Consider the following 56,036-nt stretch of genomic DNA (forward strand, 5'->3'; position numbering starts at 1 on the left):
TCTCGACGGCTGGGAGTACCGGGTCGACGAGCTGATCGCCACCCGCCCGAAGCAGGCCTGGAAACCGCTCTCGGCGGGAGCCGGCGCCCACGGCCAGCGGATCTATCACTGGGCCCGCGCCGCCCTCAGGCCCCACGCAAAGAACGGGTTCGGGCACTGGGTGCTGGCCCGCCGCAACATCAGCAACCCCGCCGACATCGCCTACTACGTCTGCTTCGGACCGGTCTCCTCGCGTCTGAAAGACCTGGTCAAGGTGGCCGGGGCCAGGTGGGCGGTGGAGGAGTGCTTCCAGAGTGCCAAGGGCGAGTGCGGCCTGGATCATTACCAGGTGCGGCACTACCGGGCCTGGTACCGGCACATCACCCTCGCCATGGCAGCCCTGGCGTACCTGACCGCCGTCCGCGCAACACAAGCCGCAAAAGGGGCAGCGGATGCGACGAACACGACCTCGTACCCCTCAGCGTCCCCGAAATCCGCCGCCTGATCGGGCACCTCGCCCGCACACCCCACTGCCACACCAACGAACACCGCCTGCACTGGTCACACTTCCGCAGACACAGCCAAGCCCGAGCCCGCCACAGCCACTACCAACGCCGAGGCCACAAACACCACATGCGGTTGCAGTACTAGGGAATCCGTTCGCCTCTCCCCTACGGGGCCTTTTCACACCCTGTGGCGCTACGTCCGCCCCCACCAACCGCTTCCCATCCCCCAACCGGGAGGGGACGGGCCGGAGGGGCCTTGTTCGTGGTCGTAAAGCGAAGCAGTCCACGAACAAGGCCCCGGAGGCCCGTCACCGCACCCAAAAACAACCCAGCCCGCCGCAGGCGCAACGGCGGGAACAACAGCGGCGGGAGAGACAGGTACGTGGGAGACGCCGCAAAGCGCGCAACCGCGAGCGAGCCCCGCGGCGCCGCAGACGGGTACGTACGGGGCACCGCAAAACACGCAACCGCGAGAACCCCCACGGCGGGACGGCCAAGTACGTGGGAAGCCCCTACTCCCGCGGACCGATCCCCAACGCCTCCGTAGCCGTCGGATTGACCAGCAGCACGAGGACGACCAGCGCGACCAGCGCCAGCACGACGCCGCCCGCGACCAGCGCACCGCCGCCGTGCACCAGCGTCCAGGCCACCGGCAGGGCGACGATCTGGGTGATCAGCGAGGGGCCCCGGCTCCAGCGGCGGCGCAGCCACAGTCCGCGCGCGGCGACCAGCGGCAGCACGGCCAGCGCGAGCACGGTCACCCCGCCCATCTCCGCCTGCTGCGGGCTGTCCGGCGAGCCCGTGAGCCCCATGATCAGCATGTACGCGCCGAGGGCGGCCAGGGCCAGGCCCTCGATCCCGGTGAGGGCCGCGGCGGCGCTCAGCCGGGCGGGCCGCGGACCGGCCGGTGCGGGCGCGGCGGGGGCGCCGGCGGCGCGCTTCACGGACTGCTTCTGCTGACTGCTCACCCCAGCAGGGTAGCGCCGACGGCCCCCGCGTCCCGGAACGCCCTGGACGCGGACGGGGCGTGAGCCCGGTACCGGCAGGTAGGTACGCTGCTGCACATGCGCGCTCTCCTCGTGGTCAATCCCGCTGCTACCACCACCAGTGCGCGCACCCGCGAGGTCCTCACCCACGCCCTCGCCAGCGACCTGAAGCTGGAGGTCGCCGAGACCCGGTACCGCGGGCACGCCCGGGATCTGGCCCGGCAGGCCACCGAGGGCGGGGAGACCGAGCTGGTCGTGGCGCTGGGCGGGGACGGCACGGTCAACGAGGTCGTCAACGGTCTGCTGGCGAACGGCCCCGATCCCGAGTCGCACCCCCGGCTGGCCGTGGTCCCCGGCGGCTCCACCAATGTCTTCGCCCGCGCCCTCGGGCTGCCCAACGACGTCGTGGAGGCCACCGGCGCCCTCCTGGACGCGCTGCGCGACGGCAGTGAGCGCACCATCGGCCTGGGTCTCGCCGCGGGCACCCCGGGCACGGAGGACGAGGGCGTACCGGAGCGCTGGTTCACCTTCTGCGCGGGCTTCGGTTTCGACGCCGGGGTCGTCGGCCGGGTCGAGCAGCAGCGGGAACGCGGCAAGCGTTCGACGCATGCCCTGTACATGCGACAGGTCGTACGGCAGTTCCTGGGGGAGGCGAACCGCCGGCAGGGGGTCATCACCCTCGAACGCCCGGGCGGCGAGGACGGCGCGGAGGGGACGGCGGAGATCGTCGAGAACCTCGCGCTGGCCATAATCTGCAACACCGCTCCGTGGTCCTACCTGGGCAACCGCCCGATCTATCCGTCCCCGGACGCCTCGTTCGACACGGCCCTCGATCTGTTCGCACTGAGCAAGCTGTCGCCCTCGGCGGTGGCCCGTTATGCCACGCAGCTGCTCACGTCAACCCCCGAGCGGGGCCCCCATGGCAAGCACGCGCTCTCACTTCACGACCTCACGAACTTCACCTTGCATTCGCAGGTGCCGCTGCCCTTCCAGATGGACGGCGACCACCTGGGCCTGCGCACGAGTGTGACGTTCACAGGCGTTCGCCGTGCACTGCGTGTGATTGTGTGAGCAGTAGGGCCCAAAGTCCTTTCACTCGAACGTTTAGGCTGGTTCCCACCCCCTGGAATGACGGCTGTGACCGAGGCGACACCAAGGAATCAAAAAAAAGTTTCCGGAAGGGGTTGTATCCGCAGCCGAGGTTTGCGAGTCTCTTCATGGCGATCGGGACGGCCGCTTTACCGGCCCCCTTGAGAGCCCGAATCCTCCTCCTCATTCCCAGGACCGCACCAGTTCACAACTGGAGTTCGGCCCTTCCCTTGCGGGGGGATTCGTGAAAGCGTTCACATTCACAAGCAACGATCCCGTCACACGAGGAGATGGAGCAGCCATGGACTGGCGTCACCGCGCCGTTTGCCGCGAGGAAGACCCCGAGCTCTTCTTCCCTATCGGCAACACCGGTCCTGCGCTGCTGCAGATCGAGGAAGCCAAGGCCGTCTGCCGCCGCTGCCCCGTCATGGAGCAGTGCCTGCAGTGGGCGCTTGAGTCCGGCCAGGACTCCGGCGTCTGGGGTGGTCTGAGCGAGGACGAGCGCCGCGCGATGAAGCGCCGTGCAGCTCGCAACCGGGCGCGCAACGCCAGCGCCTGAGCCAGCCGCCCCGTGGCCCCCGAGCCGCAGCGCGCAGTACCCCCGATGCACACACGGCGCTGAGAAGCCCGGTCGTTATCGCATCGCAATAGCTTTGAGCCCCGGACCGATTGGTCCGGGGCTTGTTGCTGTTTCCGGCCTTGTTGCTGTTTGCGGGGCTTGTTTGCTGTTACCGGGGAGCGGTGGCCGACCCGGGCCGGCCACCTCGACCCGGCCGGCGGGACTCCCCCTCCCGGGCCCCCGGTCCCGGCTAGTGCTGCTTCTCCGGACGTACCGGGATGTCGAGGAGGACCCGGGTGCCGCGCTCGGGCGCCCGCACCATGTCGAAGGTGCCGCCCAACTCCCCCTCCACCAGGGTCCGTACGATCTGCAGCCCCAGGTTCCCTGCACGCTGCGGGTCGAAGTCCTCGGGCAGGCCGCGGCCGTTGTCCTGGACGGTGACGATCAGCCGGGGGTCGGTACGGCTGCCGCCGCGCACCGCGCCCACCTCGACGATGCCGTGCTCGGCCTGGTCGAAGGCGTGCTCCAGGGCGTTCTGCAGGATTTCGGTGAGGACCATCGACAGGGGGGTGGCCACCTCGGCGTCGAGGATGCCGAAGCGCCCGGTGCGGCGGGTGGTCACCTTGCCCGGGGAGATCTCCGCGACCATGGCCAGCACCCGGTCGGCGATCTCGTCGAACTGGACCCGTTCGTCCAGGTTCTGGGACAGCGTCTCGTGCACGATCGCGATCGAACCGACCCTGCGCACGGCCTCGTTGAGCGCCTCGCGGCCCTGCTCGGAATCCATCCGGCGGGACTGCAGGCGTAGCAGCGCGGCCACTGTCTGCAAATTGTTCTTCACCCGGTGGTGGATTTCCCGGATGGTGGCGTCCTTGGTGATCAGTTCCCGTTCGCGGCGGCGCAGTTCGGTGACGTCCCGCAGCAGCACCAGGGAACCGATATGCGCGCCCTTCGGTTTGAGCGGAATGGCGCGCAATTGAATCACCCCGTCATTGCCCTCGACCTCGAATTCCCGGGGCGCCCAGCCGCTGGCGAGCTTGACCAGTGCCTCGTCCACCGGGCCGCGGGCCGGGGCCAGTTCGGCGGTGGCCTGGCCGAGGTGGTGGCCCACGAGGTCCGCGGCGAGACCGAGCCGGTGGTAGGCGGAGAGCGCGTTGGGGCTGGCGTACTGGACGACGCCGTCCGCGTCGAGCCGGATCAGCCCGTCGCCGGCGCGCGGCGAGGCGTCCATGTCGACCTGCTGGCCGGGGAAGGGAAACGTTCCGGCAGCGATCATCTGGGCGAGGTCGGAGGCGCTCTGGAGGTAGGTGAGCTCCAGCCGGCTGGGGGTGCGTACGGTCAGCAGGTTGGTGTTCCGGGCGATCACGCCGAGCACCCGGCCCTCGCGGCGTACCGGGATGGACTCGACCCGGACCGGAACTTCCTCTCGCCACTCCGGGTCGCCCTCGCGTACGATGCGGCCCTCGTCCAAAGCGGAATCCAGCATCGGCCGGCGTCCCCGGGGCACCAGGTGGCCGACCATGTCGTCCTGGTAGGAGGTGGGGCCGGTGTTGGGACGCATCTGGGCGACCGAGACGTAACGGGTACCGTCGAGCGTCGGGACCCAGAGGACGAGATCGGCGAAGGACAGGTCGGAGAGCAGCTGCCACTCCGAGACCAGCATGTGGAGCCACTCGAGGTCGGAGTCGCTCAGAGCGGTGTGCTGTCGTACGAGATCGTTCATGGAGGGCACGTCTTGGAGCCTACCGGCGTACGGTATGAGTGTTGTCCCCGCAAGGGCATGGACAAGTGAGAATGGTCTAGTCCAGAATTCAGCAAAGACCTCCGCTCTCCCCGCACAGGAGGGCGGAACGAGGCCAGAAGCGCTCTCTGCCCTGACTGCGCGGAGGCCTCCGATCGACCGGTCCCAGGGCGGGACGGCGACCCCACCGCACACGGGGGAGCCCACCGTCCGCACGGCGGGGCCGGCCGATGTCAGCTCCGGGCTGCGGTGCCGATGACAGGTTGAGGGTCCTGTCCCGGCGCCGCGGCCCGCGGGTGTTTCCGGGGCCGGTGGCGGCCCGGCTCGAAGATCCACGTTTCCGTACGGCACGGCTCGGGTTGCGTGCTACCTTCGTTCTGGACCGAGCGATACAAAACATCGCCCGGCAGACGGAGCGGTGCGCCCGCGCGGGCGGGGGCGCCGGACACGGATGGGGAGGGGCACGTTCCATGGGTGCGCTCAGCGGCAGGACGGCACTGGTCACCGGCGGCGGCAGGGGGATCGGCCGGGCGATCTCGGAACGCCTGGGGCGGGACGGCGCCCGGGTGGCCGTCCACTACGGCCACGACGAGGCGGCGGCGAAGGAGACGGTCGCGGCGATCGAGGCGGCGGGCGGCACGGCCTTCACCGTCCGGGCCGAACTGGGCGTGCCGGGCGACGCCGAGGCGCTGTGGGCCGCGTTCGACGAGCAGGCCGCCGGGCTGGACGTCCTGGTCAACAACGCCGGGATCAACAAGGCGGTGGACGGGACGCTCAAGGGGATCGGCGCGCTCACCGAGGAGGACTTCGACCGGCTCTTCGCGGTCAACGCCAAGGCGCCGTTCTTCCTGGTGCAGCGGGGGCTGTCCCGGCTGCGCGACGGCGGGCGGATCGTCAATGTCTCCACCGGCCTGACCCGCGGCGCCGCGAAGCCGGAGCTGATCGCGTACGCCATGTCCAAGGGGGCGGTCGACGTCTTCACCTCGACCCTCGCCAAGGACCTGGGGCCACGGGGCATCACGGTCAACGCGGTGGCGCCCGGGGCGGTGGACACCGACATGAACGCCGGCTGGCTGCGGGGCGAGGGCAGCGCCGCGGCCCGGGAGCGGCTGCGCGGGCTGTCGCCGCTGGGCCGGGTCGCGGGCGGCGCGGAGATCGCCGACATCGTGGCCTTCCTGGCCTCGGACGACAGCCGGTGGGTGACCGGGCAGTGGATCGACGCGACGGGCGGCGGGCTGCTCTGACGCCGCCTCACCCGCTCGTCACCGCACCGACGGAAAGCCGCCGTCCGCCGTTTCGCGCCGCCACCCGGTCCGGGCGCCCACCCTCTGATAGATTGGTCTATACCACCTCTCCACAGACCTTCTCCAGAACGGCAGGCCAAGCGTGGAAGTTGTCATCGTTCCGGACGCCACGGCAGGCGGCGCGCTGATCGCGGAGGCCATCGCCACCCTGGTGCGGCGCAAGCCCGATGCGCTGCTGGGGGTGGCCACCGGCTCGACCCCGCTGCCCATCTACCAGGCGCTGGCGGCGAAGGTGCGGGCCGGCGAGGTGGACGCCTCGCGGACCCGGATCTGCCAGCTCGACGAGTACGTCGGACTGCCGGCCGGGCACCCCGAGTCCTACCGCTCGGTGGTACTGCGCGAGGTGGTCGAGCCGCTCGGTCTGGACGAGGGCGCGTTCCTGGGGCCGGACGGCACGGCCGAGGACGTGCCGGCCGCCTGTGCGGCGTACGACCGGGCGCTGGGCGAGGCCGGCGGGGTGGACCTCCAGCTGCTGGGCATCGGCACCGACGGGCACATCGGCTTCAACGAGCCCTGCTCCTCGCTGGCGTCGCGGACCCGCATCAAGACGCTGACCCGGCAGACCCGGGAGGACAACGCCCGGTTCTTCGACAGCCTCGACGAGGTCCCGCACCACGTCATCACCCAGGGCATCGGCACGATCCTGGAGGCCCGGCACCTGGTGCTGCTGGCCACCGGTGAGGGCAAGGCGGACGCGGTGGCGCATGCGGTGGAGGGCCCGGTGGCCGCGCTGGTCCCGGCCTCCGCGCTCCAGTTGCACCCGCACGCCACGGTCGTCGTCGACGAGGCCGCGGCCGGCAAGCTGAAGCTCGCCGACTACTTCCGCGCCACGTACGCGGCGAAGCCGGAGTGGCAGGGCCTCTGATCCGCCCGGCGGGCCCGCGCCCACCGATGACCCGGCCGGGGCGTTCCTGCGGGAGCGCCCCGGCCGGTTTCGTCCCTCGGCGGGTCCGGGTCTCAGCCGGTCCGTATCCCAGTCGGTCCGTATCCCAGTCGGTCCGGGTCTCAGCGGTGCCCGGTGAGGACCTCGGCCGCGGCCTGGCCGCAGACCCGGGCGGCGCCGTGGGTGGCGAGGTGGAGGGCGCCCCGGGGCGGCGCCTGGGGGACGCCCATTTCGACGACGGCGGAGTCGGGACGGGCCGCCAGCAGGGCGGCCAGCGCGTCGGCCATCCAGGGATGGCGGTGGACGTCGCGGACGACGGCCACGATCCGGCGGCCGGCGGCCGCGGTGAGCAGGCCCTCGACCAGGGCCGGGGTGCCGGCCGCGGCGGCGTCCGCGGTGTAGGTGCCGGTGCCGGTGCCCGGCAGCAGGCGGGCCAGTTCGGCGGCGACACCCCACGGCGTCTCGTCGCCGACCGCGATGTTGGCGAGCGGGGTGAAGGCCGCGACGTACGCGGCGGCGGTCAGCGGTGCGTAGGGCCGCCCACCGGCGGTGCGGCGCAGGGCGCGCCGGGCGGCGGTGAGGCCGATGCCCGGTGCGGGCGCGGCCCCCTCCCCCGCGCCCGCGTCCCGGGTCCAGCGCGCCAGGGCGCGCACCCGTGCCGCGGCGTCGGCCAGCCGCTCCGCCGGCAGTTCGCCGTCGCGCACGGCCGCCACCAGGGCGTCGCGCAGCCGCAGCACGGTGTCCTCGTCGGCCAGTCCGCCGCCCACGCAGATCGCGTCCGCGCCGGCCGCGAGGGCGAGCACGCTGCCGCGTTCGATGCCGTAGGTGGCGGAGATGGCCTGCATCTCCATGCCGTCGGTGACGATCAGGCCGTCGAAGCCGAGACCGCCCTCGGCGGCGGGGGCGCGCAGCAGGCCGTGCAGGGCGGCCGGGCTGAGCGTGGCGGGGCGTTCGCCGTCCAGGGCGGGCAGCAGGATGTGCGCGCTCATCACGGCGCGGGTGCCGGCCGCGATCGCGGCGTGGAACGGGACGAGTTCGCGTTCCCGGAGGGTGGGCAGGTCGGCGGCGATCCGCGGCAGGTCCAGGTGGGAGTCGACGGCGGTGTCGCCGTGGCCGGGGAAGTGCTTGGTGCAGGCGGCCACGCCGGCGGACTGCAGGCCCTCGACGTAGGCGGCGGTGTGCCGGGCGACCAGCTGCGGGTCGGCGCCGAAGGAGCGGACGCCGATGACCGGGTTGTCCGGGTTGGAGTTGACGTCGGCGGACGGTGCCCAGTTGAGGGTGATGCCGCACTCGGCCAGCCGGCGGCCGAGTTCCCGGGCGACCGCGCGGGTCAGTGCCGGGTCGTCGACGGCGCCGAGCGCATGGTTGCCGGGGAAGGAGGAGCCGCCGCGCACTTCGAGGCGGGTGACGTCGCCGCCCTCCTCGTCGACGGCGACCAGGACGTCCTCGCGTTCCCGGCGCAACCGGCCGGTCAGGGCGGCCAGTTGGTCGGGATCCTCGACGTTGCGGCCGAACAGGCCGACCGAGGCGAGGCCCTCGTCGAGCCGGCGCAGCAGCCAGTCGGGGGCGGTGGTGCCGGTGAAGCCGGGCTGGAGGACGGCGAGCGCGTCGCGGGTGAGGGTGTCGGTGGGGCGTACCGGGCGGACGAGTGGTGGCATGGCGTGCGTTATCCCTTCACTGCGCCGGAGGTGAGACCGCCGACCGCCTTGCGTTGCAGGAACAGGAAGAGGACGAGGATCGGGACGGCGAAGAGGGAGGCGGCGGCCATCGTGGCGCCCCAGTCGTCGCCGAACTGGCTCTGGAACTGCGAGAGCCACAGCGGCAGGGTGCCCGCGGCCGGCTCCTTGTTGAGGACCAGCACCAGCGGGAATTCGTTCCAGGCGGTGATGAAGCCGAAGAGGGAGGTGGCCATCAGGCCGGGCGCCAGCAGCGGGAAGACGACCTTGCGGAACGCCTGCCGCCGGGAGCAGCCGTCGACCATCGCGGACTCCTCCAGTTCCCTGGGCACCGCGGCGACGTAGCCGCGCAGCGTCAGCAGGGTGAAGGGCAGCACCATCAGCGTGTAGAAGCAGGTGAGCGGTACCAGGCTGTTGAGCAGGTCGGCGTCCCGGACGATCAGGTAGATGGAGATCACCATGACCTCCCAGGGCGCCATCTGGGCGACCATGAAGGTCAGCAGGATGCCCCGGCGGCCCTTGAAGCGCATCCGGGTGAGGGCGAACGCCCCGCAGAGCGCGATGACCAGGGACAGCCCGACGGCCAGGAGGGTCACGACGACCGAGTTGCCGGCCAGGGCCCAGAAATGGGGGGCGTGCACGGCCGCCGCGAAGTGCTCGACGGTGCCGTGGAAGGGGAACCACACCGGGTCCTCGGTGATGATGTCCCGGGTCGGTTTGAAGGCCGTGCCGAACATCCAGTAGACGGGGAAGACGAAGCCGAGGGCGAGCAGGGCCGCCGTGGCGTTGGGCCAGATGCGGCCGGCTGTCGAAAGGGCCGTGCGCTTCACAGCTCGTTCTCCTCTTGCCGTTCCTGCTTGAGCGTCAGGCGCAGGTAGTACGCGGTCAGTACGAGCAGCACGGCGATGGTCAGCAGGGAGATCGCGGCGCCCATGCCGAAGTGGAGGTTGCCGACGCCCTCGGTGAAGGCGTAGATCGGCAGGGTTTCGGTGAGCCGGTCCGGGCCGCCCTGGTTGATCGCGAAGATCTGCGGGAACGCCTTGAAGACCCAGATGATCTCCAGGAACGTGGTGGCCAGGAAGAACGGCTTGAGGAAGGGGAAGGTGACGGAGGTGAAGACCTTCCAGGTGCCGGCCCCGTCCATCCGGGCGGCTTCGTAGAGCTCCCGGGGGATGGTCGTGGTGGCGGCATAGAGGTTGAGGGCCACGAACGGCAGGGACTGCCAGACGATCAGCACGGTGATCACGAAGAAGGTCGACAGCTGGGTGCCGACCCAGTCGTAGTGGGCCATGGCGTGCCAGCCGAGCTTGTCGAGCATCCAGTTGACGACGCCGTAGCGGGAGTCGAAGAGCCACTGGAAGACGGTGGTGGCGGCGACCACCGGCATCGCCCAGGCCAGGACCAGCGCGAGCGACAGCGTCAGCCGCATCTTCTTGCCGAGCCGGGCCAGCAGCAGTCCGATCAGTACGCCCAGGACCATGATCAGGACGACGTTGACCGCGGTGAAGACGACGGTCCGGCCGGTGACCCGCCAGAACTGCTCGCTGCCCAGGACCTCCTGGTAGTTGCCGATCCCGCGCCAGTCGGTGAGGTGCTGGATCAGCTCCTTCATGTTGAGGTTCTGGAAGGAGAGCAGGAGGTTGCGGACCAGCGGCCAGCCGAGGAAGAGGGCGGTCGCGAGCAGGGCGGGCAGCAGGAGGAGATACGGGGTGCGGCGGGCGGGAGACGGGGGCGTGCGGCGGGCGGGAGACGGGGGCGTGCGGCGGGCGGGAGACCGAGGCGTGCGGCGGGTGGGAGGCCGAGGGGTGCGGCGGGCGGTCCGTCTGCCGCCGGTGCCGTGGTCGGGCGGGGCTGCCCCCTTGCCGGTGCGCGGCGCGTTCTTCTCCCCCGCGGCGTCGAGCTGCGCTGCCATGGGCCCCTGCTCCCCCTTGTTGTCGCCGTGTTGCCGTGAAGGCCGGTGTGCACCGGCTGACGCGCGTACGGGGCCGGGGACGGCCGGCCCCGTACGCAGCCGGTGTGGTTACTGCTTGGCGAGCCGCGTGTTGATCTCGGACTCGATGTCCTTGGCGGCGTCGGCCGGGGACTTACCGTTCAGGACGGCCGTCATGTAGTTCTTGATGGGATTCGGGACGTTCTCCACGGCGGCCCACTGCGGAATGAGCGGAGTGGTGCCGCCGGACTTCTGTGCCGCGGGGGCGGCGGCCGCGGCGGCCGGATTCTCCTTGGCGGCGCCGGCCAGGTCGGGCGACTTCGGGGTCCAGCCGACCTCCTTGACCATCTGCCCGTCGTTCTCCTTGGAGAGGGCGACCTTCAGGAATTCCTTGGCGAGTTCCTGGTTCTTGCCCATTCCGGCCACCGCGAAGTTGGAGCCGCCGAGGAACACTCCCTCGGGCTTGTCCGCGGTCTCACCGGGAATGGTGAAGAATCCGATGTCCTGCTTGATGTCCGGGTTGGTCTTGACCGCGGTGGCGGCCTCGTAGCCCATGGCGATGACGGCACCGGTCCTGCCCTTGGCGAAGACCTCGGCCTGCTGCGGGGTGGCCTCGTCCTTGTTCTTCGGGGCGGTGCTGAAGGACTGGTACTGCTTGTAGATGTCCATGGCCTTGGAGACCTTGGGGTCGCCGAGGTTGGAGACCCACTTGCCGCCCTGCTTCTTCACCAGGTCGGCGCCGGTGCCGATGGTCAGCCCGTCGAAGAAGTACCAGTTCTGGCCGGGCAGGTAGAGCGGTTCGGCGTCGGTCTTCTTCTTGATGGTGTCGAAGTCCTTGAAGAGCTCGGAGCGGGTCTTCGGAATGCCCTTGATACCGGCCTTCGCCCAGATCTTCTTGTTGTACATCACCACGCGGTTCCCGGCGTACCAGGGCAGTGCGTACTGCTTTCCGTCCACGATCGACGCCTTGTTGAACGCGTCGTTCCAGTCGGCGCCGATCTCCTTCTTGAGGTCACCGAGGTCGGCCAGGGCGCCCGCCTTGGCGTAGGCGGCGGTCTGGGTGTTGCCGATCTCGACGACGTCCGGCGGGGTGTCCTCGGAAAGGGCGGTGCTCAGCTTCTGCTGAATGCCGTTCCACTGCTGGACCTTGAACTCGACGGTGGCGCCGGTCTTCTTCTTGAATTCCTCGGAGACCTGTTTGGTCCACTGCTCCGGGTTCGACCCGCTCATCACCCATACGGTCAGCTTCTGGCCCTTGAAGCCGTCCGCCCCCGTCTTCCCGCCGTCGCTGGACCCACAGGCAGCGACACTCACCAGCATTCCCGCGACCGCCGTCGCTGCTATGAGCCCACGCTTCATTGCGCTCTCCCCTAAAGGCCGGGTGTGGTCTTTAATGGTTTAGACCAGTTCCCGCAGCTTGGCCTAGACCTTTTGGGGTGTCAAGGGTGTATAAGAGTCGCTGTCAGGTCCGTTACCGGACCGACATCTGGCGGGCCGGGACCTGCGAGAGGGCGCGGGGAACCCTTCCGTGCCACGATGTGAGCCGCTACGTACGGAGGAGCCGGTGACGGCAGCAGGACAGGGGTCGGAGAGGCGGGTCATGGAGACCGAGGGCGGCAGCGCCGAGAGCGGCGGCGGCACGCGGACCGCGCGGGTGCCCAAGTACTACCGCCTCAAGCGGCACTTGCTGGAGATCACCGAAACCCTGCCGCCCGGCACCCCGGTCCCGCCCGAGCGCACCCTCGCCGCGGAGTTCGACACCTCGCGGACCACCGTCCGCCAGGCGCTCCAGGAACTGGTCGTCGAGGGCCGGCTGGAACGCATCCAGGGCAAGGGCACGTTCGTCGCCAAGCCCAAGGTTTCCCAGGCCCTGCAACTGACCTCCTACACGGAGGACATGCGCGCCCAGGGGCTGGAACCGACCTCCCAGCTGCTGGACATCGGCTATGTCACGGCCGACGACCGGCTGGCCGGGCTGCTGGACATCGCGCCCGGCGGGCGGGTGCTGCGCATCGAACGGCTGCGGCTGGCCAGTGGCGAGCCGATGGCGATCGAGACCACCCACCTGTCGGCCAAGCGCTTCCCCGCGCTCCGCCGCAACCTGGTCAAGTACACCTCGCTGTACACCGCGCTGGCCGAGGTCTACGACGTCCGGCCGGCCGAGGCCGAGGAGACCATCGAGACCTCGCTCGCCACCCCGCGCGAGGCCGGACTGCTGGGCACCGACGTCGGCCTGCCGATGCTGATGCTCTCCCGCCACTCCCTCGACGCCCAGGGGCAGCCGGTGGAGTGGGTGCGCTCGGTCTACCGCGGGGACCGCTACAAGTTCGTCGCCAGGCTGCAGCGCCCCACGGACTGAGCAACTCCCCCCGGACCGAGCCCGCCTTACGGGCTGAACACCCCTTACGGACCGGGTACTCCCCGCGGGCCGAACGGCGCCGGCGGGCGGTGAACTCCCGCCGCCCGACGCCGTTCCTCCGCGCGGAGTTTCCATACCGATATGCGGACACCTAGTGACGCGCGCCACGGCCCTGCCATAGATTTCCAGCCGATTGCACAGGAGACAGTCAGGGACGGAGCCACGCTGATGCCAGAGCCAGCCGAATCACCGACCAGAAGACAGGTCGTCACCCCGACGCGCATAGTGGCCGGACTGTGCCTGCTGGCTCCGTTCGTCTCGATGCTGTGGGTGAGTTCGTACGCCAGGATCGAGCCGACGCTGATCGGGATCCCGTTCTTCTACTGGTACCAGATGCTGTGGGTGCTGATCTCGACGGTGCTGACCACCGTCGCGTACAAGCTCGTCCGGCGTGAGCAGCGCCTCGCCAAGGACGGTGGCCGGTGAGCGCCCTCGCGACCGCGGCCCCGGCGACCGTCCGGCTGGCCGCCTCCCAGACCCACGGCGTCAACGGCGTGGCCCTCGCCGTCTTCGTCTTCTTCTTCCTGGCCGTGACGGTCATGGGCTTCCTGGCCGCCCGCTGGCGCAAGGCCGAGCAGTCCGCCAACCTGGACGAATGGGGCCTGGGCGGCCGCAGCTTCGGCACCTGGATCACGTGGTTCCTGCTCGGCGGTGACCTCTACACCGCGTACACCTTCGTGGCCGTCCCGGCGGCGGTCTACGCGGCGGGCGCCTCCGGCTTCTTCGCCGTGCCGTACACGATCCTGGTCTACCCGTTCATCTTCCTCTTCCTGCCCCGCCTCTGGTCGGTCTCGCACAAGCACGGCTACGTCACCACCTCCGACTTCGTCCGCGGCCGCTTCGGCTCCAAGGGCCTGTCGCTGGCGGTGGCGCTCACCGGCATCCTCGCCACGATGCCGTACATCGCGCTCCAACTGGTGGGCATCCAGGCGGTGCTGGACGTCATGGGCGTCGGCGGCGGCGAGCACACCAACTGGTTCGTCAAGGACCTCCCGCTGCTGATCGCCTTCGCGGTCCTGGCGGCCTACACCTACTCCTCCGGCCTGCGCGCGCCCGCCCTGATCGCATTCGTCAAGGACGGCCTGATCTACCTCGTCATCGGCGTGGCGATCATCTACATCCCGATCAAACTGGGCGGCTTCGACGCCATCTTCCACGCGGCGGGCAAGGCGCTCGCGCAGCCCGGCGCCGTCCCCGGCAAACCGCGCGGCGAACTGACCAGCGGCCCCAACGCCCAGTGGGCGTACGCCACTTTGGCGCTCGGTTCGGCCCTGGCGCTGTTCATGTACCCGCACTCGATCACCGCGACGCTGTCCTCCCGCAGCCGCAACGTGATCCGCCGCAACACCACGATCCTGCCGGTCTACTCGCTGATGCTGGGCCTGCTGGCGCTGCTCGGCTTCATGGCGATCAAGGCCGGTACGGACATCCAGGGCAACCCGCAACTCGCCATCCCCCAGCTGTTCGAGGACATGTTCCCCAGTTGGTTCACCGGCGTCGCGTTCGCCGCGATCGGCATCGGCGCCCTCGTCCCGGCGGCCATCATGTCCATCGCGGCCGCCAACCTCTTCACCCGGAACGTCTACAAGGACTTCCTCAAGCAGGACGCCACGCCCGAGCAGGAGCACAAGGTCGCCAAGCTGGTCTCCCTGCTGGTCAAGGTCGGTGCCCTGGTCTTCGTCCTCACCATGGACAAGACGGTCGCGATCAACTTCCAGCTGCTGGGCGGGATCTGGATCCTGCAGACCATGCCGTCCCTGGTCGGCGGCCTGTTCACCCGCTGGTTCCACCGCTGGGCGCTGCTGACCGGCTGGGCGGTCGGCATGCTCTACGGCACGCTCGCGGCGTACGGCGTGGCCAGCCCCACCCAGAAGCACTTCGGCGGCTCCAGCGCGGAGATCCCCGGCATCGGTGAGATCGGCTACATCGGCCTGACCGCGATCGTCCTGAACATCGTCGTCGCGGTCGTCCTCACCGTCGCCCTGCGGGCCCTCAAGGCCCCCGACGGCACGGACGAGACGAGCCCGGCGGACTACACCGCCGACGCGGGCGAGGAGGGCGTCCTGACCGACCTCCCGCCGGCCACGGCGGGGGCTCCGGCGGGGCACTGAGCCACCGCGTCCGACGCCACGGGCCGCCGCCTCCCCCGGGAGGCGGCGGCCCTTTTCGTACACCCGGTCGGTGCCATGGAGCCTCCCCCTTCTGCCATCGGGCAGGGCAGGGAACGTGCGACCGACGATCGCCAAGGCCACTGACAGGCACCGTCCGATCACTCGTTGATCACTCGCGACACACTAGATGTGGGGGTGCACCCGAGGGGGCACCCCCACATGTATGCTCGTCCTCGCTGTCGCCGCAGGGGAACCCGGTGGGAATCCGGGACTGTCCCGCAACGGTGTACGCGCGCACCCGCCCGCACTTGTTGACGGGCCGCCGTGCGCCCGGAAGTCCGAGGACCTGCCGACGGCACGCCCGCACCGCCATCGGTGCGGACGTCGATACGTCCGGGCCCCGAGGGATGGGCCGGTGGACGCCGCGCGGTGTGCCCGCGCACCCCTGAGGTGACGGGGTGCCGCATGCCCGCGTGCGCCCGTCGCGCCCCGCCCCTCCCGGCCCCCGCCGAGTGAGGGAGAGCATCACGTGACCATCGCGCCAACGGAACCCGCGTCAGCCGCCGAGGTCGTGCCGCCCGCGGTGGCCGCGCCGGCCGCCTCCGACGGCCCGGGCGTCGCCCTGCTGCGCACCCTCACCGACCTGACCGCGGACCTGACCGCGACCGACCCCGGCAAGGTGGCCGCCGCCGCCCTGCGCGGCCGGCACGCGGGTTCCGACGAGGCCGAGTTGCGCGCGCTGGCCACCGAGGCCGCGGCCGGCCTGATCGGTGACGAGCCGGAGTACTCCAAGCTCGCCGCGCGGCTGCTCACCCTCGCGATCTCGGAGGAGGCGGCCGAACAGGGGGCGGTCGCCTTCTCCGGCTCCATCGAGGTCGGGCACCGCGAGGGCCTGATCGCCGACGAGACCGCGGAGTTCGTCCGGGCGCACGCGGCGCGGCTGGACGCGCTGGTCGAGCGGGCGCTCGCGGACGGCGCCGACGACCGGTTCGGCTACTTCGGCCTGCGCACCCTGCACTCCCGCTACCTGCTGCGGCACCCCACCACCCGTCAGGTGATCGAGACGCCCCAGCACTTCCTGCTGCGGGTGGCCTGCGGCCTCGCCGAAGACCACAGCGAGCGGGCCCTGGACGAGGTCGCCGAGCTGTACCGCCTCACCAGCTCGCTGTCGTACCTCCCCTCCTCCCCCACCCTCTTCAACTCCGGCACCCGCCACCCCCAGATGTCGTCCTGCTACCTGCTGGACTCCCCGCTGGACGAGCTGGACTCGATCTACGACCGCTACCACCAGGTCGCCCGGCTCTCCAAGCACGCCGGCGGCATCGGGCTGTCGTACTCCCGGATCCGGGCCCGCGGTTCGCTGATCCGCGGCACCAACGGGCACTCCAACGGCATCGTGCCGTTCCTGCGCACGCTCGACGCCTCGGTCGCGGCGGTGAACCAGGGCGGCCGGCGCAAGGGCGCGGCCTGCGTCTACCTGGAGACCTGGCACGCGGACATCGAGGAGTTCCTGGAGCTCCGCGACAACACCGGCGAAGAGGCCCGCCGGACGCACAACCTGAACATCGCGCACTGGATCCCGGACGAGTTCATGCGCCGCGTGGAGGCGGACACCGACTGGTCGCTGTTCTCGCCCTCCGACGTCCCCGAGCTGGTGGACCTGTGGGGCGAGGAGTTCGACGCCGCGTACCGCAAGGCCGAGGCCGAGGGCCGGGCGCTCAAGCAGATCCCCGCCCGGGTGCTGTACTCCCGCATGATGCGCACCCTGGCGCAGACCGGCAACGGCTGGATGACGTTCAAGGACGCCGCCAACCGCACCGCCAACCAGACCGCCGAGCCCGGCAAGGTCGTGCACTCCTCCAACCTGTGCACGGAGATCCTGGAGGTGACCGACGACGGCGAGACCGCGGTCTGCAACCTCGGGTCGGTCAACCTCGCCGCCCACCTCGGTGACCACGGTGAGATGGACTGGGAGCGGCTGGACGCCACGGTCCGTACGGCCGTCACCTTCCTCGACCGCGTCGTGGACATCAACTTCTACCCGACCGAGCAGGCCGGCGCCTCCAACTCCCGCTGGCGCCCGGTCGGTCTGGGCCTGATGGGCCTGCAGGACGTCTTCTTCCGGCTGCGGCTGGCCTTCGACTCCCCCGAGGCCAAGGAGCTGTCCACCCGGATCTCCGAGCGGATCATGCTCGCCGCCTACGAGGCGTCCGCCGACCTCGCCGAACGGCACGGCCCGCACCCGGCCTGGTCCGCGACCCGTACCGCCCGCGGTGTGCTGCACCCCGACCACTACCCGGACGCCGAGCCGCGCTGGGCGGACCGCTGGGCCGCGCTGCGCGCCCGGATCGCGAAGACCGGGATGCGCAACTCCCTCCTCCTCGCGATCGCGCCGACCGCGACCATCGCCTCCATCGCCGGGGTGTACGAGTGCATCGAGCCGCAGGTGTCCAACCTCTTCAAGCGCGAGACGCTGAGCGGTGAGTTCCTGCAGGTCAACGCGTACCTGATCGAGGAGCTCAAGGCCCTGGGCCTGTGGGACGCGCGGACCCGGGACGCGCTGCGCGAGGCGAACGGCTCGGTGCAGGACGTGGCGTGGATCCCCGAGCGGATCCGCGCGCTCTACCGCACGGCCTGGGAGATCCCGCAGCGGGCCCTGATCGACATGGCCGCGGCCCGTACGCCGTACCTCGACCAGAGCCAGTCGCTGAACCTCTTCATGGCGTCGCCGACCATCGGCAAGCTCAGCTCGATGTACGCGTACGCCTGGAAGCGCGGCATCAAGACCACGTACTACCTGCGGTCGCGCCCGGCGACCCGGATCGCGCAGTCGGCGCGCGCCTCCGTCCCCGTACCGCAGCAGGCCGCCGACCCCGAGGCGGTCGCCTGCTCCCTTGAGAACCCCGAGTCCTGCGAGGCCTGCCAGTAATGTCCACCGACGCCAACATGAACAAGAACCTGCTCGACCCGGGCTTCGAACTCACCCTGCGTCCCATGCGGTACCCGGAGTTCTACGACCGGTACCGCGACGCGATCAAGAACACCTGGACCGTGGAGGAGGTCGACCTCCACTCCGACGTGGCCGACCTCGCCAAGCTCTCCCCGGGCGAGCAGCACATGATCGGCCGGCTGGTCGCGTTCTTCGCGACCGGTGACTCGATCGTCGCCAACAACCTGGTCCTGACGCTGTACAAGCACATCAACTCCCCCGAGGCGCGGCTGTATCTGAGCCGTCAGCTCTTCGAGGAGGCGGTGCACGTCCAGTTCTATCTGACGCTGCTGGACACCTATCTGCCCGACCCGGAGGACCGCGCCGCCGCCTTCGCCGCGGTGGAGAACATCCCGTCCATCCGGGAGAAGGCCCAGTTCTGCTTCAAGTGGATGGACTCGGTCGAGAGCATCGACCGGCTGGAGTCCAAGGCCGACCGCCGCCGCTTCCTCCTCAACCTCATCTGCTTCGCGGCCTGCATCGAGGGCCTGTTCTTCTACGGCGCGTTCGCCTACGTCTACTGGTTCCGTTCGCGCGGGCTGCTGCACGGCCTGGCCACCGGCACCAACTGGGTCTTCCGCGACGAGTCCATGCACATGGAGTTCGCGTTCTCGGTGGTGGACACGGTCCGCGAGGAGGAGCCCGACCTCTTCGACGACAAGCTGGAGCTGCAGGTCACCGAGATGCTCAAGGAGGCCGTCGAGGCCGAGCTGCAGTTCGGCCGTGACCTGTGCGGCGACGGCCTGCCGGGGATGAACACCGAGTCGATGCGCGCGTACCTGCAGTGCGTCGCGGACCAGCGTCTGCAGCGGCTCGGCTTCGCGCCCGTGTACGGCTCGGAGAACCCGTTCTCCTTCATGGAGCTGCAGAACGTCCAGGAGCTGACCAACTTCTTCGAGCGCCGGGCCTCCGCCTACCAGGTCGCCGTCGAGGGCTCGGTCTCCTTCGACGACGACTTCTAGGCCGGCGCCCGACGTCCGTGCCGGCGGCGCCCGTTCACCCCGGTCACCTGCGATTGTGAGCGTTCTGTTACCTCGGCAACCTGAGCCGGGGCCGCCACATCTATCCGGGTATGAAGGGCACGAAGGGGCGTCGCCGGTTCATCGACTATCCGCGCCGGGGACGGGAGGGGCTGCGCCGATGGCTGCCGTCATGGCGGCTGTGGCTCGGCACCCTCTCGTTCGGCATCCTCTCCCTGGCGGGGCTGTTCGCGTTCGTGTACGCGAAGATCGACATACCGGACGAGAACGAGCTCGCCGGTAAGGAGGCCACCGTCTACTACTGGGCGGACGGCAGCCAGATGGTGAGCGTGGGCGCCGTCAACCGGCAGAACGTCACCCTCGACAAGGTCCCCGACTCGGTCGAGAACGCGGTGATCTCCGCGGAGAACGCCACGTTCTACAGCGACCCCGGGATCTCCCTCCAGGGAATCGGCCGGGCCGTGGTGAACATGGTGTCCGGTGAGGAGACCCAGGGCGGCTCCACCATCACCCAGCAGTACGTGAAGAACACCTATCTCTCACAGGACCAGACGGTCACCCGCAAGCTGAGGGAATTCATCATCGCGCTGAAGGTGAGCAACCAGAAGTCCAAGCGCGAAATCCTCCGCGGATATCTCAACACCAGCTGGTTCGGCCGTGGTTCGTACGGCATCCAGGCCGCCGCCCACGCGTATTACGGCATCGACGCCAAGAACCTCAGCCCCAGCCAGGGCGCCCTGCTCGCGGCCACGCTGAAGGGCGCCGACCAGTACGACCCGGGTCTGAGCAAGGCCAATCACCGGCGGGCGGTGGCGCGTTGGCGGTGGATCCTCGACCGGCAGGTCGCCACCGGAAAGATGAGCGAGGAGGAACGGGCGAAATACCGCACGTTCCCCGAGCCCCGGCCGCCGTCCAAGCCCACCAGCCAGGCCGGCCAGATCGGCTATCTCGTCGATATCGCCAACAAATTCATCAAGGCCGACACCGGGCTCACCGACAAGGACCTGGCCCGCGGCGGCTACCGCGTCCACACCACCTTCGACAAGAACCGCACCCGCCGCCTGGAGGCGGCCGTGAACACCGTCCGCCGGGAGAACCTCGACCCGAAGGAGCGGACCGCCGACACCTTCGTGGAATTCGGGGCGGCCTCGGTGCGCCCCCGCGACGGCGCGATCGTCGCCCTCTACGGCGGTGCCGACGCCACCCGGCACTTCAGCAACAACGCGGACACCACGGCGGTCCCGGCCGGCTCGGCCTTCAAACCGTTCGTGCTCGCCGCCGCCCTCCAGCAGCAGGTCGACGCCACCCCGCAGCCCACCGACCGCCCCGAGGGGGCCGGCCGGGCCGTCCCGGTGGACTATCGACCGGGCCAGGCCGCTGCGGACCTCGGCAGCGCCCTGATGAAGGCCGAGAACCCGCCGTTCGTCCAGGCCGGGCAGCGGATCGGGCTGGCCCGCATCCGGGACCTCGCGGTGGCCGCCGGGCTGCGCAAGGAGAGCATGGCGCGCCTGGAGCAGACCTTCCCGCTCGGCACCTCGGCGCCCAGCGCGATACGGATGGCGAGCGCCTACACCACGTTCGCCAACGGCGGGCTGCACGCCGATCCCTACGCGGTGTCCGCCATGACGCACGACGGCCGCAGGGTCCCCGGCTTCGAACGGACGGTGCCCCAGCAGGTCCTCGACGCCGGGGTCGCCCAGCAGGTGACCGGCGCCCTGCAGGGCGTGGGCTGGCGCACGATGGGCCTGCCGGACGCAAAGCCGGCCGGGCCGCCGGTGGCGGCCGGCCGTACCGAGCCGGGTGACCGGATGAAGTCGGCGTGGTTCATCGGCAGCCCGCCGCCCGCCCCGGTCGGCACCGGACCCGGCACCGGCGGGAACTGGGGCGGGGTCCGCCCCGGCACCACGCCGGGCACCGGTGACGAGCCGACCACCGCCGTCACCATGTTCCGCAACCAGCCCGGCGCGCCCGACCTGCTGGGCCTGCAGGGCGTCGGCGGCCCCCGCACCGGGCTGGGGACGTCCCTGCCGCCGAAGGTCTGGAGCGCCTACCAGAACGCCTCGTAACCGGCCGCGGACGGCCCGCCGGGCGGCCTCGTGGACGCGGGCGGGCGCCCGCCCCCACCGGGGACGGGCGCCCGCGCGCCGGTCGTCTCGCGTCCGCTCAGTCGTTGGCGACCACGGGGTAGCGCGGCTCGCGCTCGGCCATCTGCCGCAGCGCGTCCTTGCGGTCCCGCTTGGAGAGCCGGTCGATGTAGAGGTAGCCGTAGAGGTGGTCGGTCTCGTGCTGCAGGCAGCGCGCGAAGTAGCCGGTGCCCTGCACGGCGATCGGCTCACCCTTGGCGTTCTGGCCGCGGACCACGGCGTAGTCGGGGCGGGCCAGCTCGGCGTACGCACCGGGCACGGACAGGCAGCCCTCGTTGGAGTCGTCCAGCACCCGGCGCTCGGCGGGCAGGTCGTCCAGGACGGGGTTGCAGACCGCGCCGACGTGCCGGACGCCCTCGTCGTCCAGGCAGTCGTAGACGAAGACCTTCAGGTCCACACCGATCTGGTTGGCGGCCAGGCCCACGCCCTCGGCGGTGCGCTGGCTGGCGAACATGTCGTCGATCAGCTGGGCCAGGCTGTCGTCGAACTCCGTGACGTCCTTGCACTCCTTGTGGAGCACCGGGTTGCCGACCACGGTGATCGGGCGGGAGGTGCCGCGCTCCCGGTGGGCGGTCTCGCGCTCCTCGCAGTCCTCCGTGTCGACGATGAACTCGACGCTGTCCTGCTGATCACTGTCCTGCTGGGCCATCTCCGCCGTACGCCTTCCTCAAAACCCTGATGGGACGTCGTACAGCCTACGGGGACGGCCCGGCGCTCAGCAGACCTCTTCCAGATCACGCCATTCGCGGGTGTCCGGGCTGTCCGCGACCCAGCCGTCGAGCAGCCCGCGGACCAGCGCGGACGGCGCCGCGATACCGCATTCGCGCTCCGGCACCCACAGCGAGCCCGAGCCCGCGGTGCGGTGGCCCAGCGGGCCGGGGTGGCCCGGTTCGCTGTGGTCGTGCGGGTCCAGGTGCTCGCCGTCGCCCTCGTCGCTGGGCATCCGGCTCTCCGAGCACGTACGGCACAGCAGGCGGACGGAGGACGACCAGTCCTCGGCGGCGAAGCCGGCGTCGGCCGCCAGCCGCTCCAGGGCGTCCCGGTCGGCCTCGGTGGCGGCCTCCAGGAGCACCACCCAGGTGGGGACCGGGGAGGGCGCCCACAGCTCGATCTCGTCGAAGACCGGGTACGCCTGCCCGTCGGACGTCGTCCGCTCGCCGTGCGGGACGCCGTCGTGCAGCACGACCTCGCCCCAGCGCCGCCCGGAGGACGGCAGCGGGATCGACAGCACCTCGATGCGGGCCGGGTCCAGCCGGCGGCCCCAGACCACCTCGGCCTCGCCCTCCGGGGAGAGCCGGACCGCGGCGCTGCCCAGGGCCATGCCGAGCGGTTCGCCGGACGGCGAGCCCTCACCGGGGACCTTCAGGCCGTACGCCTGCCAGGCCCGGCGGGCCAGCGGCCAGTCCTGGAGGGCGGTGGCGGCGATGCCGACGTTCCACCAGTCGGGCGCCCCGCTCTCGCGGTCGAGCAGCGCCACCGCGCGCAGCCCGGCGGCCCGGGCCTGCTCCCAGTCGTGCCGGAACTTGTGCAGCAGCGCGAGGTTGAACCAGGACTCCGACAGCCACGGCTCCATGTCCGCGGCCCGGGTCAGCAACGCCCCCGCGTCCTCGTAACGGCCGTCACCGATCAGCGTGAAAGCGCGGTCGGTCGCCTGCCGCCACGAGGCGGAGGGCCGGTGCCGTACCTTGCCGAAGATCCTCACGATTCCCGCCTGCTGGTTGCTCTCGTTGCCGCCAGGTGGTCTCCCGGGCGGCTCCCGGGGCCCTTCCGGGGGCCCACTCGACAACCTGCCACAGATTGCCGTCGGGCTCAGCCCGGTTTGCTGCTCCCCTGCGGCTGATGCCCTTCACCGACCCCCTGAATCCCCTGGGACTCTCCTCACAGGGGCTTCCTTCGCATCCAACCATGCCCGTCTCGGAGGCCGCTCATTACCCATGGGTTCTGGCACTTCGGGCGGAATTCCGCAAGCGGAGGGAACCATGGGGCGGCACGGGGGCCGGGCCGCCCCGATGCGGTCCTTCTCACACCTCCCGGCCGCCGCGGGCGAGGACCCGGGCGAGCGCCTCGACCACGCGGGGCTCGTGGTCGTGCGCGGTGGCCAGCCGCAGCCGCTCCAGGGCGCGCAGCCGGCCGCCCGGCCCGCCGGCGCCGCCCGCCAGGTCGTCGTAGGCGTTGACGGTCCGGACGATACGCGCGGTGACCGGCTGGTCCGGGTACGGGTCGGCCTGCCGCTCGACGATCGTCGCGACCTCGGCGGGCACCCCGGTCTGCCGGACGACGGCGCCGCCCAGCAGGGCGATCCGGCGCTGTTCGGCGGGCGGCAGCGGGGCGGTGGCACCGTCCGGCACCGGGTCCAGGAGGGAGAGCTGACCGATGTCGTGCATCAGCGCGGCGTACTCCAGCACGTCCAAGTCCGGTTCGGTCAGGCCCAGTTCGCGGCCCACCGCGCGGCTGAGCGCGGCCACCCGGCGGGCGTGGCCGTGCGGGGTGTACCCGGCGATCTCGGTGGCGCGGGCCAGCGAGGCGATGGTCTGGCGGTACGTCGCGCGCACCGCGGCGAACCGGCCGAAGGCGAGCTGGGTCAGCAGCAGCGGCAGACAGAACACCGGCAGCGCCCACAGGCCCACGACCGCGGTGGCGAGCGCGATCACCACGCCGGTGGCGCAGACGGCGGTGCCCATTCCGGGCAGCGCCCGCAACTCGTCGCGCAGCAGCGGCCCGTACGGCCAGCCGGTGCGGGCGTGCGCCAGGGTGGCGGCCAGCACCGCGTCACACAGCGTGGTCAACGCCAGCAGGCCGATCAGGAAGAACGGGTAGGCCGGCCCGTTCGCCACCCAGCTGCCCAAGGTGCCGGTGTTGTAGAGGGGTTGGAAGCAGGTGGCGGCGAATCCCGTGGTCAGCACCCGGCGGGCGAGCCGGTCCGGCGCGGTGCGCCGGCCGCGCGCGACCTGCGGGACGGCGCCGATCAGGGCGGCCGCCAGGACGACGGCCACGGTCTGCGGGACACCGTGCGTCGTCGGCCGGCCGCCCGCCTCGCCGAGCAGCGCGTACGCCAGCGCCCCGGCCGCGCCCAGCGGGGCCGCCGTGCGGTCGTCCGGCGCCCACCCCGGCCCGGTGGCGGGCGCGGGGCCGCAGGCGGCCAGCTCGCCGGCCGCGATCAGCACCCCGAAGGCCAGCGCGATCGCCGGCCGGTCGAGCCCGGCCCACAGGGTCTGTCCGAGGGACCAGCAGGCCAGCGCGGCGGCGGCGGTGTGGACGGCGGCGACGACGGCGCGGCCGCCGGGGTGGCGGGCGGCCGTCCGCGTGCCGTCCGGTACGGCGGTGGGCCGGCCGCCGGCCGCCGGGGGGCCGGTCCGCCGGGCATCCGGGGGTTCCGCACGGGCGCCGGTCATCGCGGACCACCGCCCCACCCGGCCGGCCCGGCGGCTCCGGGCACCGGCTCGGGCACCGCGCCGGCCGGCCGGTCACCGCGGCCTTCCGGGGCGGGGCCCGCCGCGCCCCGGGCGTCCCCGGCGCGGCCCTCCGCCCGCGAAGGCGTGACGTTTCCGCTCCGGGTCGCGCCCGGCCCGTCGTCGGCCGCGGTGACCAGGTCCGGGTCCCAGCCGTACCGGTGCAGCGCCGCCGCCAGCGCCCGCACCATCCGCGGGTCGAACTGCGTGCCGGCGCATTTGCGCAGCTCGGCGACGGCCGCCGGCACCGGCCGGGCCCGGCGGTAGGACCGGGTGGAGGTCATCGCGTCGAAGGCGTCCGCCACCGCCACCACCCTGGCGAACTCCGGGATCTGGTGGCCGCGCAGACCGTACGGGTAGCCGCGCCCGTCCAGCCGCTCGTGGTGGTGCAGGATCGCCGCCCGCGCCTCCCCCAGGAAGCCGATGCCGCGGACGATCTCGTGCCCGTACTCCGGGTGCAGCTCGATCACCCGGCGCTCCTCCGGGGTCAGCGGCCCGTCCTTGCGCAACAGCCGGGTGGGTACGCCGAGTTTGCCGACGTCGTGCAGGATGCCGGCGAACCGGAGCACCTCGGTCCGGTCCTCCGCCATGCCCAGCTCGCGGGCGATCATCACCGAGGCGCGGCCGACCCGTTCGCCGTGCCCGCGGGTGTAGCGGTCCTTGATGTCCACGGCCTGGACGAGTGCCCGGATGGTGGCCTGGTGGGCGGCGCGTTCGCGGTGGCAGCGGTCGAAGACCCAGCACGAGAGGCACATCGGCAGCAGCACCAGCAGCGCCGCCGGCGGCCCGTACGAGCTGCGCCACAGGACGGCCATCATCAGCCCGGCCAGGCCGTGCACGAGGTACCGGGCCTGGCCGCGGGCGAGCGGCCCGCGCCAGGCGGTGCGTACCGGGTGTCGTTCGGCGGCGATCAGGATGCCGCCGTCCAGCGCCGCGAGCACCGCGCAGTAGACGGCCGCGGCGGCCAGGGCCGGCAGCAGCAGGAGGGGGAACCGCGGGGCGGACAGCGCGGGGTGGCCCAGGGCCCGGAAGGCCGCGGCGGCCGCACCGCAGGCGAGGGCCTGCTCGGCGGCGTGCCAGATCCGGCGGGCGGTGGCCGCCCGGAACCGGACCGGGGCGAGCAGTGCCCCGGGGACGGCGGCCAGCGCGGCCAGCGGCGGCGGCAGCAGGAAGACGCCGGCGAGGACCAGGGGGCCGGTCCAGCCCGTACCGCCGACGGACCGCGTCCGTTCGGGCAGCCGGCGGCCCAGGAGCGGGCAGCGCGGGATCCGTTCGCACAGTGCGTACAGGGCGGCCAGGGCGAGGGCGGTGCCCCAGGGGGCGCCCGGGCCCAGCGTCAAGGCCCGAGCGGTGCACAGCGCGGCGGCCAGGGCCGTCCCGCCGATGTACCCCCGCGCGGCCGCCGGAAGCTCCCGCATCGCGCCCTCCTCACCCTGCCCGCCGGCTCCGCCCCGTTTCGGGGAGCGGGGACGGCCCTCGGCACGCCGCGTCCGCAGCGCGCTCGGGTCGGTGAGAATAGAGGGGTTGGCGCGCCCGGGAAGGCGCATCAGCGGATCGGGCGGGAGGAATCGCCCCGCCCCTCACTCATTGGGGTGATGTGCCGCGGTCTTCGCCCCGCACGGCCGCGGTCCGTGCAACGTGGCGGGGAGCCGGTGGGGCGCCGGTCGCCCGGGAGGCCCTGCCGGGCGGCGGCCTCAGGCCTCGGCGGTACGGGTGTCGGCCGCCGGGCCGGAGCCGCCGTTGCCGGCCTCCGCCTCACGCGCCTGCTGCTCCCGCTGGGCCTGTTCGTGCCGGGCCTGGTCCAGGACGCTCACCTCGGGCACGGCCTCGCCGGCCCGGATGAGGTCGATCCGGCCCATGACCTTGGAGCGCAGATCGCTGGGGACGTCGTCGTGTCCGCAGCAGCGCTTGACGAGCTTCTTGACGGCCTGCTCCAGGCCGTACTTCTCCAGGCACGGGGAGCATTCGTCGAGATGCACCTGGAATTCCGCGCACTCCCCGGCGGGCATCTCCCGGTCGAGATACTCGTAGAGGTGGTCAAGGACCTCTGAGCAGTCCTTCTCGTGCGGCTCTCCGCAGCTCATGATCCCGAGCCTTTCCGGTCGTGCGACTCCGACGTCCGCGCGGCCTGCGGGTCCGCAGTGGCCGCACCCGCCGGAACCAGCCCGCGTTCGCGGGCGTAATCCTCCAGCATGCCGCGCAGTTGGCGCCGGCCGCGGTGCAGACGGGACATCACCGTGCCGATGGGAGTCCCCATGATGTCCGCGATCTCCTTGTACGCAAACCCCTCGACGTCGGCGAGGTAGACCGCGATGCGGAATTCCTCCGGAATGGCCTGCAGGGCGGCCTTCACGTCCGAGTCGGGGAGGTGGTCCAGCGCCTGGGACTCGGCGGAGCGCAGCCCCGTCGACATGTGCGACTCGGCGCGCGCCAGCTGCCAGTCCTCGATCTCCTCCGCGGCGCTGCGCTGCGGCTCACGCTGCTTCTTGCGGTAGGAGTTGATGAAGGTGTTCGTGAGGATGCGGTACAGCCACGCCTTGAGGTTGGTGCCCTCGCGGAACTGGTGGAACGACGCGTACGCCTTCGCGTACATCTCCTGGACGAGGTCCTCCGCGTCGGCCGGGTTGCGCGTCATGCGCAGGGCGGCGGAGTACATCTGGTCCAGGAAGGTGAGCGCGTCCCGCTCGAAGCGCGCATTGCGCTCGGCCGCACTCTCCTGCCGGCGGTCGGACATCTCCTCGGCCGAGCCGTCGGTCCCTGCGTCGGTACCGGTGACCGGACCCACCTCCTCCAACACCGTCACGGATCCGGAAACGGACCCACTCGATTCGGAGAATAGACGACGATCCGGTGCCGCCGCCGCTCCAGCCAGGGCGGGCTGTGCCACCTGCATCTGCGACCACGGCAGGTCAGCGGCCGGGCGGGCCGGGCAAGCGATTCCCATGCGGCGGACTCCCATTCCTCGTGCTTCGCTGGTACGTACGCGCGTCCGTACGGATGCGACAACAGCCGCTCCGGCCCGGGCATTCCCGCTCCGCGCGATCTTCTTGCGGCGGTTTCGCCTCCCGGGGTTGACAAATGCGATTGCCGGTTCGGCAATGGGAGCGTGGACGACGACACTGCCGGCCCCCCGCCGGACCGCACGGCGCACGCCCCGGCGGCCGGCGCCGCCCCCGACCGCGCCCCGGCGCCGGACCAGGTGTACGACCGGGTCCTCGCCGAGGTGGGGCCCCGGCTGCGGCGGATCCGGCAGGAGCGCGGGGTGACCCTGGCCGCGCTGTCCGAGGCGACCGGCATCTCGGTGAGCACCCTCTCGCGCCTGGAGTCCGGCGGCCGCCGGGCCACCCTCGAACTGCTGCTGCCGCTGGCCCAGGCGCACCAGGTGCCGCTGGACGAGCTGGTGGGCGCGCCGGAGGTGGGCGACCCCAGGATCCGCGCGGTGCCGCAGCGGCGCGGCCGTATGACGGTGGTGCCGCTGACCCGCCAGCCGGGCGCGCTGCAGGCGTTCAAGCTGGTGATCGATCCCGTCGCCGGCCCGCCGGAGCAGCGGATCCACGAGGGCTACGAGTGGCTGTACGTGCTGTCCGGTCGGCTGCGGCTGCTGCTGGCCGACCGCGACGTGGTGCTGCGGGCCGGGGAGGCGGCGGAGTTCGACACCCGGCTGCCGCACTGGTTCGGGCCCGCCGACAAGACGCCGGTGGAGGTGCTGAGCCTCTTCGGGCGGCAGGGCGAGCGGGTGCACGTACGGGCCCGGCCGCGCGGGCAGGGCGACTGAGCCCCGGCGCCGGCGGGCCCCCGCGGGTACGCGGGCCCCTGCCGGTGCCGCGGGCCGCGGGTCGCGCTCAGCCGAAGAGCCCGTCCAGCCAGGCGAGTACGGCGTCGGTGAGCCCGGTCATCGTCGCGGCCTCGCCGATCCCCGCCTTCTTCGGGACCGCGAACCCGTGGTCGCCGTGCGGCACATCGGCCAGCTCGGTGCCCGGCGGGAACTCGTCGGGCCGGCCGAAGGGGTCCCGGCCGCCCTGCACGACCAGCGTCGGCACCCCGGCGCCGGTCAGCTCGTCCACCCGGGACTTCTCCGGCCTGCCCGGGGGGTGCAGCGGGAAGCTCAGCGCCAGTACGGCCTCGGCGCCCAGCTCGCGGGCCGTACGGCAGGCCACCCGGGCACCCGCGCTCCGGCCGCCGGCGACCACCGGCAGTCCCGGCTTCTCCAGCGCGGGCCACAGCGCGGTCCACGCCGCGTCCAGGGTCTTCGGCGCCGGTGCCACCTTCTTGCCGGCCACCCGCCACGGCTGCTCGACCAGCGCCACCGGGTAGCCGCGGGCCGGCAGCGCGGCCGCCAGGGCCCGCAGGTCGCGCGCCTCGATACCGCCGCCGGCGCCGTGGCTCACCGCCACCACGGCCCGCGCCGGCGTCGCCTCGCGGTACCAGGTGATCCGGGCCTCGCCCGCCGGCGTCCCGACCGTCTCGGTCTCCTTCGCCCCTGTGCTCATACGCCCATCCTGCCCGCGCCGGGACGCGAACGGCACCGCCCCACGCCCGCCGGACGGCCACCGGGCCGGGCGCCACCGGGCGCGCACCGGCTCAGAACAGCGTGCCGACCTCCGGCCCGTCGAGCTCGGTGACCAGCTCGGGCCCGTTGTTGCGGACGTTGCTGACGTCGGTCGGTACGGGATGGGCGCGCAGCAGCCCGGGCGGCGGGGGCGCCAGCAGCTCCCGCAGCTCGTCGGGGTCGGTACGGCCCGGGTCGAGCCAGGCGTCCCAGCGGTCCGGGGGCAGCACCAGCGGCATCCTGGGGTGGATCTCGGCCAGCGACTGCGGGCCGGGGCCGCCGTCCGCCCCGGCCAGCGGGGTGGTCTCGGCGGCGGTGGTGACGACCGTGCAGGTCACCCACCAGGCCAGCGGGTGGTCGCCGGGGAGCGTGCGGTCCCGCCAGAACTCGTACAGCCCGGCCATCGCCATCACGGAGCCGTCCGCGGGCGTCACGAAGTACGGCTGCTTGCGCGGCCGCTTCTTCCGGCCCTGCTCCTCCAGCTCCCGCTCGGCCGCGTCGGTGACCCACTCGAAGTAGCCGTCACCGGGGATCAGACAGCGCCGGGTCGCGAAGGCCCGCCGGAACGACGGCTTCTCGTGGACCGTTTCCGAGCGCGCGTTGATCATTCTTGCCGCGCCGTCGGGTGATTTCGACCACGACGGGACCAGCCCCCACTTCAGCGGCCGCAGCTGGCGCACCGGCCCGTCTGGGGCGCCCTCGCCCTTGAGGGGTCGTTCCAGCACCGCGTGCACGGTGGCCGTCGGCGCCACGTTCCAACTGGGCGCCAGCGTCTCCTCGGGCTCCCACTGCTGCACCCCGAACAGGCCGACCAGGTCCTCGGGGCGACGACTCGCTGCATACCTCCCGCACATGCATGCCACACTGCCATGCCACACGAAGGGGAGACATGGAGACCGACCACCTCACCGACATATGGGGCCGGGTCACCGGGACCCAGCCCGCCCCGTCGCTCTGGCTGGTGATCGCCACGGCGGTGCTCGCCCTGGCCGTCGTCGTCCCGCACACCGCGTGGCGGCTCTCGCGCAATGCGATCACCATCGCGCACGAGGGCGGGCACGGCCTGATCGCGCTGGTCAGCGGGCGCCGCCTGGACGGCATCCGGCTGCACTCCGACACCTCGGGACTGACCGTTTCCCGCGGCAAACCGACCGGTCTTGGCATGGTGCTGACCGCTGCGGCCGGTTATGTGGCACCGTCCCTGCTCGGTCTGGCCGGCGCCGCCCTCCTGGCGGCCGGTCACATCACGGCCCTGTTGTGGGGCGCGACCGCACTGCTGCTGGCGATGCTGGTCATGATCCGCAACGCCTACGGCGTGCTCACCGTCGTCCTGGCCGGCGCCGCGTTCCTGCTGGTCTCCTGGCTGACCACACCGGACGTGCAGGCCGGGTTCGGGTACGCGGTGGTGTGGTTCCTGCTGCTGGGCGGGGTGCGGCCGCCCTTCGAGCTGCAGGGCAAGCGGCGCCGCGGCGGTGCGGTGGACTCCGACCCGGACCAGCTGGCGCGGCTGACCCATGTCCCGGCGGCGCTGTGGCTCGGCCTGTTCCACGTGGTGACGCTGTGCTCCCTGATGGGCGGCGGGCGCTGGCTGCTCGGCCTCTGAGGGCACCGGCGGGCCGCTGCCGTCAACGGCGGCACGCCCTGTACTCCCGCCCGGTATGTCCGCAGCGCCTCGTACGTCCGCCGTGCGCGGTCCGTACGTCCGCCACCTCCGCGCTTCCGGCACGCGAGCGCACTACCAGTGCCATGTTTCGGATGGGTTGCGCCGCTTTTGATCAAGATCGGCACCCTTGCCCAGCCATTAAAGTAAGGGCATGACCGAGAGCCCCGCACATCCCGCCCTGTGGCCCGCCCCCGTAGCCCCCGGGGCCGTCGATGCAACCGTCACCGTGCCCGGCTCCAAATCGGTCACCAACCGCGGCCTGGTGCTGGCCGCCCTCTCCTCCGAGCCCGGCTGGCTGCGCCGCCCGCTGCGCTCCCGCGACACCCTCCTGATGGCCGAGGCGCTGCGCACCATGGGCGTCGGCATCGAGGAGACCGCCTCCTCCAGCTCCGCCGGCTCCGCGGACGCCGTGGACCGGCCCGGCGGCGGTGAGGCCTGGCGGATCATCCCGGCCGGTCTGCACGGCCCGGCCGCCGTCGACGTCGGCAATGCCGGAACGGTCATGCGCTTCCTGCCGCCGGTCGCCGCGCTCGCCGACGGCCCGGTCCGCTTCGACGGCGACCCGCGCTCCTACGAGCGCCCGCTCGGCGGCGTGATCGACGCGCTGCGCGCCCTGGGCGCCCGGATCGACGACGACAACCGCGGCGCGCTCCCGATGACGGTCTTCGGCAGCGGCGCCCTGGAGGGCGGCGCGGTGGAGATCGACGCCTCCTCGTCCTCGCAGTTCGTCAGCGCCCTGCTGCTGTCCGCGCCGCGCTTCAACCAGGGCGTCGAGGTCCGGCACGTCGGCGCGGCCCTGCCGTCGATGCCGCACATCCGGATGACCGTCGACATGCTGCGCAGCGTCGGCGCGCAGGTGGACACCCCGGAGGCGGGCGGCGAGCCCAACGTCTGGCGGGTCACCCCGGGCGCGCTGCTCGGCCGCGACCTGGTCGTCGAGCCCGATCTGTCCAACGCCCAGCCGTTCCTGGCCGCCGCCCTGGTCACCGGCGGGCGGGTCACCATCCCGGACTGGCCCGAGCACACCACCCAGCCCGGTGACGCGCTGCGTGAGATCTTCACCACCATGGGCGGCTCCTGCGAGCTGACCGACCAGGGCCTGACCTTCACCGGCAGCGGCCGCATCCACGGCATCGACGTCGACCTGAGCGAGGTCGGCGAGCTGACCCCCGGCATCGCCGCGGTCGCCGCGCTCGCCGACTCCCCCTCCACGCTGCGCGGCGTGGCCCACCTGCGGCTGCACGAGACCGACCGGCTGGCCGCGCTCACCAAGGAGCTCAACGAGCTCGGCGGCGACGTCACCGAGACCGCGGACGGGCTGCACATCCGGCCGCGCCCGCTGCACGGCGGGATCTTCCACACCTACGACGACCACCGGCTGGCCACCGCCGCCGCGGTCATCGGCCTCGCGGTCGAGGGCGTGGAGGTGGAGAACGTCGCCACCACGGCCAAGACCCTGCCCGACTTCCCCGCGCTGTGGACGGACATGCTCGCCGCGTCGCCCGGCCCGGCCCGGAGAGCCTGAGGGACCGGCCGCCATGCGCCGCTACGGCAAGAACCCCGATGAGGACGACGTCCGCGTCCGCCCCAACCGCAAGGGCAACCGGCCCCGTACGAACATCCGCCCCAAGCACGAGGACGCGGCCGAGGGCCTGGTCCTGACCGTCGACCGGGGCCGGCTGACCTGCCTCATCGAGGGCCGCACGGTCACCGCGATGAAGGCCCGCGAACTGGGCCGCAAGAGCGCGGTGGTCGGCGACCGGGTCGCCGTCGTCGGTGATCTGAGCGGCGCCAAGGACACCCTCGCCCGGATCGTCCGGGTCGAGCCGCGCACGTCCACGCTGCGCCGGACGGCCGACGACGACGACCCGTTCGAGCGGGTCGTGGTCGCCAACGCCGACCAGCTCGCCATCGTCACCGCGCTCGCCGACCCCGAGCCGCGTCCCCGGCTCATCGACCGCTGCCTGGTCGCCGCCTACGACGCGGGCCTGGAGCCGCTGCTGGTGCTGACCAAGTCCGACCTGGCGTCCGCCGACGCGCTGCTGGAGTCGTACGGCACGCTCGGTGTCCCCGCCATCGTCACCAACCGCGACGAACTCACCGACGGCAGCGCCGCCGAGCAGGTCCGCGAGGCGCTCAAGGGCCGGATGACGGCGTTCGTCGGGCACTCCGGCGTCGGCAAGACGACCCTGGTCAACGCGCTGGTCCCGGAGCGCCGCCGGGCCACCGGCAACGTCAACGCGGTCACCGGCCGCGGCCGGCACACCACCACCTCCGCGCTGGCGCTGCCGCTGCCCGGTGACGCGGGCTGGGTCATCGACACCCCCGGCGTCCGCTCCTTCGGGCTGGCCCACATCGACCCGTCCCGGGTCATCCACGCCTTCCCCGACCTGGAGCCGGGCACCGTCGACTGCCCGCGCGCCTGCAGCCACGACGAGCAGGACTGCGCCCTGGACCAGTGGGTCGCCGACGGCCACGCCGATCCGGCCCGGCTGCATTCGCTGCGCCGGCTGCTGTCCACCCGGGAACGACGCGAGGGCGACTGATCTCCCGGAGTTCGCTGTCCTCCGCCCGGGACAACTGCATAATCACACCAAGGCTGGCGCATGGTCACCGGCCGCTGACCGCCAGGCGGGGCCCCAGCGGAGTGAGGCTGAAGTCCCGTCGTCACTCATCCGGCTGACGGAGGCAATGGGACATGGCGTGGCTGCTGGTCGTGGTGGCGGGGCTGCTGGAGACCGGCTTCGCGGTCTGTCTGAAGCTCTCGCACGGTTTCACCCGCCTCCTGCCGACCATCGCCTTCGCCTCCTTCGCGCTCGCCAGCTTCGGACTGCTGACCCTGGCCCTGCGCAAGCTCGACGTGGGTCCGGCGTACGCGGTGTGGACCGGCCTCGGCGCGGCCGGGACGGCGGTCTACGGCATGGTCTTCCTCGGTGACGTGGTCTCCACCTTGAAGATCGTCTCCATCACGCTGGTCATCGCGGGCATCATCGGCCTCCAGCTGTCGGGCGGCGCGCACTGACCCGGCGGCTCTTGTGACGGTGCGTCAGCCGCGGCCGGCCGCGGTCTGCGCGCCGTCCCCGGCCGGCCGCCCGAACGCCCCCCGTACGAGCCGCGACACCGCCTCGGCCTCCTGGTCCCGCCGCGCCCGCTGGGCCGGTACGCGTCCCGGCGGCGCCGCCTCCGGGGGAGCCGGCGCGGGCGGGGCCACCACACAGGACAGCGTCAGCCGGGCCGCGGTCTCGCAGGCGGTGCCCAGGGCGGGCAGTTCCTCCGCGGGCCAGTCGGGTTCCAGGGCCGCGACCGCCTGGGCGCAGAACCGGCCGACCAGCTCGGCGGGCGCCGGGCCGGCGGCCGGCGAAAGGGGCGGCAGCCGGTCGCCCCAGCAGCCCGTCAGAGCCGCCCTGACCAGGGGATTCGCCCGTGCGGTCCGGAGCGTCCAGGCGGCCGCGGCCACCACCCGGGCGGCCCCGTCACGGCGCGTCCGGGGGCTCCCGGTGCCGCCCCGGGCGAGCGCCCTGGCGACCCCGGCGAGGTAGTTGTCGGTCTCCCGGCGCACCAGGGCCCGGGCGAGCCCCTCCTTGCTGCCGAACTCGTTGTAGAGCGTCTGCCGGGACACCCCGGCCGCGGCCGCCACCTCGACCATCCGGATGTCCGACCAGGCCCGGGCGGTCAGCGCCGTGTAGGCGGCGTCCAGCAAGGAGTCACGCGCTGCGGGCATCCGTCGCCTCCCCGGCCGCCGGCCCAGGTGGCCGGTTTTCGCACAGAATTGAGGCGGTGTCAGAGGCTGTCAAGGGGTGTCGCGGCGTCCTCGCCGGCGCGCCCCGTGACCGGTGCGCCACCGGGGCCCGCGGGGGCGCGGCCGGGTCCGCACCCGCCGGACGGAGGGCGACACACGCCCGCCGGGCATGGCCGTGTGGCCCGCAGGTATACCAATGGATACTGTTCGCACATGCCCGACTATCACGATGATCTTCGCCTCGGTCACGTCCTCGCCGACGCCGCGGACGCCGCCACCATGGAGCGCTTCAAGGCGCTCGACCTGAAGGTCGAGACCAAACCGGACATGACCCCGGTGAGCGAGGCCGACAAGGCCGCCGAGGAGCTCATCCGCGGCCAGCTCCAGCGGGCCCGGCCGCGCGACGCGGTGCTCGGCGAGGAGTTCGGCAGCGAGGGCGCCGGCCCGCGCCGCTGGATCATCGATCCGATCGACGGCACCAAGAACTACGTCCGCGGCGTGCCGGTCTGGGCGACGCTGATCGCGCTGATGGAGCGCGGCGAGGGCGGTGACCGCCCGGTGGTCGGCATCGTCTCCGCGCCGGCGCTGAACCGCCGCTGGTGGGCGGCGGAGGGCCTGGGGGCGTTCACCGGCCGCAGCCTGACCTCCGCGACCCGGCTGCAGGTGTCGAAGGTCGGCCGCATCCAGGACGCGTCGTTCGCGTACTCCTCGCTCACGGGGTGGGAGGAGCGCGGCAAGCTGTCCGGGTTCCTCGACCTGAGCCGGGACTGCTGGCGGACCCGGGCGTACGGCGACTTCTGGCCGTACATGCTGGTCGCCGAGGGTGCGGTGGACATCTGCGCGGAGCCGGAGCTGTCGCTGTGGGACATGGCGGCCTGCGCGGTGGTGGTCAACGAGGCCGGCGGGCAGTTCACCGGGCTGGACGGCAAGCCGGGCCCGCACAGCGGCAATGCGGCGGCCTCCAACGGTCTGCTGCACGAGGACTTGCTGAGCTACCTCGGCGACGCCGCCCACTGACCCGCCGGGAACGTCCGTTTTTCTGACGGCCTTTCCCCACCGCACACCGCGCTGACCTGTGACGCGGCGTCTCCAGGGGCGGGTGTTCGGACATCCGTCCAGCACTTGCCCCTTGTTACCGCGCGCGACGGCATGTGAACATGAGAATCCCCAAGTTTGTGAACTTGTGAATTCGTTCGCAAGGCGCATTCACCAAGGAGGTGGCTCCACTCCATGCCCATGTACGTCAAGGACGCCATGAGCACGGTGGTCCTCACCATCGGGCCCGCTCACACCCTCCGCCAGGCGGCCCAGCTGATGGCGGCCCGCCGCATCGGCTCGGCCGTGGTCCTCGACAGCGACAACAGCGGCATCGGCATCCTGACCGAGCGCGACATCCTCAACTCCCTCGGCGCGGGCGAGAATCCCGACCGGGAAACCGTGCAGGCCCACACCACCCCGGACGTGGTCTTCGCCGCTCCGGACTGGACCCTCGACGATGCCGCGGACGCCATGGTGCGCGGCGGCTTCCGCCATCTGATCGTGCTGAACGACCACGGACCGGTCGGCGTGGTCTCCGTCCGCGACATCATCCGCTGCTGGTCGACGGCCGGTGTACGGGTCGGCGCCGTCCCGGCCTGACCCCTCGTCAACCGTCCTCCGGTGAGGCGCCCGGCTCCTGGCGCCGGGCGCACGAAGAGGCCGGAGCCCATTGGCGTCCGGCCTCTTCGGCTGTTACGGCAAGCGGCCGCCGAGCGGCCCCGAGGGGCCGTTCGGTGATCAGCCGCGCAGGGCCTGGACCGCGGCCTCCAGCCGCTTGCCGTAGTCCGCGTCCGCGTTGCGGAAGTTCTCGATCGCCCGCTGGGCGATGTCGTCGCGGGAGACCTTGGCGAGGAAGCCCGCCAGGTTGTCGATCAGGCGCCCCTTCTCTTCCTCCGACATCAGGCGGTAGAGGTTGCCGGCCTGGACGAAGTCGTTGTCCTCGGCATGCGAGGGCGCGGCCTGCTCACCCGTGGACCCGGCGACCGGGGCCGGCTGCCACAGCGGCAGACCGGTCTGGGCGGGACCGCCGAAGCTGTTGGGCTCGTAGTTCTTCTGCCGGCCGTGGCGGCCGTCGTAGAGCACGCCGTCCCGGCCGTGGCTGCGCGCCTCGGTGGCGTGCGGGCGGTTGACCGGCAGGTGGTCGGCGTTGATGCCGACGCGGTAGCGGTGCGCGTCGCCGTACGCGAAGAGCCGGCCCTGGAGCATCTTGTCGGGGGACGGGCCGATGCCCGGCACGAAGTGGTGCGGGGAGAAGATCGACTGCTCGACCTCGGCGAAGATGTTCTCCGGGTTGCGGTTGAGCTCCAGCTTGCCGATCTCGATGACCGGGTAGTCCGCGTGCGGCCACACCTTGGTCAGGTCGAACGGGTTGAAGCGGTAGTTCGCGGCCTCGGCGGCGGGCATGATCTGCACGCCGACGGTCCAGGTCGGGAACTCCCCGCGCTCGATCGACTCGCGCAGGTCGCGCTGGTGGCTGTCCGGGTCCTCACCGGCGAGCTTGTTGGCCTCGTCCTGGGTGAGGTTCTTGATGCCCTGGTCGGTCTTGAAGTGGTACTTGACCCAGAAGACCTCACCGGCGGCGTTGTTCCACTGGAAGGTGTGCGAGCCGAAGCCGTCCATGTGGCGGTACGAGGCCGGGATGCCGCGGTCGCCGAACAGCCAGGTCACCTGGTGGGTGGACTCCGGGCTCAGACCCCAGAAGTCCCAGACGTTGTCCGCCTCCTGCGAGCCGGTGTACGGGTCGCGCTTCTGGGTGTGGATGAAGTCGGGGAACTTGATGGCGTCCTTGATGAAGAAGACCGGGGTGTTGTTCCCGACGAGGTCGTAATTCCCCTCCTCCGTGTAGAACTTCAGCGCGAAGCCACGGGGGTCACGCACCGCGTCGGCCGCGCCGAGGTTGCCCGCGACGGTGGAGAACCGCAGGAAGACCTCGGTCTGCTTGCCGATCTCGGAGAGGAACGCGGCGCGCGTGTACTTGGTCGCGTCGGCGGTGACCGTGAACGTGCCGTACGCGCCGGCGCCGCGGGCGTGCACGATGCGCTCCGGGATGCGCTCGCGGTTGAAGTGCGCGAGCTTCTCGATCAGGAGCTGGTCCTGGATCAGGCCGGGGCCGCCGATGCCCGCCGTCTCGCTGTTCTGGTTGTCCGCGACCGGAGCGCCGGCCTCCGTGGTCAGCGGTCCGGTGGTGCTCTCTACCGACACGTGCGCCTCCTGAAACGTCTCTACACCTGCCCTGGGCTTGCGCCGTACCCGATCCTACATTGGACAATGTCTAAGTCAAGAAGGGTCCGAAACTCATACCCGATCCGGCGATGGACGGCCGCTGGTACCCTTGCACTATCTGACTGATAGGTGATTGGCATGAGTGACCTGCTGGAACGACTCCGGGGACGCGGCTGGCGGCTGACCGCGCAGCGACGCGTCGTCGCCGAGGTCCTCGACGGGGACCACGTCCACTACACCGCCGACGAGGTGCACGCCCTGGCGGCCGGCCGGCTTCCCGAGATCTCCCGCGCCACGGTGTACAACACCCTGGGTGAGCTGGTCTCGCTCGGCGAGGTCATCGAGGTGAGCACGGACGGCCGGGCCAAGCGCTACGACCCGAACGCCCACCACGACCACCAGCACCTGGTCTGTTCGCAGTGCGGCACGATCCGTGACGTGCACCTCCACGGCGACCCGCTCACCGCCCTCCCCGAGCCGGAGCGGTACGGCTTCCAGGTCTCCGAGGTCACCGTGACGTACCGGGGCATCTGCCCCAACTGCCGCAGCACCTCGTCCTGACGCGCCGGGCGGCCGCCGGCCCTGCCGGTGGCCGCCCGCCGGACGGACGCACAGACGACGAAGGCCCGGATTCCTGGGAATCCGGGCCTTCGTCCTTCAGTAGCGGGGACAGGATTTGAACCTGCGACCTCTGGGTTATGAGCCCAGCGAGCTACCGAGCTGCTCCACCCCGCGTCGTTGTGCCCTCACTCTAACCCCCGCCGGACGACCGGTGCAAATTCCTTTCACCAGGCCGTCCGCACCGGTCCACCGCACCGTCGCTACGCCGTCAGCTCGTCCTGGAGCGCCGTACGCAGCCGGGCCGCCCGCTCGGCGACCTCCGGCGGGCCCATCTCGACGGCGTGCGCGCACCAGCGCTGCGCCTCGGCGAGGGCGCCGCGGCGGGCCGCGAGCAGCGCCAGCCGCAGCGCGGCCCGGCCGTGCCCGGCCTCGGCGGCCCGCTGCCACCACAGGGCCGCCTCGGGCAGGCTCCCCTCACGGGCCAGCAGCAGCCCGAGGTTGAAGGCGCCGTTCCGGCTGCCCGCCTCGGCCGCCGTGCGGTACCAGTCGGCGGCCTCGACGACGTCCCCCCGGGCCGCCGCGAACATGCCAACCCGGACCTGGGCGCGGCGGTGCCCCTGCCGGGCCGCCCGCTCGTACCACTGCGTGCTCTCGTCCTCCGCCGTACGGTCGCCGTCCGCCTGCCCCGTACCGGCCGCCGAGGCCTGGCGGTCGAGCAGGTCGGCGAGCCGGAAGGCCGCCTCGGCACTGCCGCCGCCGGCCGCGCAGCGCAGATTGCGCTCGGCGTCCGGCAGCCGGCCCTCGCGCAGCTGCACGATGGCGACCTGGAGCGCCGCGTCGGTGTGCCCGGCCGCGGCCGCCCGCTCGTACCAGGTGTGCGCGGTCCGGTCGTCGCCGCGACTCGCGTAGAGGATGCCGAGGTTGAACGCGGCGTCCACGCTGCCCGCCTCGGCCGCCTTGGAGAACCACGGCTCGGCCCCCGAGGCGTCGCCGCGCTGCAGCAGCAGGATCGCCAGCGCGTTGGCGGCCTCGCGGTGCCCGGCGTACGCGGCCCGGCGGTACCACTGCTCGCCGCGGCCCGGACGGCCCTGCTCGGCGCAGAGCAGCCCGATGTTGTAGGCGCCGTTGACGTCCCCGGCGTCCAGGGCGGCGCGGTACCAGCGCTCGGCGGTCTGCAGTTCGCCCCGGTCGGCGTGGAGCGCGCCCAGCGCGTTGGCGGCGTTGCCGTCGCCGTCCTGGGCGGCCCGCCGCCACCACTCCGCGGCGCTCTCCTCGTCACCGGCGTCGCGCAGCAGGTAGCCCAGCGCGCAGGCGGCGCGCGCCTCGCCGTCCTTGGCGGCGGAGAGGTACCAGCGGCCCGCCTCCTGGATGTCGCCGCGGTCCTCCAGGAGCGCGCCGAGCTGCAGCGCGGCCCTGCGGTGGCCGCGGGCGGCGGCCTGGCGGTACCACTGCTCGGCCTCCTCCTGCTGGGTCAGCTCGCCGTACGCGGGCACCGCCCGGCGGTCGGCGTCGCGGCCGTCCTCGATGAGCCGGGCGAGGCGGTACGCGGCCTCGCGGTGACCGCGCTCGGCGGCCGCCCGGAACCAGCGCTCGGCGCCGTCGTCACCGCGGTGTTCGAGCAGATCGGCGAGGGCGTAGGCGCCCAGGCAGTGGCCGGACTCGGCGGACTGGCGCAGCCAGTACTCGGCGGCCGGTTCGTCGCCGCGCTCGCGGTAGTGGCGGCCGAGGGCGTGCGCGGCGGCGGCGGAACCGGCGACGGCGGCGATCCGCCACCAGCCGGCCGCCTCGTCGCCGTAGCCGCGCTGGTGGAGCAGGACGCCGAGGTTGTTGGCCGCGGCGCGGTCGCCGGTGGCGGCCGCGGACCGCAGATGCGGCTCGGCGCCGTCGAGGTCACCGCGGCGCAGCAGCATCGCGCCCAGGGCGCTCATCGCGGACGGGTCGCCCGCCTCGGCGGCCCGGCGGTGGCCGGACTCGGTCACGGCATCGGACGCCTCGGCGGCCTCCGCGGCCTCCATCGCGTCGATCTGCAGCTCGGATTCGCGCCCGTCGTCGGGCGCTGGTACAAACCGGTCCGTCTCCAACAACCTTGCCTTGTCCCCCATAAGACCCATCGTCGCATCACCCGTAACCCGCGTACACCTGGTATACCGCAGCCAGTGAGGTCACTTCAGCGGTTTGTCGACTTCCCGACACGACGACATGTCAAACTCAAGCACACAGGTTCCCTACACGAGGCGCGCGACCCGGCTTTCTTCCGGATCGGCGTGAACACATGACGAAGGCCCGGATCCTTGAGGATCCAGGCCTTCGACCTTCAGTAGCGGGGACAGGATTTGAACCTGCGACCTCTGGGTTATGAGCCCAGCGAGCTACCGAGCTGCTCCACCCCGCGTCGTTGTGCCCTCAATCTACCACGGTCCCGCGGGGCCGCCGCGCGGCCCCCGGAAGCGGCGCGGCCCCGCCGGGAGGTCAGCTGCCCGGCTTGCCGGCCTTCCGGGCGGCCTCGGCCGCCCGGTCCAGCGCCGCCTTGAGCTTCTTCTTCGCCTCGTCGTACCCGGCCAGGTCGCGCTGTCCGAGGGCCTTCTCGCCCTCCTCGTACGCCTTCTCGGCGTCGGACAGCGCCTGCTGCACGGTCTGGTCGGACGGCTTCTGCTTGCCCGTCTCGCCGCCCGGCGGGTTCTCCGTCCCGGAGCTGGCCGCCTTCTTGCCGAAGACCACGTCCAGCGCGTCCTTCAGGGAGTCCTCCAGGACCGGCTTGTTGTCGCCGTAGCTCACCAACACCTTCTTCAGCAACGGGTAGTTGGTGTTGGCACCGCGCAGATACACCGGTTCGACGTAGAGCAGTCCGCCGTCCAGGGGCACGGTCAGCAGATTGCCGTACTCGATCTCCGAGTCGCCGAACTTCTTGAGGATGTTGAGCTCGTTGGCGATAACCGGGTCGGAGTTGAACTTCGACTGCACCAGCTGCGGGCCGGGCACCGGTGTCTCCGACGGCAGCTTCAGCAGTCTGATCCTGCCGTAGTCACCGCTGGTCGCATTGGCGTCGACCGCCATGAACGCGCCCAGGTTCTCCCGCTTGTTGGGCGTGAAGGTGGTCGTCAGCGAGAAGGACCGGTCCTTCTGGTCCGGCATCTTCATGCTCAGGTAGTACGGCGGTACCGCGTTGCCGGACTTGGTGGTCGGGTCGCTGGGGATCTGCCAGCGCTCGGAGCCGGTGTAGAACGTCCCCGGGTCCGTGACGTGGTACGTGGTCAGCAGCTGGCGCTGCACCTTGAACAGGTCCTGCGGGTAGCGCAGGTGCTCCTTCAGCGCCGGGCTGATCGCGCTCTTCTTCTCGACCGTGCCGGGGAACGACTTCATCCAGGTCTTGAGGACCGGGTCCTTCTCGTCCCACTGGTAGAGCTTGACCGAGCCGTCGTAGGCGTCCACCGTCGCCTTGACGGAGTTGCGGATGTAGTTGACCTGGTTCTGCTGGGCCACCACCGCCCGCTGGCCGTCGGTGAGCGAATCGGCCGTGGTGTCCCCGAGCGTGGTGCGCGAGGCGTACGGATAGCCGTTGCTGGTGGTGTAGGCGTCGACTATCCACTTGATCCGGCCGTCGATGACCGCCGGATAGGCGTCGCCGTCGATGGTCAGCCAGGGGGCGACGGATTCGACGCGCTCCTTCGGCGTGCGGTTGTACAGGATCCGCGAGCCGTCGCCGATCGCGCCGGAGTAGAGGATCTGCGGCTCCCCGAAGGCCACGGCGTAGGCCGCGCGGTTGATCGGGTTGGCGAGGCTGACGCCGCTGCCGCCCTGGTAGCTGTAGCTCTTCTCGCTGCCGTCCTCGGAGTAGTCCAGCTCCTTCTGCGGACCGCCGACGATGGAGTACTGCGAGGTCTTCTCGCCGTAGTACACCCGCTGCTGGTACGGCTTCGCGCTCAGCTGCCCCCGGGCGGGCAGGTCGGACTCGGTGTACTTGGGGCCGCCGCCCTCGGCGGTCTCGGTGCCCTTGGCGGCGACCGCGCCGTAGCCGTGGGTGTACTTGAAGTGGTCGTTGATCCAGTTGCGCTCGGGGATGCCGGCGATGTTCAGCTCGCGCAGACCGATGACGGTGTCCTGCTCGGCGCCGTCCTGGTCCTTGTACCGGTCGACGTCGAGCGTGGAGGGGAACTGGTAGTACCCCTTGACCTGCTGCTGTTGCTGGAACGCCGGCGAGACCACGTTCGGGTCCAGCAGCCGCATGCTGGCCGAGGCGTCGGCGTCGTCGCGCAGCCGCTGGCTGTCGTCCTTGCCGGTGGGCTTGTAATTGCCCTTGTACGGCGTGACCTCCGAGTCCTGGATGTCGTACGCGTCCCGGGTCGCCTTGATGTTCTGCTTGATGTACGGCGCTTCCTTGGCCTGCTCGTTGGGCTGGACCTGGAACTTCTGCACGATCGCCGGATACAGCCCGCCGATCAGGATCGCGGACAGCACCATCAGGCCGAAGCCGATCACCGGCAGCTGCCACGTACGCCGCCACAGGGTCGCGAAGAACAGCACCGCGCAGATCGCCGCGATGAAGAACAGGATCGTCTTCGCCGGCAGATAGGCGTTGGCGTCCACGTACCGCAGACCCGTCCAGTTGTCGGCCGACTTCAGGCCGCTGGACTTCACCGCGAGGCCGTACCGGTCGAGCCAGTACGCGATCGCCTTCAGCGACACGAAGATGCCCAGCAGCACCGACAGATGGCCGGTGGCGGCGGCGGTCGCCCGCGAGCCGGGGCTGGTCAGCCGCAGCCCGCCGTAGAGGTAGTGCGTCAGCGCCGCGGCGACCAGGGACAGCACCGCGGCGGCGAAGCCGAAGCTCAACAGGAAGCGGTACCACGGCAGATCGAACGCGTAGAACGCGACGTCCATGCCGAACTGCGGGTCCTTCTTGCCGAACGGCACGCCGTTGACCCACTGGAGCCACGTCTGCCACTCACCGGAAGCGGACGCGCCGGCGATCAGGCCGACCACGGCCGCGATCGCGATCAACGCCCACTTCTTGAAGGGCGCGACGCCCATGCGGTAGCGGTCCAGGCTCTGCTGCTCCATGGACATCGCGCTGAGCGGCGGGCGCAGCCGGTGCGCCAGCCAGATGTTGACGCCGACGGCCACCGCCATCACGATGCCGAAGGCGAAGAACAGGCCGATCTTGGTCCACAGGGTCGTGGTGAAGACCGAGGAGTAATGGACCGAGCGGTACCAGAGCCAGTCGGTCCAGAACCCCGCGAACATCACGAAGAGCATGGCCAGCACGGCCAGCACGCCCAAGGTCATGAGCAGGGTCCGGATCCGCCGCGACGGTCGGCCGACTCTGATCCGTGGCCCGGACGGGCCTCCGCCGCGGTCCGGCATCTGGAAAGCCAAGGTGCGCACCTCGAAGTTTCGCTGTCGTGTGGAGCAGGCCCGGCGATAGTAGGACCCAGTGATGCAACTTACGAAGGCTTTACCCGGTTCCCGATTTCGGGGGTGGACAAGGCACGATGTTGAGCATGACTGACTTTCCCGGCTCTCCCGCTGGCGGCACCCCCCTGGCCGCCGACCCCCTGACCCGCGCGGTGCTCGAAATCGACGAGTACAGCGCCGGGCTCGGCTGGGACCAGCCCGCCCGACTGTTCGCCCTCGTCGACACCGCCAAGCTGCGCGCGCAGGAGCCCTCGCTCGCCGAGCAGCTCGGCATCGACGACACCACCACCGCTTCCCTGACCCCCGTGGAGCAGGACGAGATCCCCGCGGACGTGCCGCTGGACGAGTTCCTCGCCACCATCGCCTGGCCGGACGCCGTCACCGGCTGCGCGCTGACCGTGGAGCGGCTGATGCTGCCGCCGTCCGCCGAGGACGCCGAGCCCGAGGGCATGGACGAGGCGCAGCTCGCCAAGTGGGTCGCCCGGCACCCGGACCGCGAGGAGGTCCGGATGACGGTGGCCGTGCTGCGCGACGGCCGGCGCGAGTCCGCGCTGCGGCTGCGCGCGAAGGACTCCGCGTCCGAGGTGCTCACCGGCTCGGCGCTGGTGCCCGGCCTGGCCGAGGCCCTTGCCGCGACCTTCGAGGGCTGACCCGAGGGGCGGACCGGGGCGTAACGCCTTACGACCGGCCTGCCGGGCTGCAGCTCGGCAGACCGGCGGTCTCCCCCTTGCTGATCTTCTGCAGTGCCTTGACGGCGTCGCCTATCGTGCCGACCTTGACCAGGCGCAGGCCCGCCGGGATGTCCTTGGCGGCGGTGGCGCAGTTGTCCTTGGGCGTCAGGAAGAACTCCGCGCCCTTGTCGCGGGCGCCGACCGTCTTCATCGAAATGCCGCCGATCGGGCCGACCTTGCCGTTGTCGTCGATCGTGCCCGTGCCGGCCACGAACCGGCCGCCGGTCATGTTGCCCGGGGTGAGCTTGTCGACGATGCCCAGCGCGAACATCAGCCCGGCGCTCGGCCCGCCCACGTCGGCCAGCTTGACGTCGATCGGGAACGGGAAGATGTGGTCGACGCCGGCCTGGATGCCCACGATGGCCCGGCCGTCGTCCGCCTTCTGCGTCGGGATGGTGATCTGCCGCGCGCCCGTCGCGGGCTTCCTGCCCTGCTTCTCCGCCGCGGCCGCTTCCTTGGCGGGGATGATCGTGAAGACGACCTTCTCGCCCGGCTTGTGCTTGGTGACGAGCTTGGCGACGTCGCCGGTCTGCTTGACCGCGGTGCCGTCCACGGCCTTGATCACGTCGCCGGCGTGCAGCCGCCCGTCGGCCGGCTTGTCCTTGGCGATGGAGGCGACCACGGTCTGGGTGGCGACCGGGATGTGGAGTTGGCCCAGCGCGGCGGTCTTGGCGCTCTCCTGGGACTGGGTGAACTCCTCGGCGTTCTCCTGGTCGGCCTGCTCGGCCGTCTGACCCTCGGGGTAGAGCGTCTTGTGCGGGACCACGGCGTTGTCGTGGTCGAGCCAGCCGTAGACCGCCTCGAGGAGGTTCATCCGGTAGTCGGGGCCGGTGACGCGGACCGTGGTCATGTTGAGGTGACCGGTCGTCGGGTACGTCTTGCGCCCGGCTATCTGCAGCACCGGCTCGCCGTTGTGCTCACCGAGCGTGTTGACCGTCGGGCCGGGCGACATCTCGGAGTACGGCACGGGGATCAGCACCCCCGCGCAGAGCAGCGCGATCAGCATCAGGGTCGAGGCGAGCAGCGTCGCGGTGCGGCGTGGCATGGAACGACAGTACGGGACGAGTATGACAACCGGCCCGCGGGGCCGTCCGTACGAGATCGAACGCGCGTCCGTGCGCAGCGGCCGCAGGTGCGGCGACGCTTGCTACTGCGTACGGGTGAGGAACCTCAGGCCGAGTCCGAGGCGGTCGGCGCGGGGTCGGGGACGGGAACGGAATGCTGCTTCTCCATCGCGTCGCGGAACCGGGCGTAGCCCGCGAGTTCCGCCACGTCCCCGGTCTTGCGGTTCCGCAGGGCCCAGCTGCTCCACGCCGCGGCGACCAGCCCGGCACCCACCGGAATCAGCAACCAGAGGAGCGCACCCATCAGCGACCTCCCTACCCCTTGCTCGACCGCGATCGACGAATAAGCAGATTAACCATCTGCCAGGTCAACGCTCACGCGAGGGGGCGGGTTACGCAACCGGAATCCACGGCACCGATTCGCCCCCGCGTTCGAGGACGACCGGACCCTCGCGCTCTTAAGAGGCGCCTACCCACTCCTCGGTTCCATCCACAAACGATTGGTGTTTCCAGATGGGAACCTCGTGCTTGAGGTCGTCGATCAGCTTGCGGCAGGCGTCGAACGCCTCGCCCCGGTGCGGGCAGGACACCGCGACGACCACCGCCAGGTCCCCGATCCGCAGATCGCCCACCCGGTGGACGGCGGCCAGCGCCCGTACCGGGTAGTCGGCGATCACCTTCTCGGCGATCCGGCGCATCTCCGCCTCGGCGGTCGGGTGCGCGGAGTAGCCCAGGGCGTCGACGTCGGCGCCGTTGTCGTGCGAGCGGACCGTGCCGACGAACAGGGCGGTCCCGCCGGCCGCCGCATCGCCCACGGCGGCGAACACCTCGTCCACGGACAGCGGGGTGTCGCGGATCGCCAGGAGCCGGATCGGGTCCGCCGCGGCGCGCTCACCGGGGTGGTCGCGGCCGGGCGTCGAGGGAAGGGGCGTGCCAGACATACCCCCATCGTGCCGTACCCGGGCAGCACCGGGGAATGGCCGGATCCGCCGGTCGTCCCGGCACCGGTATGGAGACTCCTCCAGTACGCGGGCCGGTCCGATGTCGCCGTCAGATACGGCGGCGGGCCTTGCGGGCGCGCCGTACCAGCGCGGCGGTGCCCAGCAGGGCGACGGTGGCGCCGGCCGCCCCCGCGGCGGTGGCGTCCTTGCGGCCCAGCCGGCGGCCGGCGACGGTGTGCCGTCCCGCGACCTCCTCGAGGAGCTCGGCGAGCACCTGCTCGTTCGTCCACTGCGGCCGCCAGCCCGCGTCGTGCAGCCGGCTGCCGCTGACCACCCAGGGGTGCATGGTGTACGCGAGGTCCCCGGCGGGCGAAGGCGTCAGCCCGATCCGGTGCAGCCGGGCCGCGGCGCCCAGCGCCACGGAGGAGGGCAGCTCCATGCGCCGGATACCGGAGAGCTCCTCGACCTCCTCCTGTTCCAGCCAGCCGTCGCAGCCCACCGCCAGCTCGCCGTCGACCTTCTCCAGCGCGGCGTACTCCAGCGCGCTGACCAGGTCCTCGACGTGGCAGAACTGCCAGGCGGGCCGCGATCCGGCGACGACCAGCAGGCGGGGCGATTCGAAGTACCGGGTCAGCGCGGTGTCGGTGCCGCCGACCAGGACGGCCGGGCGCAGCACGGTGACGTTCAGGCCGGGGTGGGCGCGGGGCGCGCGGCGGGCCAGGTGCTCGATCTCCAGGAGGTCGCCGACGCCGGTGGCGTCCGCCGTGGCCCGCAGCTCGGCGTCCTCGGCCAGCGGCACGTCGTTGTCGGGCAGCGCCCCGTAGACCATGGCGGAGGTGCACAGCACCACCCGGTGGATGCCGGCGGCCGCGGCGGCGGTGAGCACGGTCTGGGTGCCGCGCACGTTGTAGGCGGTGCGGGCGGTGGCGTCGGTCTCCAGGTCGAGGTCGAGCGCCAGGTGGACGACGACGTCCGCGCCGCGCAGTTTGTCCGCGATGGCCGGATCGCGGACGTCCAGGACGTGCCACTGCGCCTCGGCGATGTCGCCGCGCCGCTCGTCGATCGCCACCACCTCCTTGACCTCGTCGGACGCGACGAGGGCGCGGGTGAGCAGCGCGCCGACCCCGGACGCGGCTCCGGTGACGGCGACGACGGGCCGGCGCAGCGGACGGTCCGCGGCGCCGGGGGCGTCGTCCGTCTTCTCGGTCGGGGCGGCAGCGTTTCGCGCTGCGCGAACGGTCGGATCTGGGGAACTCACCGGGCGTCTCCAGCGGTTGTCTTCAGTGCGGGCGCGTGCTGACGCGGCCGCACCAGGTGGCGTCCATCCTGCCCCAGCCACCGGGACAGCGAAGCACCGAGCCCCGAAGCGGTCCGGGTGTCTACGCTGGAGGTGATGTCGGGCAGTCGCCGTCGGCCACCTGGTCGGCGGCCCTACGAGCCGAGGAAACCCGTGAGTGACACCCCATTCGGATTCGGCCTTCCGCCGGAGGAGCCGGAGGACGGCGACAACGGCAAGCAGAAGGGCGGCCAGGGAGGTAGCCAGGGCCCCGCGAACCCGTTCGGGTTCGGCGGCGGGAGCGGCGGCGCGGACAATCCGTTCGCGGCGCTCTTCGGCGGCATGGGCGGCCCCGGCGGCGAGATGAACCCCGGCGACCTGGGCGCCGCCTTCCAGCGGCTGGGCCAGATGCTCTCCTACGAGGGCGGCCCGGTGAACTGGGACATGGCCAAGGACATCGCGCGCCAGACGGTCGCGCAGGGCGCCGAGGACGGCAGCAAGGACGCGAGCGTCGCGCCGGGCGAGCGGACCGCCGTCGAGGAGGCCGTGCGGCTGGCGGACCTGTGGCTGGACGGGGTGACGTCCCTGCCGTCGGGCTCCGCCTCGGTGGTGGCCTGGAGCCGCGCCGAGTGGGTCGAGGAGACCCTGCCGGTGTGGAAGGACCTGGTCAATCCGCTCGCCGAGCGCGTCGGGTCGGCGATGGGCGAGGTGCTGCCCGGGGAGATGCAGGCCATGGCGGGCCCGCTGCTCGGGATGATGCGCTCCATGGGCGGCGCGATGTTCGGCACCCAGATCGGGCAGGCGCTGGGCGTCCTGGCCAGCGAGGTCGTGGGGTCCACGGACGTCGGCCTGCCGCTGGGCCCGGCCGGCAAGGCGGCGCTGCTGCCGAAGAACGTCGCCTCCTTCGGTGAGGGCCTCGGCGTGCCCGAGGAGGAGGTGCGGCTCTACCTGGCCCTGCGGGAGGCCGCCCACCAGCGGCTCTTCGCCCATGTGCCGTGGCTGCGCTCGCACCTCTTCGGTGCCGTCGAGGGCTATGCGCGCGGCATCAAGGTCGACACGACCAAGCTGGAGGACGTGGTCGGGCAGATCGATCCGCAGCACCCCGAGGAGCTGCAGAACGCCCTGCAGCAGGGCATGTTCCAGCCCGAGGACACCCCGGAGCAGAAGGCCGCGCTGGCCCGTCTGGAGACCGCGCTGGCGCTCGTCGAGGGCTGGGTGGACGCGGTGGTGCACGCCGCCGCCAAGCCGCATCTGCCGTCGGCGGACAGGCTCCGCGAGACGCTGCGGCGGCGCCGGGCCAGCGGCGGCCCCGCCGAGCAGACGTTCTCCACGCTGATCGGTCTGCAGCTGCGACCGCGCCGGCTGCGGGACGCCTCGCGGCTGTGGGCGTCGCTCACCGACGCCCGCGGCCTGGACGGCCGGGACGGCCTGTGGGAGCACCCGGACATGCTGCCGACGGCGGCCGACCTCGACGACCCGGACGGTTTCGTCCACCACGAGCAGATGGACTTCTCCGAGCTCGACAAGATGCTCGGCGAGGCCGCCGGCGGCGGGAAGACCGAACCGGGCGCCTCCCCCGAGGGGAGCGACGGCCCGGACGCCGCCCCCGGCGAGGCCAAGGGTGACGGCGACCGGTGAGTCTGCACGCCGACGCGGCGCGGGTGCTCAAGGAGTGGCCCGCGCCCTCGCCCGATCAGGAGCAGCTGCGGCTGGCCTACCTCGACCACCTCGCCGCCCACCGGGACGGCATGTGGAAGCCCTGCAAGGACGGGCACCTCACCGCGAGTGCGCTGGTGATCGACCCGGCGGGCGGCCGGGTGCTGCTCACGCTGCACCGCAAGCTGGAGATGTGGCTGCAGATGGGCGGCCACTGCGAGCCGGAGGACGCCTCGCTGGCGGACGCGGCGCTGCGTGAGGCGCGGGAGGAGTCCGGCATCGCGCGCGGGCTCACGCTCCTGCCCGGCGGCCCGGTGCGGCTGGACCGCCACCAAACGCCCTGCGCGGTGCATCTGGACGTCCAGTACGCCGCGCTGGCGCCCGAGGGCGCGGTGGCCGAGATCAGCGACGAGTCGCTGGACCTGCGCTGGTTCGGCTACGACGAGGTGCCCGGCGTCGCCGACACCTCGGTGGTGCGCCTGGTGGAGCGCGCCCGCGCGCTGCTCTGACGGGCCGCCAAAGACCGTTACGGCCGGCGCCCGCCCCCGGCGGGACGGGCGTCGGATCGTCGCTCCCCGGGCGTCAGTTGGTGAAGATGTTGCCCTGGTTGACGCCCCGGGCGCCCTGCTGGCCCATCCCGAACTGGGCGGCCAGACCCGAGCCGATGACCGCGTTCTGCGGCGGCAGCAGCTCGCTGGGCTGGACCAGCGCGTACCCCTGCCCGAGGAAGCTCAGCTCCCAGCCCTCGCCGGTGCTGCCGCGCCGCCGCCAGACGCCCGAGGAGTGCGTCTGCGCCTGCATCTGGACGCGCAGCGACGCGGACCAGGCGACCACCGCATCGGCGTCGGCGTTGACGTACTTGTCGGGCGTGACCTGCAGCATCAGCGGCTGGCCGGAGGTCATCAGAGCGACCTTGCCCTGCCCGGTGATGTTGAGCTGGTACTTGCCGGTGCCGGAGATGCCGTACTGGCTGTCGACCGAGACGACCTCCCAGTGCAGGCCGGAGTCCAGCGCCAGGACGTAGGCGCTGTCGACGGTCAGGCCGTCGTGGTCGACGTCGACGACGTGCACGTACTGGGCGAGGTTGGCCAGATAGACGGTGCCCTGCCCGGAGACCCGCATCAGGTCGAGGCCCTCGCCGGAGTGGGCGCGGGCCCGGTGCTGGCCGGGCGTGGTGTAGTTGCCGTCGAATTCGAGCAGCCCCTGGTAGGCGACCATCGACCCCTTACGGGCGAGGACGTCGTCGTGGCCCTGGAGGGCGACCCGCAGCAGCTGGCTGTTCTGCAGGGCGTAGCGGTCCTGGGTCTGTGCCTCGGTGAAGGCGAAAAGCGGACTCTGCATGGCGTGTTCGGTCCTCCCCCTCAGCCCCGGGCCCGGAGCCGGTCGGTGCTGTCCTCGCTGGGCTGGACGACGACGAACCCCTGGCCGGAGAAGCCGAGTTGGTACGCCTCGCCGCTGCCGCGGCCGATCATCGAGGACGCCTTGAAGCTGCGCTTGCCCTTCATCTTCAGGTGCGTCGACCAGGCGACCAGGGCGTCCGGGTCGACGTAGGTCTCGTCCTCGCCGCGGCCGCAGTCGACGACGACGGGCGTGCCCCGGGAGGTCAGCGCGACCCAGCCGGTGCCGGAGATCCCGACGTTGAACAGGCCCTGGCCGGCGAACTTCGCCATGCCCTTGACGCGCTGCACGCCCCACTGGAGGTGGGCGTCGAAGGCGAGGAGGTTGGTGCCGTTGACGGAGAGCGAGTCGCCGTTGAGGTTGATGCAGACCACGTCGGCGCCGTAGTCGGCGAGGTAGAGCAGGCCGTCGCCGGAGCACTTCATCAGGGGCGCGCCCTCGCCGGTGAGCCACTGGGAGGCCATCTGGCGGACGGCGGGCGGGTTCGGCTCGTACTGCACGAAGCCCTCGTAGGCGATCATCGAGCCGGTGCGGGCGAAGACGTCCTGGCCGCTCTGCATGGCGATCTTCACCATGGAGCTGCCGTGGTTCTCCATCCGGGCGGCGGGCGGGGTCGGGACGTAGCCCGACAGCTGCTGCTGGTTCATGACGTGCGGGCTCCCTCAGACCTCGTAGGGCTGGACGACGATGAAATTGCCGGGCGCACCGCGGAACTGGAGGTTCACGGTCTCGCCGGAGTGGCCCGGATAGGCGTGCCGGCGCAGGCTCACCTGACTGGAGATGATCACCTGCGAGCCGGCGGACCAGGCCACGACGGCGTTGGCGTCGGCGAAGGTGGTCGGGGTGACCGGCAGCACGACGGGGGTGCCGTGGGTCGTGACGACGAGGGTGCCGGTGCCCTGGAACTGCATGGTGAACAGGGCGCCGCCGGGGATGCCGTGGCCCTCGATCCGGCGGACCTCGTACTGCAGCGACTCGTCGAAGGCGAGGACGGACTCGGCGGACACGCAGATCGCGTCGCCCTGCAGCTCGATGGGGTGGACATGGGCGCTGTTCTCCGCGAAGAACACCTGGCCCTGGCCGGTGCAGCGCATCAACTGCATCTCCTGGCCGGTGGCGTTGCCGACGATGCGGCCGCGGAAGCCGGCGCCCTTGTAGCTGAAGTCGACCTTGCCCTGGTAGAGCACCATGCTGCCCTGGCGGGCGAGCACCGGCTGGCCGTCGACGCCGAGGTCGGCGCGGATCAGCTTGCCGTTCTGGGGCGTCCAGCGCTGCCCGGTGGGGGCTTCCTTGTACTTCTCCAGGACGACGCCGAGGCCGGGGCCGCCGCCCTGGGGGACGGCGGGTGCCTGCCCGCCGCCGTACGGGGCGCCCGGGGGCTGCATGCCCGGCTGGCCGTAGGGGGCGGGCTGCCCGGGGAACTGGTCCTGGCCGCCGTACGGGGGCGCCGGCGGGGCCGGCTGGCCGGGGAAGCCGGCGGGCGGCGGCTGCGGCGGGCCGTACGGATGCTGGCCGGGCGCCGGCTGGCCGTAGGGGGCGGGAGGCGGCGCGGGCGCACCGGGCGGCACACCCGGGCCGGCGGGCGGGGCGAGCGGCGCGGCGATCGTGGGCGCGTTGTGGACCTGCGGGTGCGCGGGCTGCGGGGCCGGCGGCGCGGGTGCCGGCTGCGGCGCGGCGGGGGTCGCGCCCTGGGGAGGGCCGAAGGACGGAGCGGGCTGTTCGGGCACGGGGGCCGCGGCCGGCGCGCCGAAGGACGGCGCCGGGGCGGCGGGCCCGGACGGCGGGGCGAAACCGGGCGCGTCCTGCGCCGGCGCGGGTGCCTCGGCCTGCGGTGCCTCCGCCTCTTCGGCGACCTCCCCGCCGAAGTTCTTCAGCAGCGCCTCCAGACCACCGTCGAAGCCCTGGCCGACCGCGGCGAACCGCCACACGTCCTTGAGGTAGAAGTCGCCGAGCATGACGGCGCGTTCGGTACTGAACTCGCTGCCCGTGAAGGAGTAGCGGGCGACCTCTTCGCCGCCGGCCACGATCCGGATGTACCCGGGGCCGATCCGGGAGACCTGGCCCGGGCCGTCGAGCGCGGCGGTGAACGACAACTTCCGGATGTGCGACGGGATCTTGTCGAGGGTGACCCGGAAGGACTCGTCGTCGCCGGCCTGCGCGCCGAGCAGCTGGATGGCCTCCTCGGGCGACTTCGGCTGGTTGAAGAAGACGAAATACCGGTCGTCGGAGAGCCGTTCGTCGGCGTCCAGGCCGAAACAGCTGATGTCGAAGGTCAGGCCGGGCCCGCCGATCTGCACGCCGACGTACAGGTCCGTCCCCGCCGTGAGATCACCGATCCTGGCCTTGTGGCCCCGCTGGAATTCCCTGGCCATACGTAACGACCGTCCCCCGCTCCCGCAGTGAGTTCCTGGGCGGCCAAGGCTAACCGCTGGCGGTGACAGCGGGCGATGCCGGGGCGCGCGCGGGTACCGCCCCGCCGGGCGCTAATCCCGGCGGGCGGCGGGCAGATGCGGCAGCCGGTCGGCCGCGACCACTCCTTCGAGGTAGCCGCGGGCCCGTTCCGTACGGGGATAGGACTCCAGCAGCCGCCAGAACTCCGGGCCGTGGCCGGGGACGAGCAGATGCGCGAGCTCGTGCAGCAGGACGTAGTCGATGACGTACTCCGGCATGCCCTGGAGGCGGTGCGACAGGCGGATGCTGCCCTCCGCCGGGGTGCACGATCCCCAGCGGGTGTTCTGGTTGGTCACCCAGCGCACCGACGCGGGCCGGGCCCGGCCGCCGAGGAACTGCTCCGACAGCCGCCCGGCGCGCTCGGCGAGCTCGCGGTCGCCGAGCATCCGCTTGCTCTCCTGGGCGGCGAGCTTGTCCAGCATCACCGTCACCCAGCGCTGCTCCTCGGCCTCGGACATCCGGGCCGGGATCAGCACGACCGTGCGATCCCCCTCGCGGTACGCGGAGACCGTCCTGCGCCGCCGGGAACTGCGGCGCACCTCGACGGCGCTGGTGCCCGAGCCGCGGGCCTTCGGGCTCGGGGAAGCCCCGCGCGAGGCGTCAGCGGCGCGGCGCAGGGGCGTCTCCCCGGAGCCGTGGGCGGAAGGGTCGGCGGGCACGCGCCCGACGTTACCCGCTGGCCCGGCGGGAAGTCCCGACCCTCGGTCGGTTCGCCGGCGAACCACTCCATGGCGGGCACAGCTTGTATGACAAATCCTTCCCCGGCCTGTGGATAACTTCGGCCCCGATCCGCGACAGGGCGCATGCTGAAGGCCGGACGACGAAGGACGGGGGCGGATGACATGCATCCGATGCTCAAGCCCGCGCTGCGGCGCGGCTGGCGGGACAGGGAAACGGTGCGGTTCGGCGTGGCGCCGGCCCATGCGATGGTGCTGGGGCCGCTCGACACCGCCACCGGCAGTTTCCTCACCCTGATCGACGGCACCCGCACCATGCAGCAACTCATCGACGAGGCCGCGTTACTGGACCTCCCGCCGGATCATGTGCGGGGTGTGGTCGGGCGCCTCGGCACGGCCGGACTGCTGGAGGCGCCCACCGCGGGCGGCCCGGCCGCCGACTCCGTACGCGCCGACCGGCCCGCCCATGAGCGGCTGCGGGCCGATCTGGCCTCCCTGTCGGTGCAGCATCCGGAGCCGGCCGGCGCCCTGGGGCGGATGGGGGCGCGGCGGGCGGTCCGGGCGCGGGTCAAGGGGCTGGGGAAGGTGGGCGCGGCGGTGGCGGCGCAGCTCGCGGCCGCCGGCATCGGATGGGTCGAGGTGTTCGACGGCGGCAAGGTCGCGCCGTGGGACGTGACGCCCGGCGGCCTGCCCGCCGAACGGATCGGCGAACCGCGCAAGGCAGCCGTGGAGCGGCTGGTCCACCACGCCTCCCCGTGGGCCCGGCGGCAGCGGCCGACGGGCGTACCGGTCAGCGAATCCGGCGAACCCGGCCTGTCCCTGGTGGTGCTCGCCCCGCGCGACGGGCTCGGCGCCTACGCCCCCGACCCCGTGCTGTCCGAGCCGCTGCTGAGCGCCGGCATCCCGCACCTTTACGCGGGCGTGATCGAGGGCACGGGTGTGGTGGGTCCGTTGGTACTGCCCGGCGGTACGGCCTGCGCCCGCTGCGACGAACTGCGCCGTACGGACGCGGAGCCGGCCTGGCCCCGGCTGCTCGCCCAGTGGCGGTCGGGCCGGGCCGCCCCGGCGGTGCCGGCCTGCGACACCGCGCTGGCCACCACGGTCGCCGGGCTCGCCGCCGTCCAGGCGCTGGCGTTCCTCGACGGGGACCTCCCGCCGTGCACGGGGGCGCGGATGGAGCTGGCGCTGCCGGGTGCGGGCGTGCGCACGGTGCGGATCGAACCGCATCCGGAGTGCGGCTGCGGGGCGGCCGCTTCGCTGTGTGCGGCAGGCGCCTCGGATCCTCGGCCATGACACGCCACAATGACGGAGTAACCCCGGTTGGGGGACAGTGTGAGTTGGAGGGGCGCATGTCTGATCTTCCCCGCAAGGCGGTCACCCGCACCGCCAAGCTGGCCGCGCTGCCACTGGGGTTCGCCGGCCGCGCCACCTGGGGCCTGGGCAAACGGATCGGCGGCAGATCCGCCGAGATCGTCGGCCGGGAGCTCCAACAGCGCACCGCGGAACAGCTCTTCAAGGTCCTCGGTGAGCTGAAGGGCGGGGCGATGAAGTTCGGGCAGGCGCTGTCCGTGTTCGAGTCGGCCCTCCCCGAGGAGATCGCCGGCCCGTACCGCGCCGCCCTGACGAAGCTTCAGGAAGCGGCGCCGCCGATGCCGACGAGCACGGTCCACGCCGTACTGGCGGAGCGGCTCGGCGAGGACTGGCGGGAGCTCTTCGAGGAGTTCGAGGACAAACCCGCCGCGGCGGCCTCCATCGGCCAGGTGCACCGCGCGGTCTGGCACGACGGCCGCGAGGTGGCCGTCAAGGTGCAGTACCCCGGCGCCGGCAAGGCACTGCTGTCGGACCTGGCGCAGCTGAGCCGGTTCGCCCGGCTGCTGGGCCCGCTCGTGCCCGGGATGGACATCAAACCGCT

Annotated in this window: 49 protein-coding genes, 2 tRNA genes, 1 pseudogene and 1 riboswitch (1 of these 53 running past the window's edge); of the genes and pseudogenes, 24 read left to right on the plus strand and 28 right to left on the minus strand. The window is 72.0% G+C overall.

Going from position 1 to position 56,036, the window contains the following annotated elements; genetic code table 11:
• Positions 1-484, plus strand: a pseudogene (locus V2J85_RS35105) (IS701 family transposase); the annotation flags it as partial.
• 513 nt (positions 485-997) lie between these two features.
• On the opposite strand, the gene V2J85_RS35110 reads toward V2J85_RS35105, so the two are convergent.
• Positions 998-1,453, minus strand: a complete 456-nt coding sequence (locus V2J85_RS35110) for a hypothetical protein (protein ID WP_261955767.1) — start codon at positions 1,451-1,453, stop codon at positions 998-1,000.
• Positions 1,454-1,549: 96 nt separating this feature from the next.
• On the opposite strand from V2J85_RS35110, the gene V2J85_RS35115 reads away from it, so the two are divergent.
• A complete protein-coding gene (locus V2J85_RS35115) occupies positions 1,550-2,542 on the plus strand; it encodes a diacylglycerol/lipid kinase family protein (protein ID WP_261955768.1) in 993 nt (330 codons plus the stop codon).
• Positions 2,543-2,861: 319 nt separating this feature from the next.
• Positions 2,862-3,119 carry a WhiB family transcriptional regulator gene (locus V2J85_RS35120; protein ID WP_003983230.1) on the plus strand — a complete coding sequence of 86 codons (258 nt, stop codon included), beginning with the start codon at positions 2,862-2,864 and terminating at the stop codon, positions 3,117-3,119.
• 250 nt (positions 3,120-3,369) lie between these two features.
• Here the strand turns inward: V2J85_RS35120 and V2J85_RS35125 are convergent, their stop codons facing one another.
• The gene (locus V2J85_RS35125; RefSeq protein ID WP_330823824.1) at positions 3,370-4,842 is read right to left on the minus strand and encodes a sensor histidine kinase; all 1,473 of its coding nucleotides are present in this window, start codon (positions 4,840-4,842) and stop codon (positions 3,370-3,372) included.
• A gap of 488 nt (positions 4,843-5,330) precedes the next feature.
• On the opposite strand from V2J85_RS35125, the gene V2J85_RS35130 reads away from it, so the two are divergent.
• Both V2J85_RS35130 and nagB read left to right on the plus strand, forming a co-directional pair.
• Positions 5,331-6,104 (plus strand): SDR family oxidoreductase, encoded by a 774-nt coding sequence (locus tag V2J85_RS35130; protein WP_261955769.1) that lies wholly within the window; start codon positions 5,331-5,333, stop codon positions 6,102-6,104.
• A gap of 142 nt (positions 6,105-6,246) precedes the next feature.
• Positions 6,247-7,029: a glucosamine-6-phosphate deaminase gene (gene nagB / locus V2J85_RS35135; RefSeq protein WP_261955770.1), complete on the plus strand. Its 783-nt coding sequence runs from the start codon at positions 6,247-6,249 to the stop codon at positions 7,027-7,029.
• A gap of 140 nt (positions 7,030-7,169) precedes the next feature.
• Here the strand turns inward: nagB and V2J85_RS35140 are convergent, their stop codons facing one another.
• From V2J85_RS35140 to V2J85_RS35155, 4 genes are all read right to left on the minus strand, one after another.
• Entirely contained in the window at positions 7,170-8,705 is a 1,536-nt protein-coding gene (locus V2J85_RS35140; RefSeq protein WP_261955771.1) for a glycoside hydrolase family 3 protein, read from the minus strand.
• A gap of 8 nt (positions 8,706-8,713) precedes the next feature.
• Positions 8,714-9,553, minus strand: a complete 840-nt coding sequence (locus V2J85_RS35145; protein WP_330823811.1) for a carbohydrate ABC transporter permease — start codon at positions 9,551-9,553, stop codon at positions 8,714-8,716.
• Entirely contained in the window at positions 9,550-10,635 is a 1,086-nt protein-coding gene (locus tag V2J85_RS35150) for a carbohydrate ABC transporter permease (protein ID WP_330823812.1), read from the minus strand. The genes V2J85_RS35145 and V2J85_RS35150 overlap by 4 nt, the downstream gene beginning before the upstream one ends.
• A gap of 108 nt (positions 10,636-10,743) precedes the next feature.
• On the minus strand, positions 10,744-12,012 hold the full coding sequence (locus V2J85_RS35155; RefSeq protein WP_261955774.1) for an extracellular solute-binding protein: 1,269 nt from the start codon (positions 12,010-12,012) through the stop codon (positions 10,744-10,746).
• 241 nt (positions 12,013-12,253) lie between these two features.
• On the opposite strand from V2J85_RS35155, the gene V2J85_RS35160 reads away from it, so the two are divergent.
• The 6 genes from V2J85_RS35160 to V2J85_RS35185 all read left to right on the plus strand — a co-directional run bounded on the left by V2J85_RS35160 (position 12,254) and on the right by V2J85_RS35185 (position 21,218).
• Positions 12,254-13,012, plus strand: a complete 759-nt coding sequence (locus tag V2J85_RS35160; RefSeq protein ID WP_261957438.1) for a GntR family transcriptional regulator — start codon at positions 12,254-12,256, stop codon at positions 13,010-13,012.
• Between the two features lie 228 nt (positions 13,013-13,240).
• Positions 13,241-13,498, plus strand: a complete 258-nt coding sequence (locus tag V2J85_RS35165; RefSeq protein WP_261955775.1) for a DUF3311 domain-containing protein — start codon at positions 13,241-13,243, stop codon at positions 13,496-13,498.
• A gap of 113 nt (positions 13,499-13,611) precedes the next feature.
• Positions 13,612-15,183 carry a monocarboxylate uptake permease MctP gene (gene mctP, locus V2J85_RS35170; protein ID WP_330823825.1) on the plus strand — a complete coding sequence of 524 codons (1,572 nt, stop codon included), beginning with the start codon at positions 13,612-13,614 and terminating at the stop codon, positions 15,181-15,183.
• A 248-nt stretch (positions 15,184-15,431) separates the two neighbouring features.
• Positions 15,432-15,530: riboswitch (cobalamin riboswitch) on the plus strand.
• Positions 15,531-15,712: 182 nt separating this feature from the next.
• Positions 15,713-18,112, plus strand: coding sequence for a ribonucleoside-diphosphate reductase subunit alpha (locus V2J85_RS35175; RefSeq protein WP_330823813.1), 2,400 nt, complete (start codon positions 15,713-15,715; stop codon positions 18,110-18,112).
• Positions 18,112-19,134 (plus strand): ribonucleotide-diphosphate reductase subunit beta, encoded by a 1,023-nt coding sequence (locus V2J85_RS35180; RefSeq protein ID WP_261955777.1) that lies wholly within the window; start codon positions 18,112-18,114, stop codon positions 19,132-19,134. The genes V2J85_RS35175 and V2J85_RS35180 overlap by 1 nt, the downstream gene beginning before the upstream one ends.
• A gap of 110 nt (positions 19,135-19,244) precedes the next feature.
• The gene (locus tag V2J85_RS35185) at positions 19,245-21,218 is read left to right on the plus strand and encodes a transglycosylase domain-containing protein (protein ID WP_261955778.1); all 1,974 of its coding nucleotides are present in this window, start codon (positions 19,245-19,247) and stop codon (positions 21,216-21,218) included.
• A 97-nt stretch (positions 21,219-21,315) separates the two neighbouring features.
• Here the strand turns inward: V2J85_RS35185 and def are convergent, their stop codons facing one another.
• From def to V2J85_RS35215, 6 genes are all read right to left on the minus strand, one after another.
• The gene (gene def / locus V2J85_RS35190) at positions 21,316-21,945 is read right to left on the minus strand and encodes a peptide deformylase (RefSeq protein ID WP_261955779.1); all 630 of its coding nucleotides are present in this window, start codon (positions 21,943-21,945) and stop codon (positions 21,316-21,318) included.
• Between the two features lie 66 nt (positions 21,946-22,011).
• Positions 22,012-22,998 carry a tetratricopeptide repeat protein gene (locus tag V2J85_RS35195; RefSeq protein WP_261955780.1) on the minus strand — a complete coding sequence of 329 codons (987 nt, stop codon included), beginning with the start codon at positions 22,996-22,998 and terminating at the stop codon, positions 22,012-22,014.
• A 319-nt stretch (positions 22,999-23,317) separates the two neighbouring features.
• Positions 23,318-24,688 carry an HD-GYP domain-containing protein gene (locus V2J85_RS35200; protein WP_261955781.1) on the minus strand — a complete coding sequence of 457 codons (1,371 nt, stop codon included), beginning with the start codon at positions 24,686-24,688 and terminating at the stop codon, positions 23,318-23,320.
• Positions 24,685-26,163: an HD-GYP domain-containing protein gene (locus V2J85_RS35205; protein WP_330823814.1), complete on the minus strand. Its 1,479-nt coding sequence runs from the start codon at positions 26,161-26,163 to the stop codon at positions 24,685-24,687. Before V2J85_RS35205 ends, V2J85_RS35200 begins: the two co-directional genes overlap by 4 nt.
• A 276-nt stretch (positions 26,164-26,439) precedes the next feature.
• Positions 26,440-26,829 (minus strand): mycothiol system anti-sigma-R factor, encoded by a 390-nt coding sequence (gene rsrA / locus V2J85_RS35210; protein ID WP_261955783.1) that lies wholly within the window; start codon positions 26,827-26,829, stop codon positions 26,440-26,442.
• A complete protein-coding gene (locus tag V2J85_RS35215) occupies positions 26,826-27,530 on the minus strand; it encodes a sigma-70 family RNA polymerase sigma factor (protein ID WP_261957440.1) in 705 nt (234 codons plus the stop codon). Before V2J85_RS35215 ends, rsrA begins: the two co-directional genes overlap by 4 nt.
• Before the next feature lie 414 nt (positions 27,531-27,944).
• On the opposite strand from V2J85_RS35215, the gene V2J85_RS35220 reads away from it, so the two are divergent.
• Positions 27,945-28,520, plus strand: coding sequence for a helix-turn-helix domain-containing protein (locus V2J85_RS35220; protein ID WP_261957441.1), 576 nt, complete (start codon positions 27,945-27,947; stop codon positions 28,518-28,520).
• A gap of 67 nt (positions 28,521-28,587) precedes the next feature.
• Here the strand turns inward: V2J85_RS35220 and V2J85_RS35225 are convergent, their stop codons facing one another.
• The gene (locus V2J85_RS35225) at positions 28,588-29,235 is read right to left on the minus strand and encodes an alpha/beta hydrolase family protein (RefSeq protein WP_330823815.1); all 648 of its coding nucleotides are present in this window, start codon (positions 29,233-29,235) and stop codon (positions 28,588-28,590) included.
• A 91-nt stretch (positions 29,236-29,326) separates the two neighbouring features.
• Entirely contained in the window at positions 29,327-30,148 is an 822-nt protein-coding gene (locus V2J85_RS35230) for an SOS response-associated peptidase (protein ID WP_261955785.1), read from the minus strand.
• 35 nt (positions 30,149-30,183) lie between these two features.
• On the opposite strand from V2J85_RS35230, the gene V2J85_RS35235 reads away from it, so the two are divergent.
• The 4 genes from V2J85_RS35235 to V2J85_RS35250 all read left to right on the plus strand — a co-directional run bounded on the left by V2J85_RS35235 (position 30,184) and on the right by V2J85_RS35250 (position 33,979).
• Positions 30,184-30,897, plus strand: coding sequence for a M50 family metallopeptidase (locus tag V2J85_RS35235; protein WP_261955786.1), 714 nt, complete (start codon positions 30,184-30,186; stop codon positions 30,895-30,897).
• A 211-nt stretch (positions 30,898-31,108) separates the two neighbouring features.
• The gene (aroA, locus tag V2J85_RS35240) at positions 31,109-32,482 is read left to right on the plus strand and encodes a 3-phosphoshikimate 1-carboxyvinyltransferase (protein WP_261955787.1); all 1,374 of its coding nucleotides are present in this window, start codon (positions 31,109-31,111) and stop codon (positions 32,480-32,482) included.
• Between the two features lie 13 nt (positions 32,483-32,495).
• Complete coding sequence (rsgA, locus tag V2J85_RS35245) at positions 32,496-33,503, plus strand: ribosome small subunit-dependent GTPase A (protein WP_261955788.1); 1,008 nt, start codon at positions 32,496-32,498, stop codon at positions 33,501-33,503.
• A gap of 152 nt (positions 33,504-33,655) precedes the next feature.
• Positions 33,656-33,979: a DMT family transporter gene (locus tag V2J85_RS35250; protein WP_261955789.1), complete on the plus strand. Its 324-nt coding sequence runs from the start codon at positions 33,656-33,658 to the stop codon at positions 33,977-33,979.
• Between the two features lie 24 nt (positions 33,980-34,003).
• Here V2J85_RS35250 and V2J85_RS35255 read toward each other — a convergent pair whose 3' ends face one another.
• Positions 34,004-34,678, minus strand: coding sequence for a TetR/AcrR family transcriptional regulator (locus V2J85_RS35255; RefSeq protein WP_330823816.1), 675 nt, complete (start codon positions 34,676-34,678; stop codon positions 34,004-34,006).
• Between the two features lie 231 nt (positions 34,679-34,909).
• Here V2J85_RS35255 and hisN point away from each other — a divergent pair, with 231 nt between their 5' ends.
• Entirely contained in the window at positions 34,910-35,713 is an 804-nt protein-coding gene (hisN, locus tag V2J85_RS35260; RefSeq protein ID WP_261955791.1) for a histidinol-phosphatase, read from the plus strand.
• Positions 35,714-35,932: 219 nt separating this feature from the next.
• Positions 35,933-36,334 (plus strand): CBS domain-containing protein, encoded by a 402-nt coding sequence (locus V2J85_RS35265; protein ID WP_261957442.1) that lies wholly within the window; start codon positions 35,933-35,935, stop codon positions 36,332-36,334.
• A gap of 138 nt (positions 36,335-36,472) precedes the next feature.
• Here the strand turns inward: V2J85_RS35265 and V2J85_RS35270 are convergent, their stop codons facing one another.
• The gene (locus tag V2J85_RS35270) at positions 36,473-37,936 is read right to left on the minus strand and encodes a catalase (protein WP_330823817.1); all 1,464 of its coding nucleotides are present in this window, start codon (positions 37,934-37,936) and stop codon (positions 36,473-36,475) included.
• Between the two features lie 159 nt (positions 37,937-38,095).
• Here V2J85_RS35270 and V2J85_RS35275 point away from each other — a divergent pair, with 159 nt between their 5' ends.
• A complete protein-coding gene (locus V2J85_RS35275; RefSeq protein ID WP_261955793.1) occupies positions 38,096-38,518 on the plus strand; it encodes a Fur family transcriptional regulator in 423 nt (140 codons plus the stop codon).
• Positions 38,519-38,618: 100 nt separating this feature from the next.
• Here the strand turns inward: V2J85_RS35275 and V2J85_RS35280 are convergent.
• From V2J85_RS35280 to V2J85_RS35295, 4 genes are all read right to left on the minus strand, one after another.
• A tRNA-Met gene (locus tag V2J85_RS35280) sits at positions 38,619-38,692 on the minus strand.
• A gap of 86 nt (positions 38,693-38,778) precedes the next feature.
• Positions 38,779-40,629 carry a tetratricopeptide repeat protein gene (locus tag V2J85_RS35285; protein WP_261955794.1) on the minus strand — a complete coding sequence of 617 codons (1,851 nt, stop codon included), beginning with the start codon at positions 40,627-40,629 and terminating at the stop codon, positions 38,779-38,781.
• Positions 40,630-40,836: 207 nt separating this feature from the next.
• A tRNA-Met gene (locus V2J85_RS35290) sits at positions 40,837-40,910 on the minus strand.
• 77 nt (positions 40,911-40,987) lie between these two features.
• Positions 40,988-43,879: a UPF0182 family membrane protein gene (locus tag V2J85_RS35295; RefSeq protein ID WP_330823827.1), complete on the minus strand. Its 2,892-nt coding sequence runs from the start codon at positions 43,877-43,879 to the stop codon at positions 40,988-40,990.
• Positions 43,880-44,007: 128 nt separating this feature from the next.
• Between V2J85_RS35295 and V2J85_RS35300 the strand changes: the two genes are divergently transcribed.
• Positions 44,008-44,580: a PPA1309 family protein gene (locus V2J85_RS35300; protein WP_261955795.1), complete on the plus strand. Its 573-nt coding sequence runs from the start codon at positions 44,008-44,010 to the stop codon at positions 44,578-44,580.
• A gap of 28 nt (positions 44,581-44,608) precedes the next feature.
• Here the strand turns inward: V2J85_RS35300 and V2J85_RS35305 are convergent, their stop codons facing one another.
• From V2J85_RS35305 to V2J85_RS35320, 4 genes are all read right to left on the minus strand, one after another.
• Positions 44,609-45,706 (minus strand): YlbL family protein, encoded by a 1,098-nt coding sequence (locus tag V2J85_RS35305; protein WP_330823818.1) that lies wholly within the window; start codon positions 45,704-45,706, stop codon positions 44,609-44,611.
• Positions 45,707-45,831: 125 nt separating this feature from the next.
• The gene (locus tag V2J85_RS35310; RefSeq protein WP_261955797.1) at positions 45,832-46,029 is read right to left on the minus strand and encodes a hypothetical protein; all 198 of its coding nucleotides are present in this window, start codon (positions 46,027-46,029) and stop codon (positions 45,832-45,834) included.
• A gap of 154 nt (positions 46,030-46,183) precedes the next feature.
• Positions 46,184-46,666 carry a molybdenum cofactor biosynthesis protein MoaE gene (locus V2J85_RS35315; protein ID WP_261955798.1) on the minus strand — a complete coding sequence of 161 codons (483 nt, stop codon included), beginning with the start codon at positions 46,664-46,666 and terminating at the stop codon, positions 46,184-46,186.
• A gap of 109 nt (positions 46,667-46,775) precedes the next feature.
• Positions 46,776-47,924, minus strand: coding sequence for an SDR family oxidoreductase (locus tag V2J85_RS35320; RefSeq protein ID WP_261955799.1), 1,149 nt, complete (start codon positions 47,922-47,924; stop codon positions 46,776-46,778).
• 192 nt (positions 47,925-48,116) lie between these two features.
• Between V2J85_RS35320 and V2J85_RS35325 the strand changes: the two genes are divergently transcribed.
• Both V2J85_RS35325 and V2J85_RS35330 read left to right on the plus strand, forming a co-directional pair.
• Complete coding sequence (locus V2J85_RS35325) at positions 48,117-49,580, plus strand: zinc-dependent metalloprotease (protein WP_261955800.1); 1,464 nt, start codon at positions 48,117-48,119, stop codon at positions 49,578-49,580.
• The gene (locus V2J85_RS35330; RefSeq protein ID WP_261955801.1) at positions 49,577-50,107 is read left to right on the plus strand and encodes an NUDIX hydrolase; all 531 of its coding nucleotides are present in this window, start codon (positions 49,577-49,579) and stop codon (positions 50,105-50,107) included. Before V2J85_RS35325 ends, V2J85_RS35330 begins: the two co-directional genes overlap by 4 nt.
• A 73-nt stretch (positions 50,108-50,180) precedes the next feature.
• Here the strand turns inward: V2J85_RS35330 and V2J85_RS35335 are convergent, their stop codons facing one another.
• The 4 genes from V2J85_RS35335 to V2J85_RS35350 all read right to left on the minus strand — a co-directional run bounded on the left by V2J85_RS35335 (position 50,181) and on the right by V2J85_RS35350 (position 54,106).
• Positions 50,181-50,939: an AIM24 family protein gene (locus V2J85_RS35335; protein WP_330823819.1), complete on the minus strand. Its 759-nt coding sequence runs from the start codon at positions 50,937-50,939 to the stop codon at positions 50,181-50,183.
• A gap of 20 nt (positions 50,940-50,959) precedes the next feature.
• On the minus strand, positions 50,960-51,643 hold the full coding sequence (locus V2J85_RS35340; RefSeq protein ID WP_030806226.1) for an AIM24 family protein: 684 nt from the start codon (positions 51,641-51,643) through the stop codon (positions 50,960-50,962).
• A gap of 15 nt (positions 51,644-51,658) precedes the next feature.
• Positions 51,659-53,368: a TerD family protein gene (locus V2J85_RS35345; RefSeq protein WP_261955803.1), complete on the minus strand. Its 1,710-nt coding sequence runs from the start codon at positions 53,366-53,368 to the stop codon at positions 51,659-51,661.
• A gap of 111 nt (positions 53,369-53,479) precedes the next feature.
• A complete protein-coding gene (locus V2J85_RS35350) occupies positions 53,480-54,106 on the minus strand; it encodes a M48 metallopeptidase family protein (protein WP_330823821.1) in 627 nt (208 codons plus the stop codon).
• Between the two features lie 192 nt (positions 54,107-54,298).
• Between V2J85_RS35350 and V2J85_RS35355 the strand changes: the two genes are divergently transcribed.
• Both V2J85_RS35355 and V2J85_RS35360 read left to right on the plus strand, forming a co-directional pair.
• The gene (locus V2J85_RS35355) at positions 54,299-55,417 is read left to right on the plus strand and encodes a ThiF family adenylyltransferase (protein ID WP_330823828.1); all 1,119 of its coding nucleotides are present in this window, start codon (positions 54,299-54,301) and stop codon (positions 55,415-55,417) included.
• Between the two features lie 56 nt (positions 55,418-55,473).
• Positions 55,474-56,036, plus strand: partial view of an ABC1 kinase family protein gene (locus tag V2J85_RS35360; protein WP_330823822.1) — the start only. The gene runs 886 nt beyond the window's last position; 563 of the gene's 1,449 nt are visible here — the first part of the coding sequence; the start codon lies at positions 55,474-55,476; its stop codon lies off the right edge, out of view.

This window comes from Streptomyces bugieae (genome assembly GCF_036352915.1).
GTDB classification, from domain to species: Bacteria; Actinomycetota; Actinomycetes; order Streptomycetales; family Streptomycetaceae; genus Streptomyces; species Streptomyces endophytica.

What these genes read in the sequence shown, in the direction of transcription:
- aroA (WP_261955787.1), top strand. Translation starts at nt 31,109, where the DNA reads ATGACCGAGAGCCCCGCACATCCCGCCCTGTGGCCCGCCCCCGTAGCC.
- V2J85_RS35165 (WP_261955775.1), top strand. Translation starts at nt 13,241, where the DNA reads ATGCCAGAGCCAGCCGAATCACCGACCAGAAGACAGGTCGTCACCCCG.
- V2J85_RS35125 (WP_330823824.1), bottom strand. Translation starts at nt 4,842, where the DNA reads ATGAACGATCTCGTACGACAGCACACCGCTCTGAGCGACTCCGACCTC.
- V2J85_RS35225 (WP_330823815.1), bottom strand. Translation starts at nt 29,235, where the DNA reads ATGAGCACAGGGGCGAAGGAGACCGAGACGGTCGGGACGCCGGCGGGC.
- V2J85_RS35340 (WP_030806226.1), bottom strand. Translation starts at nt 51,643, where the DNA reads ATGAACCAGCAGCAGCTGTCGGGCTACGTCCCGACCCCGCCCGCCGCC.
- V2J85_RS35250 (WP_261955789.1), top strand. Translation starts at nt 33,656, where the DNA reads ATGGCGTGGCTGCTGGTCGTGGTGGCGGGGCTGCTGGAGACCGGCTTC.
- V2J85_RS35255 (WP_330823816.1), bottom strand. Translation starts at nt 34,678, where the DNA reads ATGCCCGCAGCGCGTGACTCCTTGCTGGACGCCGCCTACACGGCGCTG.
- V2J85_RS35140 (WP_261955771.1), bottom strand. Translation starts at nt 8,705, where the DNA reads ATGCCACCACTCGTCCGCCCGGTACGCCCCACCGACACCCTCACCCGC.
- V2J85_RS35160 (WP_261957438.1), top strand. Translation starts at nt 12,254, where the DNA reads ATGGAGACCGAGGGCGGCAGCGCCGAGAGCGGCGGCGGCACGCGGACC.
- V2J85_RS35200 (WP_261955781.1), bottom strand. Translation starts at nt 24,688, where the DNA reads ATGACCGGCGCCCGTGCGGAACCCCCGGATGCCCGGCGGACCGGCCCC.
- V2J85_RS35155 (WP_261955774.1), bottom strand. Translation starts at nt 12,012, where the DNA reads ATGAAGCGTGGGCTCATAGCAGCGACGGCGGTCGCGGGAATGCTGGTG.
- V2J85_RS35355 (WP_330823828.1), top strand. Translation starts at nt 54,299, where the DNA reads ATGCTCAAGCCCGCGCTGCGGCGCGGCTGGCGGGACAGGGAAACGGTG.
- V2J85_RS35115 (WP_261955768.1), top strand. Translation starts at nt 1,550, where the DNA reads ATGCGCGCTCTCCTCGTGGTCAATCCCGCTGCTACCACCACCAGTGCG.
- rsgA (WP_261955788.1), top strand. Translation starts at nt 32,496, where the DNA reads ATGCGCCGCTACGGCAAGAACCCCGATGAGGACGACGTCCGCGTCCGC.
- rsrA (WP_261955783.1), bottom strand. Translation starts at nt 26,829, where the DNA reads ATGAGCTGCGGAGAGCCGCACGAGAAGGACTGCTCAGAGGTCCTTGAC.
- V2J85_RS35150 (WP_330823812.1), bottom strand. Translation starts at nt 10,635, where the DNA reads ATGGCAGCGCAGCTCGACGCCGCGGGGGAGAAGAACGCGCCGCGCACC.
- V2J85_RS35185 (WP_261955778.1), top strand. Translation starts at nt 19,245, where the DNA reads ATGAAGGGCACGAAGGGGCGTCGCCGGTTCATCGACTATCCGCGCCGG.
- hisN (WP_261955791.1), top strand. Translation starts at nt 34,910, where the DNA reads ATGCCCGACTATCACGATGATCTTCGCCTCGGTCACGTCCTCGCCGAC.
- V2J85_RS35315 (WP_261955798.1), bottom strand. Translation starts at nt 46,666, where the DNA reads ATGTCTGGCACGCCCCTTCCCTCGACGCCCGGCCGCGACCACCCCGGT.
- V2J85_RS35205 (WP_330823814.1), bottom strand. Translation starts at nt 26,163, where the DNA reads ATGCGGGAGCTTCCGGCGGCCGCGCGGGGGTACATCGGCGGGACGGCC.
- def (WP_261955779.1), bottom strand. Translation starts at nt 21,945, where the DNA reads ATGGCCCAGCAGGACAGTGATCAGCAGGACAGCGTCGAGTTCATCGTC.
- V2J85_RS35310 (WP_261955797.1), bottom strand. Translation starts at nt 46,029, where the DNA reads ATGGGTGCGCTCCTCTGGTTGCTGATTCCGGTGGGTGCCGGGCTGGTC.
- V2J85_RS35305 (WP_330823818.1), bottom strand. Translation starts at nt 45,706, where the DNA reads ATGCCACGCCGCACCGCGACGCTGCTCGCCTCGACCCTGATGCTGATC.
- V2J85_RS35235 (WP_261955786.1), top strand. Translation starts at nt 30,184, where the DNA reads ATGGAGACCGACCACCTCACCGACATATGGGGCCGGGTCACCGGGACC.
- V2J85_RS35230 (WP_261955785.1), bottom strand. Translation starts at nt 30,148, where the DNA reads ATGTGCGGGAGGTATGCAGCGAGTCGTCGCCCCGAGGACCTGGTCGGC.
- V2J85_RS35265 (WP_261957442.1), top strand. Translation starts at nt 35,933, where the DNA reads ATGTACGTCAAGGACGCCATGAGCACGGTGGTCCTCACCATCGGGCCC.
- V2J85_RS35120 (WP_003983230.1), top strand. Translation starts at nt 2,862, where the DNA reads ATGGACTGGCGTCACCGCGCCGTTTGCCGCGAGGAAGACCCCGAGCTC.
- V2J85_RS35335 (WP_330823819.1), bottom strand. Translation starts at nt 50,939, where the DNA reads ATGCAGAGTCCGCTTTTCGCCTTCACCGAGGCACAGACCCAGGACCGC.
- V2J85_RS35285 (WP_261955794.1), bottom strand. Translation starts at nt 40,629, where the DNA reads ATGGGTCTTATGGGGGACAAGGCAAGGTTGTTGGAGACGGACCGGTTT.
- V2J85_RS35300 (WP_261955795.1), top strand. Translation starts at nt 44,008, where the DNA reads ATGTTGAGCATGACTGACTTTCCCGGCTCTCCCGCTGGCGGCACCCCC.
- mctP (WP_330823825.1), top strand. Translation starts at nt 13,612, where the DNA reads ATGGGCTTCCTGGCCGCCCGCTGGCGCAAGGCCGAGCAGTCCGCCAAC.
- V2J85_RS35295 (WP_330823827.1), bottom strand. Translation starts at nt 43,879, where the DNA reads ATGCCGGACCGCGGCGGAGGCCCGTCCGGGCCACGGATCAGAGTCGGC.
- V2J85_RS35130 (WP_261955769.1), top strand. Translation starts at nt 5,331, where the DNA reads ATGGGTGCGCTCAGCGGCAGGACGGCACTGGTCACCGGCGGCGGCAGG.
- V2J85_RS35345 (WP_261955803.1), bottom strand. Translation starts at nt 53,368, where the DNA reads ATGGCCAGGGAATTCCAGCGGGGCCACAAGGCCAGGATCGGTGATCTC.
- V2J85_RS35180 (WP_261955777.1), top strand. Translation starts at nt 18,112, where the DNA reads ATGTCCACCGACGCCAACATGAACAAGAACCTGCTCGACCCGGGCTTC.
- V2J85_RS35275 (WP_261955793.1), top strand. Translation starts at nt 38,096, where the DNA reads ATGAGTGACCTGCTGGAACGACTCCGGGGACGCGGCTGGCGGCTGACC.